Origin of the sequence: Mesorhizobium sp. B2-4-12 (assembly GCF_006441575.1) — a bacterium.
GTDB lineage: Bacteria > Pseudomonadota > Alphaproteobacteria > Rhizobiales > Rhizobiaceae > Mesorhizobium.
The window spans coordinates 1-57,671 of sequence record NZ_VFVC01000030.1 but is presented as its reverse complement, the minus strand read 5'-3'; the positions used below and the strand labels follow the sequence as shown (position 1 = coordinate 57,671).

Here is a 57,671-nt window from a genome sequence, read left to right as displayed (position 1 = left end):
CGATCGAAGTTGCGCTGAACGAAGGCGGCATGCGCCTGCTCAGTGGCGACAAGGTCGTCATCAATGTCGGTACGCATGCGGCGATCCCCAGCATTCCCGGAATCGGGGAAGCCCAGCCGCTCACCCATATCGGTGCCCTTGAGTTGGACGCCTTGCCGCCGCATCTCATCGTGCTCGGCGGCGGTTATGTCGGGCTGGAAATGGCGCAGGCCTATCGACGCTTCGGTAGCCGGGTGACTGTGATCGAAGCCGGACCTCAGCTTGTCGGCCGCGAGGACCGCGACATCGCCGAGGAGATGCAACGGCTTCTCGAGGGCGAGGGCATCGAGTTCCATGTTGGCGCCGAACCTCTTGCGGTGCGCGGCCGCTCCGGCGAAGAGGTCAGCGTGACGGTGCGCACCGCTTCGGGCGAGCGGACAATCGAGGGCAGCCATCTGCTCGTTGCCGCCGGTCGCATCCCGAACACCACCGGCATAGGCCTCGACGAGGCCGGCGTCATGCTGGACGCCCGTGGCTTTATCCGTGTCAACGAACGGCTGGAGACGGCCGCACCCGATGTCTGGGCGCTCGGCGAATGCGCCGGCAGTCCGCAGTTCACGCATATATCGGTCGACGACTTCCGTATCATCAGGGATAATCTGGCCGGCGGACACCGCAGCACACGCGACCGGCTGGTGCCCTACACCATGTTTACCGATCCGCCGCTCGCCCGCATCGGCCTGAGCGAGGGCGAGGCGCAACGCCAGGGCGTCATCGTGCGTGTCGCCAGGCTGCCGATGAGCGCTGTGCTGCGCACCGAGGCGACGGACGAAACGCAGGGGTTCATGAAGGTGGTCGTTGGCGGCGATGACGACCGCATCCTCGGCTTCACGATGATCGGTTCCGAGGCCGGCGAGGTTCTGGCGACGGTGCAGACGGCGATGCTGGCGAACCTGCCCTATCCAAAGCTGCGCGACGCCGCCATCACGCACCTGACGATCGCCGAGGGACTTGGGCCGCTGCTGGGCAATGTGCCGCCGAGGTCCGGGCAACATGTCGAATGAGGACGCCGCGCCATAGTCGGGATCCGCCTTCGTGCAATTCTCGATGCGGCGCTGCCTCACCTCGGCCCTGGCATTGCCCATCCGAAGTCCACCACGTCAATGCTGGCCCGCCCCGGCTGGAGCCGAGGCAGGCCTTTACGCCCTATGGAGACCGTTTCCGGGGGCGCTATTTGTTGGCGTCGCCGAGCACCCTGACCTTGTCGCAGAATGGAGCGTAGGGCTTGCCCGTCGCCGCATCGTTGCATTTCTCCATCAGGAAGTCCTGATCGCTCTTGGACATGCCTCGGCGCTCCTCGTCAGCGGCCCGCACGGTGTTCCGTAAGGATAATGCCGATGGCAGGCCCTTTGGTCCTGGTGCCTCGCGCGACAGGCTGGAACAGGAGAGAGCGTGCGTTCTCATCCTGCCGGACGACGGCGAACGGTTGGTCATCAAGCCGTGATGCTCTGGAAGCTCCTGACAAATCGCTCCATCACATCGTCGACGTCTGCCATCGACAGGCAAAGCGGCGGGCACATCCTGATGACGCTTCTATAAGGTCCGGATCGGCTCGCCACGAGGCCGTTGCGCCGGCTTTCTTCGAAGATCGCGAGTGTGGCCTCGGGTGCGGGTTCCTTCGTCGTCTGATCCTTCACCAACTCGATGGCAAGCATGAGACCTTCCCCCCTGATGTCGCCGATCAGGCGAGAATGGTTCTTGAGCTCCTGCAGCCTCGTCTTCAGTGCGGCGCCGACCGTTCGCGCATTCTCTTGCAAGCGCTCTTCGCGGATCACCTTGAGAACCGCGCGCCCGGCGGCACAGGCGACGGGATTGGCGCCGTAAGTATGGAAAAGAAACTTGTCCGCCATGGATTCGGCGACGTCTCGTTTGGCGATGACGGCGCCAAGCGGGATGCCATTGCCGACGCCTTTGGCGACAACGACGATATCGGGAATGACGCCGTGCGATTCGAATGCCCAGAAGGCATCGCCAGTGCGTGCGACGCCCGATTGCACCTCGTCAATGATGCAAAGGCCACCGGCCGCGCGCACGCGCTCGAACGCGCCGGAAATGTAGCCGTGGGGCATCGGCACGATGCCGCCATAGCCTTGAACCGGCTCGATGATCATTCCAGCCAACCTGCCGCTGGTCGAACTGGCTATGGCCCGCTCGACCTCGTTCAAATAGGGCTCGACGCCTTCGCCGTGGATACCACGATACTGGTTGGGCTCTGCCACGAAGGTCACCCCGCCGAGCTGTGGGACGGGATGGCGAAATCCCGATATTCCCGTCAGCGATTGGGCTCCGAAGGTGGCGCCATGATAGCTCGAGGCAAGTGCGAGCATATCGATGTTGCCGGTGTGGCTGCGGGCCATCAGCAAGGCAAGGTCGATCGCCTCGGCGCCACTGTTGGTGAAATGCACCACCCAATCATGGCCTGCTGGCATCGTGGCCACCAGTTCCTCCGCATATTGCGCGGGAACCGGATGATAGAACATCGTCGTGCAATGTGTGAGTTCGGCCAGCTGCTCGGTGGTGGCCTTCACCACCTGCGGGTGCGCATGGCCGACAGAAATGCAGAGGTTCATGCCGAGCAGGTCGATGTATTTGCGGTCCTTGTCATCCCAGACATACTGGCCCCTGCCGCGCTTGAGGATCAGCGGCTCCTTGTAGGGGACGAACTTGCGCTGCGAGGCCGCATAGAAGCGATTTCGCCGGTCGACGATCGCCTCGCTCGACCAGTCGACCTCCAGATTCGAATGAGCGTGAGGAGCATTCATGCCCGTCTCCTGTGTTGGGAACCCGACAGGGATTGAGCACTGAATGAGGGATGTGTGAACAGCCAAACATATCCATCAGTTTAAATGATGGGGCCGATTAGTCGTGCAATGCGGGGCGGTCGACCACATAGCAATCGGGAGGAAGGCCAGGCAGGCGCGTACGGATCGCATTCGTCAGCACCTCGGCGGTGCGCGTGGCGAAGGCTTCCGGCAGGTTGCCCAGTTCGCGTTCCCGCGCCACCAGCAGGATGTTGCGCGACAGCCCGGTGAACGGCAAAGCGTGCACGTCGATCTCCATGCCTTCCGCCAGCCCATCGATGAGCAAGGTCGGTGTCAGGATCGCAAAGCCCATCCCGGCGGCGACAGGCGCCATGACCACGCTCGAACGGTCGCCTTCCATGGTGCGCGGGATTTCGATGCGCAGCCGGCTCAGATGCTGGTCGACCCGCAGGCCGACCGGCGTTTCCCTGGAAAACCGCACGAAGGCCAGTTTCTTGGAGAGCTTGACGATGTCGCCGACATCGCCGGCGAAGCCCTTCGGCGTTACCAGCAGGAACTTCTCCGTCATGATTGGATAACGCGTTAGCCCCTCGATCTCGAAAAGCTCGCCAGAGGTGACGGCAAGGTCGGCGCGTCGGGCCCGCAACAGCGCGACATGATCGGTCGCCAGGCCGGCGAAGAGACTGAGTTCGGGAATGCCGAAAGTGTTTCGAGCCAGCACGGAAAGTGCCGGGGCCAACGTCGTCGCGATCGAGGCCAGAAGCGCGACACGCAGCAGCGGCAGCGGCGCGGCATTGACCCGCCGCGCGTCGGTGCGCAGCCCCTCCACCTCGGCCAGGATGGCAATGGCGCGGCGATGCAATGCGATGCCTGCCTTGGTCAGTTCGATCGGGCGCAGATTGCGGTCGATCAGGCTGACGCCAAGCGCGGTCTCGAGGTTCTTCAGGTGCTGCGAAGCGGCGGACTGCGTCATGCCCAGCATTTGTGCCGCCTGGGTGACATGCCTTGTTTCCACGACGGCCGCAAACACCTCGATGGATCGAAACAGATTGAAATCGAAACCGCCGCTCTTCACCCGCCAACTCCAGCCCACGATGTCTTCATAAGTTTTCCTAATGTTGCAAAAATTCGATTGAGTGCAAGAGGCCTGCCGGGAAAAGATCGCGCCGTTCGATCCCAACAAAGGTATTTGCCCGGTGAATGACAGCGCACGCATCGTGATCATTGGCGGCGGCGTCATTGGCCTCGGCATAGCCTATCATCTCGCCGAACTCGGGGTGACCGACGTCGTTCTGCTGGAGCGTCACCAACTGACCAGCGGCACATCCTGGCATGCCGCTGGCATCGTCGGTCCGCTGCGCGCCAGCCTCAATCTCACAAGGCTTGCGCAATATGCGACCGAACTGTTTCCACGCCTGGAGGAGCGGACCGGCCAGGCCTCGGGATATCGGCGGACCGGCGGCCTGTGGCTCGCGCGCAGGCCGGAGCGAATGGACGAGCTGAAGCGTATCGCGCATATGGGCGATGTCTGTGGCCTGACGGTCGAGATGATCGACGGCGCTGGCGTTGCCGGCCGCGTGCGGGGCATCGTCCCGGACGGCATCGAGGGCGCCCTGTGGGTCGAGGAGGATGGGCAGGCCAATCCGGTCGACATCTGCGCGGCCTATGCCAAGGGCGCACGCGCCGCAGGCGTCCGCATCCTGGAAGGGGCCGTCTGCACTGGCTTCGTGACGAAGAACGGCAGGGTCGCCGGCGTCAAGCTGGCGTCCGGCGCCACCATCGACTGCGCGACGGTGGTGAACTGCGCCGGCGCCTGGGCGCGCGACATCGGCGCTCTTGCCGGTGTCCCGGTGCCGCTGCAGGCCGTCGAGCACATGTATGTGGTGACGGAGCCGATTGCGGGCCTGCAGGATCCGTTTCCTATCGTGCGGGACCTCGACGAGGGCATCTACGTCAAAGGCGATTCCGGCAAGCTGGTTCTGGGCGGGTTCGAACCGAATGCCAAGATCTTCGACGTCCGCGGGCCGGCGGGTGGCAGGCCGTTCCTCGAACTGCCGGAGGATTGGGACCAGTTCGAGCCGTTCATGTCGGCCGGACTTAAACTTCTGCCGGCGCTCTCGCAAGCCGGCATCAGGCACTTCATGAATGGTCCCGAGAGCTTCACGCCCGATACGCGGCCGTTGATGGGGGAGTCGCCTTACCTGCGCGGCTTCCATGTCGCCGCTGGATTCAACTCCACAGGCATGATGTCTTCGGCCGGTGCCGGCAAGGCGATGGCCGAATGGATCGTCGACGGCGAGCCAGGGCTTGACCTGTGGGCGCTCGACATCGCTCGCTTCGACCGGTCCGCCGCGTCAAGATCCTTCGTCGGCGCCAGGATGGAGGAGGCGGTCGCCGATCTGTTCCGTATGCACTGGCCCTACAAGCAGGCGATCGCGGGGCGCGACGTCAGGCGTTCGGCCTTCCATCAGGCTTTCGCGGATGCCGGCGCTGTTTTCGGTGCGCCGACAGGGTGGGAGCGGCCGCTCTGGTTCGGCCGCGACGAGGCCGCGCGCGCGATCCGCTATTCGGTCGGAGCGCAGCCATGGTGGGGTGCTGCGAAAGCGGAAGCCGGCCGCATGGCCCAGGGCGTCGGCCTGTTCGAGCTCTCCCCTTTCACCAAGCTCGATATCGTTGGCCGCGACGCCGCGACGTTGTTGCAGAGGCTTTGCGCCAATGACGTCGATGTCGCCGAGGGCCGGGCCGTCTATACGCAGATGCTCAACGCGCGGGGCGGCATCGAGGCCGACGTGACCGTGACCCGCGACGGCGACCGCGCCTTCCGTGTGATCTCCAGTGCGGCGACAAGGCAGAAGGACATTGCCTGGATCAGGCGCCACGCGCAGGATCTTGGCCTCGACGTCTCGGTCTTCGACGCGACCTCTTCGGAAGCCGTGCTCGGCGTCATGGGGCCGCGATCCCGCGACTTGCTTCAAAGCTTGACCGACGCCGATCTTTCCGACGCCACTTTCCCGTTCTCGACCTCGCGCCGCATCGACATCGGCGTGATCAGTGTCCGGGCCACCCGCGTCAGCTTCGTCGGCGAACTCGGCTTCGAGCTCTACGTGCCGGTCGAATGCGCGCAAAGCCTGCTCGCCACGATCGCCGCTGCGGGCGGCGCCCACGGCCTCGCCTTCTGCGGCCATCATGCGCTGGATGGCTGCCGCCTGGAAAAGGGCTATCGCCATTGGGGGCACGACATCGGGCCGAAGGACACGCCGCTGGAGGCTGGCCTGTCCTTCGCGGTCTCCTGGAAGAAGAATGATTTCATCGGCCGCGACGCGCTGCTGGCGCAGAAGGCCGAGGGCGTCAGCCGCCGGCTTGTGCATTTCGCGGTCGACGGCGCCAATCCGCTTCTGCTTCATGATGAGCCGATCTATCGAGACGGCAAACTTGCCGGCCTGACCACGTCGGGCGGTCTTGGTTCGCGAACCGGCCTGAGCCTTTGTCTTGGCTATGTCGCCTGCGAGCCGGGCGAGACGAAAGCACAGCTACAGGCTTCCAATTACGAGATCGCGGTGGCCGGCACGCGCCATACGCTGAGGGCGCTCGACAAACCGCCCTATGACCCAACTGGAGCGCGGATGCGCGGCTGCGAGGAGACAGTTTCATGAGGCAGCATGCCCGTGTCGTCATTATCGGTGGTGGAGCCATGGGCGTTTCCCTGCTCTACCACTTGGCCAAGCGCGGCTGGAGCGACGTCGTCCTCGTCGAGAAGCATGAATTGACCGCCGGCTCCACCTGGCACGCCGCCGGCCTCTGCACGCATTTCGCTCACAATGCGACGATCATGGAGATGCGCGCGCATTCGGTGCGTCTCTATCGGGAAATCCTGACCGCCGAGACCGGGCTGCCGACAGGCTTCCATGCCAGCGGCGCGCTGCGCATCACCCGCTCCCGGGATCGCATGGATGAATTCCGCCATGTGCAGGGGCTCGGCCGGTTCGTGGGCCATGATTTCCACATCCTGAGCCCGGAAGAACTCAAGCAGGTCTATCCGCTTTGCCTGACTGACGGCATTATCGGGGCGATCTACGAGCCCAATGATGGCCATGTCGACCCGACACTGGCGACCAACGCAATGGCGGCCGGCGCGCGCTCGCGCGGCGCCGAGATCGTCCGCCACAATCCCGTTCTGGCGATCGAACGCAAGGCATCCGGCGAGTGGCTCGTCCGCACGACGCAGGGCGACATTGTGGCCGAGCATGTGGTGAATGCCGCCGGCACCTGGTGCCGCGAGATCGGCGCGATGATGGGTCTCGACCTGCCGGTCGTGCCGATGCTGCACCAGTACGTCGTCACCGACACCGTTTCCGAGATTGCCGAGCGCATCGCCGCCGGCGCCAGCGAACTGCCGATCATCCGCGATCCGGAAGAAAGCTGGTATCTACGTCAGGAACGCGACGGCTATATCGTCGGCCCTTATGAAAAGTCGGCCCAGCCCTGGGCAATCGATGGGGTGCCGCCCGAATTCGGCATGGAGTTGCTGCCGCCGGACTTGGACCGCGTCGAGCACATCATCGCGCTGGCGATGGAGCGCGTCCCCGCACTTGCCAATGCCGGCATCAAGACGGTGGTCAACGGGCCCATCACCTTCACCCCGGATGCCAACCCGCTGATCGGTCCAGCATTCGGCCTTGATAACGCCTGGCTGCTGACCGGCTCGAGCATGGGAGTGATGGAAGGCGGGGGCGCCGGCCGCTTCCTCGCCGACTGGATCGTCGATGGTACGCCACCGAGCGATGCGCTTGCCATCGATCCACGCAGGTTCGGCAACTATGCCGATCGGGATTATCGCGTCGACAGGGCGATCGAAGGGTTCGGCCTGCAGTTCGGCATCCACTATCCCTATGAAGAGCGCGAAGCCGGGCGTCCGCGCCGCACCACACCGGCGCTCGATCTTCAGAAAAGCCAGGGCGCGGTGCTGGGCGCCGCCTATGGCTGGGAACGGCCGAACTGGTTTGCCATCGGCGGGGTCGATCGCAATCCGCCGCTGACCTTTCGCCGGCCCGGCTGGTTTGAAGCGGCGCGCGGTGAATGTCTCGCCGTGCGCGATGGTGTCGGCGCCATCGATCTGTCCGCCTTTTCCAAGTTCGAAGTTGGCGGCCCCGGGGCGAGCGCGTTCATGGCCTCGCTTGGCGCCAATCGTCCGCCAACACGCCAGGGCCGCATCGGCCTCGTTCATGTGCTGACGGCAAAGGGCGGCGTCGCGTCGGAATTCACGGTGACCCGCCTCGGTGATGACTGGTTCTACCTGACCAGCGCCGCTGTGGCGGAGCGGCATGACGAGGACCTGCTGCGCTCCCGCGCCTCGGCCTTTGCGAATGTAACAATCGACAATGTCACCGAAAGGCGCGGCGTGCTCGCCATCATGGGCCCCCGCGCCCGCGATCTGCTCGAAACGGTGAGCGAGGCCGATCTGTCCAACGCGGGATTTCCCTGGTTTTCCGCGCAGATCATCCGGGTCGCCGGCATCAAGGCGGCGGCGCTCAGAGTGTCCTATGCCGGCGAACTGGGATGGGAGCTTCACGTCCAGCTGGCGCAATTCGGCAAGCTCTACGATGCGGTCACCAGGGCTGGCCGGCGTTTCGACCTGCGCCCGTTCGGCATCCACGCCCTGAACGCGATGCGGCTGGAGAAAGGCTATCGTGCCTGGGGTGCCGACCTGACGACGGAGCGGACACCGCTGGAAGCGGGGTTGGATGCCCTGGTCAAAACCGAGGGGCGGGATTTCATCGGCCGCGAGGCCATGCTTGCACGCGTCGGCGATAGTGCCTGGACAATGGTGCTTCTCGAGATCGATGATGACGCCGAAAGGCTGCCTTTCTACGCCCATGCGGTGTTGCAGGCGGGCCGGCCGGTTGGGATCGTCACCTCCGGCGCCCACGGCTTCCGCACTGGCAAGACCATTGCCCTTGCCTATCTGCGCCCTGGTGTCTCTGCCGAAGGGCTGAGCGTTTCGATCCTCGGAAAAGAACTGGCTGCGCGGGAACTCCGCGAAGCCCCCTACGATCCCGGCAATCTGCGCCCGCATGGCCTCCATGCCGCGCAACCCGTTGCCTTCACGCTTGCCTGATGTCGGAGAAAAAGATGAACACGGACGCGACGATCACCACCGAAGCTCACGCACCGCGAACCGGGGGCAGGGCTGGAAGGCAGGGCCAGCGCATGGCGCAGCAGGCACCGCGCCGTCCCTACATCAGCCGCCGGATCGGCACCTTCAACATCCTCGACGAGGAAGGACTGAGCCTGATCGAGGCGAATGCCGACCGGCTGCTCAAGGAGATCGGCATGGAATTCCATGACGACCCGGAAATCCTCGACATCTTCCGTGAGGCGGGCGCCGACGTGCAGGGCACGAGGGTACGCTTCGAACCGGGCATGTGCCGCAAGATCATCCGCGCCACGGCACCTTCCCAATTCAGGCAGCATGCCCGCAACCCCGCCAACACGGTGATGATCGGCGGTGACAATACCGTGCTGTGCCCGTCCTGGGGACCGCCCTTCGTCCACGACCTCGATCGTGGTCGTCGCTATGCCACGATCGGCGATTTTCGCGACCTGGTAAAGATCCACCAGATGATCCCGCATCTGCATCATTCGGGCGGCGTGGTTTGCGAGCCTGTTGATCTGCCGGCCAACAAGCGCCACCTCGATATGCTCTACACGCATATCCGCCATTCCGACCGGCCGTTCATGGGCGCCTTCATCGGTTCGAAGCGGGCACAGGACGCCGTCGACATGGCCAAGATCGTGTTCGGCGAAGAGTTCGTCGCCAACAACGCCGTGCTCTACAACGTGTCCAACACCAATGCGCCGCTGGTGCTCGACGCCAACATGTCCGGCTCGCTGAAGGTCTATGCCCGCAACAACCAGCCGGTAGCCTGCACGCCCTGGACTCTGGCTGGCGCGATGAGCCCGTGCACTGTCGCCGGCACGCTGGCGCAGGTGCTGGCGGAAGCGCTCGCTAGTCTCAGCCTTGTGCAACTGATCAACCCGGGAGCGCCCTGCCTGATGGGAAGCTTTGCCAGCACCATCTCGATGCAGAGCGGTGCGCCGACCTTCGGCACGCCGGAAGCAGGCAAGATGGTGCTGGCGTGCGGGCAACTGGCGCGTCGCGTCGGCGTGCCGTTCCACACTGTCGGCTCACTGTCGGCATCCAAGCTTCCCGACGCCCAGGCCGAACAGGAAGCGACCTGGGGGATCCTGATGTCGATGTTTGCCGGCGCCAATGTGATCAACCACGCCACCGGCTGGCTGGAAGGCGGACTGGTCACCGGCTTCGAGAAGACGGTCATCGACGCCGATCTTTGCGGCAAGGTCGCCAGCCTGTTCGAGGGCATCGATCTATCGGCCAACGCACAGGCGATGGAGGCGATCGAAGCGGTCGGACCGGGATCGCATTTCCTCGGCAGTGCGCACACGCAGTCCAACTTCCTGTCGGCTTTCTACCGGTCCACCAGCAGCGACAACAACTCCTTCGAACAATGGAACGAGGATGGGCGCCTCGACGCCGCCCAGCGCGCCAACCGGCAGTGGAAACGGCTGCTTGATGAGTATCAGGATCCGGGCCTCGATCCGGCCATCGACGAGGCGCTGCAGGCTTTCATCGCCGGCCGCAAGGCCAGCGAGCCGGATCAGGCGTATTTCTAGAGCATGATCCCCAAAAAGTGGGAACCGGTTTTCGGGAAAGATCATGCTCTGGCGAAGAGACAGATCAGGATGGCGAAACGTCATCCTGATCTGGTGCCATTCGGTCTGGAGCATGCGGCTGCGAGGGGGTGACCTTATGCGGCTCATCGTTTTTCCTAATGCGAGGAATTTTGGGATGGATTGGCCGCGCGTTCCGCTAACCTGATGGATAGACTGAACGAAATCAGCGCAATGGGGAACATCATGAAACGCTATCTACTCGAAACGGCATTCGGCGCTCTGTTGCTGATGCCGGTGTCTTCGGCGCTCGCCGCGGACGTGACGATGCCTGATCCGAACTACGCCACCGCGACAGCGGTCATGAACGTCATCAAGGACGCCGCCCAACAGGAATTGGGGCTGGAGGTTTCGACGGTGACCACCACCGCCGTCCCGGTGATCTGGGAAGCGATGAGCCGCAACAAGGGCGAGGTGGATATCTGGCCGGACGTCTGGCTGCCGAACCAGCAGGGCCTCGTCGACAAATATGTGAAGGGCGCCGGCACCGTGAAGCTTGCGCAAAATGGCTACGAGGCCAAGCAGGGCTATTGCGTCACCCAGGTCACCGTCGACAAATATGGTATCAAGGATGTTTCGGATCTCGCGAACCCGGACAATGCCAAGCTTTTCGACACCAATGGTGACGGCAAGGGTGAAATCTGGATCGGCGCATCAGGCTGGCAATCGACCAACATCGAGAAGGTTCGGGCGCGCGACTACGGTTTTGCCGATTTCTTCGACCTTCAAGTAACCGATGAAGCGGTGGCGGCGGCTTCGCTCGACCGCGCCGCCAAGGCCGACAAGCCATGGGTCGGCTATTGCTACAGCCCGCACCAGAATTTCGCCCGCTATAAGCTCGCCTTCCTGACCGAGCCGAAAAACGATCCGGCGAAATTTGTCGTCGTGCAGCCCAATGACGACCCGCAATGGTTTGAAAAGTCGAAAGTCTCATCCGCCTATGCTGACACAACCGTGCACGTTGCTTATGCTGCCTCGCTTGCGCAACGCCAGCCGGACCTGACCGCGGCGCTGGAGCGCATCGCCTTCAACCCGGACGACATCAGCAAATGGGCGTATTCAATCATCGTCGACAAGAAACCGGCGGACGATGTGGCCAAGGAATGGATCAAGGCCCATCCTCAGGACGTGGCGAAGTGGTTTGGCCACTGACGGTCGCTCGGCGCACGGTCTGCAGCCTGCATCACCTGTTGGCCCCCAGGCGGGATCGATAAACGTGGACGCCGCCGCCGGTCCCGCCGCCATTGTCATGAACGGTGTCTGGAAAGTCTTCGGCGCCCGCGCGCCGGAGGCGATGACGGCTATCCTGCGCGAGCACCTCGACAAGGACGAGGTGGTCAAGCGCTTCGGCTGCGTGGTCGGCGTGGCCGACGTCAGCATCTCGGTCGCCCCAGGGGAGATCTTCTGCGTCATGGGGCTTTCGGGCAGCGGGAAATCGACGCTGATCCGCCATATCAACCGTCTTCTCGAACCGTCGGCCGGCAAGATTTTCGTCGACGGCGAGGACATCATGGCCAAGACGCCGTCCGAACTCAGGGCGCTGCGGTCCCGCAAGATCGGCATGGTGTTTCAAAGCTTCGGCCTGCTTCCACACCGGACGGTTCGCGACAATGTCGCCCTGCCGCTGGAAATCCAGGCGGCAAGCAAGCAGCGTCGCTTCGACGTCGCCGAGGCGGCGCTCGCCAAGGTCAACCTGTCCGGCTGGGGCGATCGCTATTGCCATGAGCTTTCGGGCGGCATGCAGCAGCGCGTCGGGCTGGCTCGGGCGCTGGCCGCGAATTCGGCGATTCTCTTGATGGACGAGCCGTTCAGCGCGCTTGACCCGCTGATAAGGCGGCAGCTTCAAGACGAATTCCTCGCCCTGTCACGATCGATAGGCAAGACGGTCGTCTTCATCACGCATGATCTCGACGAGGCGATCCGCATCGGCGACCGCATCGCGATCATGAAGGATGGTGTCATCATCCAGATCGACACGCCCGAGGAGATCGTCACCGCGCCTAAGCACGAATACGTGGCAAAGTTCGTCGCCGACATTTCGCGCCTGACGGTCATCACCGCGCGGCGCATCATGGAACCCGTCGAGAGCTTCAGGGCACGGGATCGCTCAATGCTGGATATCGATCGGTTGCGCAAGGTCGCCTCGCAGCAGCCGCTGGCCGAGCTTGTCGAACTCGCCGCCCAGGATGCCGCTCCACTGGCGGTAACCGATGGCGGCGGGATTGTCGGCATCGTCGACAGGCAAGCTCTCCTCGAGGGTTTGAGAAAGGGCGCACGACCGTGAACGCTCATGATCCGGTAGCCAAGCCGATGGTCGGGCACGACCGGTCGTCGGAAGAAGGTCTTGTCCGGGATTTCGTGGTCCAGAATTCGGCCTATTACGTCGAGATGTTCGCCCGCATCAGGGACGCGCGAAATGCCGTCTGGCCGTTCAACGTCGCGGCGGCGCTGCTGGGTCCGGTGTGGGCGGCCGCCCGTGGCACAATGGTGCTGTTCTGGATCGCCTTCTTCCTCGAGATGCTGGCGGTGGTTCAGATCGGCGTTGGCGCGGCTGGTAATCTGGGCGGAGCGGAGATGGCACGGGCCGAACGGCTCACCAAGCAGGCCGAAGCACGCGCCGAGCAGGCGAAAGCCGCGACGGCGGCGGGAGCCGACAATGCCGAAGGCCTGAAATCGTCCGCGGCGGCCTTGGAGAAGGCCGCGAGCGCCGCCCGGCAGCAGGTCGAAACGGCGAGGGCGAAAGTGCCGCTGCTGATCGGAGCGGGTCTCCTCACGCTGTTTGTTGCCAAGCTCATCACCGGGTTTCTCGCCAACAGGATGCTTGAGCGGCGGTTCGCGCGATGGCGCTCGCAGCCCACGCTGCGGCACGGGCTCGATTATCCGCTCGCCACGGGAGCGCTCGTCTTCTGTCTCCTCGCCTACGGGCTTTCCGTCTATCGCTTCGCCGTCGCGGCACCGGCCGCCTGGCTCACCGTTGCGCCGTCCAATCATGACTGGCAGGCCGCCCTGTCCTCCGGACTGGATGGCCTGATGGCGGCGATATCGCATAGCGGAGAAGGCGTGTTCGGCGTGGTCACGGGGGCGATATCCCTGGTTCTCGACGGCCTGGCCTATGCGCTGACGGGAATGCCCTGGCCGGTGACGATGGCGATCATCCTCGTCCTTGCCTGGCAATTGGCGGGGCCGCGCGTCGCCATCTTCACCGCCGCCGCGCTGGCCTATCTCGCCGTGCTTGGCTTCTGGGAAAAAAGCCTGGAGACAGTGGCCTTGCTGGGCACCGCCGCGGTCCTTTGCCTGGCCATCGGCATTCCGCTCGGCATCTGGTGTGGGCGCAGGCCGCGTGTCTACACGGCATTGCGGCCGGTGCTGGACTTCATGCAGACCATGCCCGCCTTCGTCTATCTCATCCCCGTGATCGCTTTGTTCGGCATCGGCAAACCCCCCGGCGTGATCGCCACCTTGATCTTCGGCACGCCGCCCGTGGTACGTTTGACGGCGCTTGGCCTGCAAGGTGTGCCGCCGGCCGTCCGCGAAGCCGCACAAGCCTATGGCGCCACAAGGTGGTTTCTGCTGACGCGGGTGGACCTGCCGCTTGCGATGCCCTCGATCATGGCTGGCATCAACCAGACCATATTGATGTGCCTGTCCATGGTCGTCATCGCCTCGCTGATCGGTGCCAAGGGACTCGGCGAGGACGTCTTGAACGCCCTTCAATATGCGGCGGTGGGGCAGGGGCTGCTGGCGGGTTTCGCGATTTTGCTCTGCGCCATGATCATCGACCGGATCGTGCAGGGAAGGCCCAGCCGGTAGCCTCCGGGCTCCTCGCGTTGCGGCCAACTTCAGGACATGCAAGATCGCAACAGCGGCGGCGCAAAAAAATGCGCGCGCCGCCGGTCATGGTCCAATCCACCAGCCTTGCCGTGATCCGGGTCAATGCCTTAGACAGGCGCCCGTGAACAATCCAAAGGCGGAGAGGAACCACATGTCGGACCGGATGAAGACCATCTCCTCTGCTAGGTCGCATGGCGGCGTGCAGGGTGTCTATTCCCACGCTTCCGATGCCTGCTCCTGCGACATGATTTTTGCCGTTTTCGTGCCGCCGCAGGCCCGTGAAAAACCTTGTCCGGTCGTATGGTACCTCTCCGGCCTGACCTGCACCCATGCCAATGTAATGGACAAGGGCGAGTACAGGCGGATGGCCGCAGAGCTTGGCCTGATCGTCGTCTGTCCCGACACCAGCCCCCGCGGCGCCGATATCCCCGACGAGAAGGAGAATTGGCAGTTCGGCAGCGGCGCCGGCTTCTACGTCGATGCGACCCAAGCGCCCTACGCCAGGAACTATCGCATGTATTCCTATGTCACCGAGGAACTGCCGGCGTTGATCACGCAGGAATTTCCGGCCGACATGACGCGCCAGGCGATCTTTGGCCACTCGATGGGTGGGCATGGCGCGCTGACGATTGCGCTAAAAAATCCCGAGCGCTTCAAGAGCTGCTCGGCGTTTGCGCCGATCGTGCAGCCAAGCACCGCCGGCTGGTCGAGGCCGGCCTTCGAGAAATATCTCGGCGCGGACGAGGCGTCATGGCGGAACTGCGATGCCACCTCGCTCATCGAGGACGGCCACCGCTTCCCGGAGTTCTTCGTCGATCAAGGGACGTCGGACGGATTTCTCAATGATGGGCTGAGGCCGTGGCTCCTGGAAGCAGCCTGCGCCAAGGCCGGCATTCCCCTGACATTGCGTATGCAGGACGGCTATGATCACTCGTATTTCTTCATTTCGACGTTCATGGACGACCATCTGAAATGGCACGCCCAAAGGCTCTGATCCGGGGCCAACGTCCGTCCTCGTGCCTGGTCAGTCGGCCCGACGGTCCGCGACTGGGCGCCGCCCGTCGATCCACAGGGCAAGCAATGTGCAGCCCGCGCCCGAGAGCAAATAGGCACCGGCGGCGATGAGGCCGAAATTGCCGGCCAGCAGCAGGGCTGCGAGCGGTGCGAAGCCGGCGCCGAACATCCATGCCAGGTCAGAAGTTATTGCAGAGCCGGTATAGCGGTACTGCCGGGAAAAGCTCGATGCGACGACGCCGGACGATTGCCCGAAACTCAGCCCCAGGAGGATGAAGCCCAGCACCATGAACAGGGCCTCGCCGATGGTGCCGCCATCGAGAAGCTGCGGGGCAAAACCGCTGAATGTCGCGATTGCGATCGCCGAGCCGCCGAGCAGCGCGGGGCGTCCGACGCGGTCGGCCAGCGGCCCTGATGCGACGATGGCCGCAATGCCGAACAGCGCGCTCACCGCCTCGATCACCAGGAAACGCGCCGGTCCCTCATTGGTGAACAGGAACACCCAGGAGAGCGGAAACACCGTCACCATGTGGAACAGGGCGAAACTCGCCAGCGGCGCGAAGGCGCCGACGACGACGTTGCGGCCTTCGGCCCTGATCGTGTCCCTGATCCGGGTCGGCTGCAGATCCCCGCTCTCGTACAATCTTGCGAATTCGGGTGTGACGACGATGCGCAGCCTGGCGAACAGGGCCACGACATTGATGGCGAAGGCGACGAAGAAGGGATAGCGCCAGCCCCACGAGAAGAAGTCGTCGGCCGACAGGTTGGCGACGAAGAAGGCGAAAAGGGAACTCGCCACGATGAGACCGATCGGCGCGCCCAGTTGCGGGATCATGGCATAGAAGCCGCGCCGGTTCCGCGGCGCGTTCAGCGCCAGCAGCGAGGGCAGCCCGTCCCATGTACCGCCAAGCGCCAACCCCTGCCCGATGCGGGCCAGCGCCAGCAGCCAGACGGCGACAGCACCTATGTCGCCATAGCCAGGCAGAAACGCGATGGCGACGGTCGACGTGCCGAGCAGGAACAGCGCGATCGTCAGTTTCGCGCCGCGGCCATGGGCGCGATCGACCGCCATGAACAGCACGGAGCCGAATGGGCGCGCGACGAAGGCCAGCGCGAAGATGCAGAAGGAGTAGAGCGTGCCGACGAGCGGATCGTGAGCCGGAAACATAAGCTTGGGAAATACGATGACTGAGGCGATCGCATAGACGAAGAAGTCGAAGAATTCCGACGTCCTGCCCACGATCACGCCGACCGCGATATCGCCCGCGCTGACCTGGCCATGATCCGAGCCGATCAGTCCGCTGTTCGTTTCGGCACTCGAAGTCTGAGCCATCTGTCCGTCGCCACTGAGTGGAATGAGGTGTCAGGGACCTAATTCCCGGGATCCCATCGTGCGCCGCACACTGTGCCAAAGCCACCCCGGCTGGGCATTGGACAAATTGTCCAATGTCACCGCGCGGCGGCCGGCAGTAGCCCTTGATCGAGACCGCATTGCAACATGAGTGTTGCCGCGATCCATCGAGGGCAGCGTTTGATGAAACGATTTGGAGCCTTGCTTCTGTTTCCCCTGGCCGGGCTGTTGAGCGGCTGCGATCTGGTCGTGCTGGCGCCCGCGGGCGACGTCGCGGCCCAGCAGCGCGACCTGCTCGTGGTCTCGACCTTGCTGATGCTGGTCATCATCGTGCCGGTCATGGCGCTGACTGTCTTTTTCGCCTGGCGCTACCGACAATCCAACGCCTCGGCGACTTACACGCCGGACTGGGATCATTCGACGAAACTGGAACTGGTGATCTGGGCCGCCCCTCTGCTCATCATCATATGCCTTGGCGCGCTGACCTGGCTCGGCACGCACCTGCTCGACCCATACCGCCGGATCGACCGGATCGGGTCCGGCCAGCCGGTCACACAAAACCACAAGCCGCTCAAGGTCGAGGTCGTGGCGCTCGACTGGAAATGGCTCTTCATCTATCCGGACTACGGCATCGCCTCCGTCAACGAGCTGGCGGCGCCGGTCAACCAGCCGATCGATTTCCGCATCACCTCGTCGGCGGTGATGAATTCCTTCTATATTCCGGCACTTGCCGGACAGATCTATGCCATGCCCGGCATGGAGACGAAGCTGCACGCCGTCATCAACCAGCCGGGCACCTATAGCGGCTTCTCGGCCAACTACAGCGGCGCCGGTTTTTCGGGGATGCGTTTCGCCTTCCACGGCCTGTCCGACAAGGCTTTCGACCAATGGGTGGCGCAGACCAGGACAGCGTCGGCGGCGCTCAACCGCGACAGCTATCTCGAACTCGAAAAGCCGAGCGAGAACGAACCGGTCCGCCACTACGCTTTCGTCGATCCCGACCTTTACGGCGCCATCCTCAATTTGTGCGTCGAGCGCGGCAAAATGTGCATGAACGAGATGATGTCGATCGACGCCAAGGGTGGCCTTGGTCTCGCGGGCGTCCGCAACACGCAGCCGCTGCAATATGACAAGCTCGCCCGGCGCGGCGCGATATTCGGCAACGATCCGTCCTATGTCGCCAGCATCTGCACGGCGGAGGAGGCTGCCGCGGCGGCGCGCGCCGCCGGCGATGCCATGCCGACAAACTGGCCGGCGAAGGATCTTTCCCCACTACGCGGGGCGGGGCTGCTGCGCCCCGGGACCGAGAGCCGCCGCGCCGAAGCGGGTACGCCGCCGCTCGGCCTGTTGCGGCGCGAATTGTGAGAGATAGCCAATGCCCGACTCTTTGACCAAGTTCATCTTCGGCCGTCTCACCTGGGAATCGCTGCCCCTGCATGAGCCGATCGTCGTCGCCACCTTCGTCGCGGTCGCGCTCGGTGGCATCGCCCTTCTCGGCGCGATCACCTATTTCAAGCTGTGGGGCTATCTCTGGCGCGAGTGGTTCACCAGCGTCGACCACAAGAAGATCGGCATCATGTACATGGTGTTGGGACTGGTCATGCTGCTGCGCGGCTTCTCGGACGCCATCATGATGCGGCTCCAGCAAGCCATCGCCTTCAACGGCTCCGAGGGCTACCTCAACTCGCATCACTACGACCAGATCTTCACCGCCCATGGCGTGATCATGATCTTCTTCGTGGCGATGCCCTTCGTCACCGGGCTGATGAACTTCGTCGTGCCGCTGCAGATCGGCGCGCGCGACGTCTCCTTCCCCTTCCTCAACAATTTCAGCTTCTGGATGACGGTCGGCGGCGCTATCCTGGTCATGGCGTCGCTGTTCGTCGGTGAATTCGCCCGCACCGGCTGGCTCGCTTATCCGCCGCTCTCCGGCATCGGCTACAGTCCTGACGTCGGCGTCGACTATTACATCTGGGCGCTGCAGGTGGCGGGCGTCGGCACGACGCTGTCGGGCATCAACCTGATCTGCACGATCATCAAGATGCGCGCGCCCGGCATGACGATGATGCGCATGCCTATCTTCACCTGGACGTCGCTTTGCACCAACGTGCTGATCGTGGCGTCCTTCCCGGTGCTGACGGCGGTGCTCGCGATGCTGTCGCTCGACCGCTATGTCGGCACCAACTTCTTCACCAACGACTTCGGCGGCAACCCGATGATGTATGTGAACCTCATCTGGATATGGGGTCACCCGGAAGTCTACATCCTCATCTTGCCGCTGTTCGGCGTCTTTTCCGAGGTCACCTCGACCTTCTCTGGCAAGCGCCTGTTCGGCTACACCTCGATGGTCTACGCCACGGTGGTCATCACCATCCTGTCGTATCTCGTCTGGCTGCATCACTTCTTCACCATGGGCTCCGGCGCCAGCGTCAATTCCTTCTTTGGCATCACCACGATGATCATCTCGATCCCGACCGGGGCGAAGATCTTCAATTGGCTGTTCACCATGTATCGCGGCCGCATCCGCTTCGAACTGCCGATGATGTGGACGGTGGCCTTCATGCTCACCTTCGTCGTCGGCGGCATGACCGGGGTGCTGCTGGCCGTGCCGCCGGCGGATTTCGTGTTGCACAACAGCCTGTTTCTGATCGCGCACTTCCACAACGTCATCATCGGCGGCGTGCTGTTCGGCCTGTTCGCCGGCATCGCCTACTGGTGGCCCAAGGCCTTCGGATTCAAGCTCGATCCATTCTGGGGCAAGGTCTCGTTCTGGTGCTGGGTGGTCGGCTTCTGGTTCGCCTTCATGCCGCTCTACATCCTGGGCCTGATGGGCGTGACGCGCCGCATGCGCGTCTTCGACGACCCTTCGCTGCAGATCTGGTTCGTGATCGCCGCCTTCGGCGCGGTGCTGATCGCCTTCGGCATCGGCGCTTTCCTGATCCAGATATTCGTCTCGATTCGCAGGCGTGCCGAACTCGTCGATGTCACCGGCGATCCGTGGGGCGGTCGCACGCTCGAATGGTCCACCTCCTCGCCGCCGCCGGCCTACAATTTCGCCTTCACGCCGGTCATCCGCGACAATGACGCCTGGTGGGACATGAAGAAGGCCGGCTATCGGCGCCCGCTTTCCGGCTTCAGGCCGATCCATATGCCTGATAACACCGGCACCGGCATCATCCTGGCGGCCTTCAGCGTCGCGCTCGGCTTCGGCATGATCTGGTACATCTGGTGGCTGGCGGCGCTGAGCTTCGTCTGTCTGATCGCAACCGCGATCGGCCACACCTTCAACTATCACCGCGACTTCCACATTCCGGCGGCCGAAGTCACGCAAACGGAAGAGGCGAGGACGATGCTTCTCGCCCCTCAATCCAGGGTTTGAGCATGCTATCGACGACAATCACGGCCGGCACCGAACCGGTCTTTCACCTGGAAGAAGAGCATGCGCATGCCGAAGGCAGCAGCACCATGCTTGGCTTCTGGCTCTACCTGATGAGCGATTGTCTGATTTTCGCGATGCTGTTCGCGGCCTATGGTGTGCTCGGCGGCAACTACGCGGCCGGTCCCGCGCCCAAGGACCTGTTCGATCTCGATCTGGTGGCGGTCAACACCGCCATGCTGCTCTTCTCCTCGATCACCTATGGCTTTGCCATGCTGACCATGGACAAGGGCCGCGTGGCCGCGACACAGGCCTGGCTCGCCGTCACTGGCCTGTTCGGCCTGGCCTTCCTGTCGATCGAGCTCTACGAATTCGCCCACATGATCCATGAGGGTGCCACGCCGCAGCGCAGTGCCTTCCTGTCGTCCTTCTTCTCCCTGGTGGGAACGCACGGCCTGCATGTCACCTTCGGCACGATCTGGCTGGTGACGCTGATGGTACAGGTCGCGAGATTTGGCCTCATCGAGGCGAACCGCCGCCGCCTGACGTGCCTCTCGATGTTCTGGCACTTCCTCGACGTCGTCTGGATCGGCGTCTTCACCTTCGTCTATCTGATGGGGATGTTGCGATGAACGCTCACGATCACGCCGCCGATCACGGCCACGCGCATGGCGCCGCCGCGCACGGAACGCTGAAAACCTACCTGACCGGTTTCGTCCTGTCGGTGATCCTCACCGCCATCCCGTTCTGGCTGGTCATGACCGGCGCCATCGACAACAAGCAGGCCACGGCCATCGTCGTCATGGCTTTCGCGGCGGTGCAGATCGTGGTCCACATGGTCTTCTTCCTGCATATGAACACCGCCTCGGAAGGCGGCTGGTCGATGCTGGCGCTGATCTTCACGCTGATCCTGGTCGTCATCGTGCTGACCGGCTCGCTCTGGGTGATGTACCACCTCAACGCCAACATGATGCCGGGGCTTCACGACATGCGCGAGATGCCATGAGCCCGCCGCCGGGCGCGGGGAGGACCACTATCGAGGCACGGGACGGCCAAGCTGGCATCCGTCTGCGCACCGCGCCCCGCAAGGACGCGGGCAGATCGCCCGCGTCGCGTCTTTTCCTCCTGCTGCTCGGGATCCTCGGTGTGCTGGTGTTTGTCGGGCTTGGCATTTGGCAGCTGGAAAGGCGCGTCTGGAAACTCGATCTGATCGCCCGCGTCGATCAACGTATCCATGCTCCCGTCGTCGATGCGCCTGGCCCAGTCGGTTGGAACGGCTTGACCGCGGTCGGGTCCGAATACAGCCATGTGCGACTGGCCGGACGCTTTCTGGGCGGCGCCAGCACGCTGGTGCAGGCGGTGACGGAGCTTGGCGGCGGATACTGGGTGCTGACGCCGATGCGAACCGACCGCGGCTTCGTCGTGCTTGTCAACCGCGGTTTCGTGCCCGTGGAGCGCAAGGCCGAGTTCGAGCGGGAGAGCGGTGATGGCTTCACCGCGCCGGTCGTCATTGACGGGCTGTTGCGCATGAGCGAGCCCGGCGGCGGCTTCCTGCGCAAGAACGACGTCGCGGACAATCGCTGGTACTCGCGGGACGTTGCCGCCATCGCGACCGCGCGCGGCCTGACTGACGTCGCGCCCTATTTTGTCGATGTGGGAGCGTCCGGCACGGATGGCTGGCCGCGCGGCGGTTTGACCGTCGTGAATTTCCGCAACAGCCATTTGGTCTATGCTTTGACCTGGTTCACGCTCGCTGCGATGCTTGCCGTCGCCCAGGCCGCGCCGATGTGGCCGCTGGCGGCAAGGACCGGCAAGATGAGCATCCCGCCCCAAGTGCTTGGCAACGACAAGTCCTTCGCGGCGGCGTCCTTTGCCGGCAAAGTCGGTGCGGTTGCCGATCCCGATGCGGCGAACAGGAAGAACCTGCTCCTGCTCATCCAGTTGCGCTGGCTGGCGGTGGCGGGCCAGGTGCTCACCATTTTGGTGACGGAATACTGGTTCGCCATCCCGCTGCCGTTGCCGGAGATGGCCGGCGTCGTGCTTTTCCTGGTCGGGCTGAACATCTTCAGCCTCCTGGTCTTGCGTGGCCAGCGGCCGATCAGCAACGCGCAGTTGTTCGTCGCGCTGATCTTCGACATGGCGGCATTGACGATCCAGCTTTACCTGAGCGGCGGCGCCTCGAACCCGTTCGTGTCGCTCTATCTGCTGCAGATCACCCTTGGCGCCGCGCTGCTGACACCCTGGTCCACCTGGATCCTGGTGGTGGCCGCCTCCGCCTGCTTCGTCTTCCTCATCTTCCAATTCCTGCCGATCGCGATCCCGCATCACGGCGGCAGCGACCTGTTGGCCTTGCATTTGCGCGGCATGTTCATCTGCTTCGTGCTGGCGGCCGGCCTGATCGTGATCTTCATGACCCGCATCAACCGAAATTTGCGTGAGCGCGATGCCTATCTCGCCGATCTGCGCCAGCGATCGGCCGAGGAGGACCACATCGTGCGCATGGGCCTGCTGGCCTCAGGTGCCGCGCATGAGCTGGGCACGCCGCTTTCGACCATCTCCGTCATCCTCTCCGACTGGCGCCAGATGCGAAGCGTCACCCGCAACCGCGAGCTAGCCGGCGACGTGGCCGAAATGCAGGCGCAGATCGAGCGCTGCAAAAGCATCGTGTCGGGCATCCTCATGTCTTCGGGGCAAGCAAGGGGCGAGGGCACGATCCGCACCAGCATCCGCCATTTCCTCGACGATCTTGTCCAGGAATGGCGTGTCAGCCGCCAGCCGCTCAATCTGGATTACAGGAACGATTTCGAACCTGACGAGCAGATCGTGTCCGACACGGCGCTGAAGCAGGTCGTCTTCAACGTATTCGACAACGCCCAGGAAGCATCGCAGGATTGGGTCGGCGTCACCGCCGAGCGGCAGGGCGAGAAACTGATGATTACCGTGCGCGACCACGGGCCTGGTTTCGACGAGGGTATTCTGGCGGCGCTCGGCCAGCCCTATATGTCGAGCAAGGGACGGCCGGGCGGTGGCCTTGGTCTTTTCCTGGTGATGAATGTGGTTCGAAAGCTGGGAGGCGACTTTTCGGCGCGCAACATGGAGCAGGGGGCTTGTGTCACCCTTTCGCTGCCGCTTGCGGCGCTGACCGATGGAGATGATCATGAAGGCTGATCGATCCCTGTTTATCGTTGAGGACGACGCGACCTTCGCGAAAACGCTGAAGCGGTCCTTCGAAAAGCGCGACTACGACGTCACGGTCTGCCACGGCAGGGAAGACTTGGCTCGCGCCCTCGAAACCGCTGTTCCGGCCTACGCCGTCGTTGATCTCAAGCTGGGAGCCGGCGGCTCCGGGTTGGAATGCGTCAAGCTCCTGAGCGCCCGCGACGCTTCGATGAGGATTGTCGTGCTGACCGGCTTCGCCAGCATCGCCACCGCGGTCGAGGCGATCAAGCTTGGCGCATGCCATTACCTGGCGAAGCCCGCCAACACCGATGACATCGAAGCCGCCTTCGGCAGGGCCGAAGGCGACGTTTCCGTTTCGCTGAGCAGCCGTCCCACCTCGATCAAGAACCTCGAATGGGAGCGCATCCACGAAACGCTCGTCGAGACCGGTTTCAACATCTCCGAAACGGCGCGCCGGCTTGGCCTGCACCGGCGCACTTTGGCCCGCAAGCTCGAGAAACGCGTGGTGAGATAGCCGGAACGCCGTGCCAGCGGACCGGCCGAAAACCGTTTTGGCCCATCGACCACTTGAGACGCGAGCACTCAATGCTTCCCTCTGCGGCCTGGGATACTTATCTGTCGGGACAGACACCGGAACGGGCAACAGGCGTGGCGCAACGATCGGGCAGTGCTGATCTTCCACTTCATGGCGGACGTGTGCCGAAATGGCTGGGCGACCGCATGACGCGTCTTGGCGCCGTGATGTGCGAGGCGATCATCCATCACTATGGCCGCAACGAATTGCTGCGGCGGCTGGCGCATCCGTTCTGGTTCCAGTCCTTCGGCGCCGTCATGGGCATGGACTGGCACTCGTCCGGCATCACGACCAGCGTTGTCGGCGCCTTGAAACGCGGCCTCATGCCGCTGTCTGGCGAACTCGGCATCCACGTCTGCGGCGGCCGTGGCGCGCATTCGCGCAAGACCCCGCATGAACTTGCCGCGATCGGCGAGCGCATCGGCTTCGACGGGACACGCCTGGCGACCGCCAGCCGGCTTGTTGCCAAGGTGGACAGCGCCGCGGTCCAGGATGGTTTCGATCTCTATCTGCACGGCTTTATCGTCACCGATGACGGCGACTGGGTGGTGGTGCAGCAAGGCATGAACGGCGACAGCAAGGTGGCACGCCGCTACCATTGGCTCTCCGAAGGCCTTAAGAGCTTCGTCGATCAGCCGCACGCCGCCATCGAGGGCGCCAACCAGGGCGAGATCGTCAACCTGACCGACCATCGTGCCGAGGCCTCGCGTCTGGGCCAGCTGGATTTGCTTCAGGACCTCGGCCCGGACCGCATCCTGCGGGAATTCGCTGCCCTGAGTTCTGGCACCACATCGGCTCCGGAGCAGCCGCTGCTGCCGCATCTGGTCATGCCGGCTCACCATGATGTTCGCGAAAGCGATGTCGTCATGCGCCGCCTGCATGGAAACATGGCGGCGGCGGCCGAACGCGGCCCGGCGGATTTTTCCGAGCTTCTGCTGGTGCCCGGTGTGGGCGCGCGTACGGTGCGCGCATTGGCGCTCGTGGCCGAGGTGGTGCATGGCGCGCCGTGCCGTTTTTCCGATCCCGGCCGTTTCTCGCTCGCGCATGGCGGCAAGGACAGGCACCCGTTTCCTGTTCCGCTCAAGGTCTATGACGAGACGATAGGTGTGCTGAAGTCGGCCGTGCAGAAGGCCAAGCTTGGTCGCGAAGAGGAAATCGGCGCTCTGAGGCGGCTCGACGATCAGTCGCGGCAGGTCGAGCGGTATGTCACCGGCCCCAGCCTGAAGGAGATTGTCGCCGGCGAATTCGACCAGTCGCATCTGCTTGGCGGCCGCAGTGTCTTTGGCTGGGAGCCGGCGCCGGACAAGACGCCCGCCGAGCGAGACAAGACAGGGAAGTAGCGTCGGACGCATCGCGTCATGCCACGCGACGATACCTATAGTGATCCCGGATGAATTTGTTGAAGAAGCTGCCCTTGGAGGAAGACGTCCTGAACGCGGCATAAGTCGCAGCGGCAACGTCCATATAGTCGTAGCGATGGCCGGTGGGCACGAACCAGACTGAGAGGATCCTGGTCGCGGGATCGTATTGTATGTTTCGGATTGCGGTCGACGGCATCTTGGCAACCTGACGGCTCAGCCAGATAAATCCGCAAGCCATGGTCTGGTTCCCTGCCGCGCTGCGCCCAGCTATCCGTCACGCAGGCAAGCGCGAGCCAGTATTGCCTCGTGGTCCGCTCCTCACCATCTAGGCGGGATGTCGCCGCTCAAATCGAAAGCTACCGCCCGCAACGTCGCACTCCAGCACGATCTCTTTGGCGATGCCTCGGATCTGCCGGAGGGGTTTGCCTATCAGGCGGGATTAATCACGCCGCAGGAAGAGACACAACTCGCCCGGCATCTGGAAGAACTGCCTTTCCAGGCGTTCGACTTTCATGGCCACCTCGCAAACCGGCGCGTCGTCGGGTTCGGCTTGCGCTACGATTATGACCGGCGCGAAGTCGTCGAAGCGCCGCCGATCCCCGACTTCCTGTTGCCTTTGCGCGAGAAGGTCGCGGCCTTTGCGCGTTGGCCTGCCGAGGCCTTCGCGCAGGTGCTGATCAATGAATACCGGCCTGGTGCCGGCATCGGCTGGCATCGCGACAAGCCGCATTTCGAAGATGTCGCTGGCGTCTCGCTGCTTGCGCCCTGCAGCTTCCGGCTTCGCCGAAAGAACGGTAACGGGTGGGACCGCCGGACCATCCTGGTCGAGCCAAGGTCGGCCTATCTCATGACGGGGCCTTCGCGCACCGAATGGGAGCACAGCATCCCGCCGCTCGCCGAGCACCGCTATTCGATCACCTTGCGGACATTGCGTTCCCGAGACAGCTGAGCCTGACGGCCAAGCGGAATCGTCCGGGGCGAACGATCTCCGGCCAGGACCGATCTTCGTAAGTCTACTTCACGCCGATCCCGGCGGTCAGGCCGCCATCGATCTTGTAGTCCGCGCCGGTACAGAAGCCTGCCTTCGACGAGCACAGGAAAGCGATGAGTTCCGCCACTTCCTCCGGCTCGCCGATCCGGCCTAGCGGATGGGCGGCGCCGAAGCGCCTGTAGGCCTCTTCGACATCGGCATCGCTGCCGTTTTCTCCACGCGCGGCTTTCTCGAGGATCGGCGTGCGGATCGAACCCGGGCTCACCGAATTGACCCGGATGCCGGCCGCGGCGTAGTCGAGCGCCAGCGAGCGTGTCAGCGTATGGATGGCGCCTTTCGTCGTGGCATAGGCGGCAACCTTCTGCTGGCAGGCGAAGCCCTGCACCGAAGCGACATTGACGATGGCGCCGGCGCCGCGCTTGATCATTTCCGGGATGCCGAAATGCGCGGTCAGATAGATCGACCCGACATTGACCGTCATCGCCCGGTTCCAGGTTTCCCAGTCGGTCGTCGTCGCGGTTCCGTAGGGATGGACCGCAGCGGAATTGACGATGATGTCGAGGCCGCCGAACCGCTCGACACCGTCGGCAATCGCGTCGCGAACCTGATCGGAAACTGAGACATCGGCGTCCAGGATTCGCGCGCCGGGTCCGAAGCTTTCCAGTTCCGCCTTCATCGCCGCGTTCGCGGCCCGGTCGATGCCGCAGGCGATGATCGCGGCACCTCCAGCCGCAAGGCGCCTGGCGGTTGCCAGGCCAATGCCGGTCGTTCCCGTCACAAATGCCACCTTGCCGTCGAAATCCTTCATCGTGGGAGCTCCTTCATGCGCTATTGGAAACCGGTTCTTGGTTTGACACTCATCGTGATCAAACAATAGGTTGCCGGTCTCTTGCAAAAAGGAAAGTGGCAATGGAACAGTGTTGGCGCTGGTATGGGCCGGATGATCCGGTGACGCTTGAGCACATCAAGCAGGCTGGCGCCACCGGCGTGGTTTCAGCACTTCACCACATCTACGATGGCAGGGCCTGGCCTGAAGCCGATGTGCTCGAGCGCAAGCGCATCATCGAGGCCGCCGGCCTGACATGGTCGGTTGTCGAGAGCATCCCGGTCCACAATTCCTTCAAGATCGGCGCACCCGAACGCGAGCGCTATGCCGGCTATTATCGTGACAGCATCCGCGCGCTCGCCAGGGCCGGCATCAAGACGATCTGCTACAATTTCATGCCGGTGGTGGACTGGACCCGCACCGACCTCATGTACCGTTTGCCGACGACGGGCTACGCGCTGCGCTTCGACGCCATCGACTTTGCCGCCTACGATCTTTTCGTGCTGCAGCGCAAGAATAGCGCCGCCAGCTATACGCCGGCGCGCATTGCCGAGGGCGAGAAGCGGCTGAAGGTGCTGACGCCAGAGCGGATCGACCAGATCGAGCGCAACCTCATCGCCGGCCTGCCGGCGACCGAGCGCAGCTATAACAGGGACAGTTTTCGCGAGGCCTTGGCCGAATATGATGCGATCGGACCGACGGAGTTGCGCGACAACCTTGCCTGGTTCCTGCGCGAGATCATTCCGGCGGCCGAAGACGAGGGGGTGCGCATGTGCATCCATCCCGACGATCCGCCATTCTCGCTCTATGGCCTGCCGCGTGTCGTTTCGACTGCTGAGGATGCGCGTTTCATTCTCAATGCCGTCGACAGCCCGGCCAATGGGCTGACCTTCTGCACCGGCTCCTACGGCACGCGTGCCGACAACGACATTGTCGCCATGATCAAGGAATTCGCCGAGCGCATCCATTTCGTGCATCTGCGCAACATCACCATCGAGGAGGACGGCTCGTTCTACGAAGCTGAGCATCTCGAGGGTGGCACCGACATGGCGCACGTCATTCTTGCGTTGATGCAGGAAGAGACGCGTCGTCGCGGGAAAGGCCGTGCCGATTGGCAAATCCCGATGCGGCCGGATCACGGCCATCTGCTCGCCGACGATATCGGCAAGAAGAAGATCAATCCCGGCTACTCGTTGATCGGGCGGCTCAAGGGTCTCGCCGAACTGCGCGGCATCATGCGCGCCGTGGAGCGGTTCGGGCTGGCGTGAGCCATAGCGAAGCGGGCTGTTGTCTGCTTCTCTGGCCAGCCTGTTCCATCCCGATCTTCCCAGATTTCCCTTCCGGATCGTGCTCAGCCTGGCTCGGTGGCCAACAATTTCATTGTGCTGGCACGCAAATTTCCGAGTTCGGCGGTGTAGTGCTGACCAGCGCTCTCTGCACGCGTGCCGGCGTCCCAGGGGAGCGACTCTCGCGCCGCCAGGACCAGCCATCGGTGCAGGGCCGTGGCGTACCAAAAGGACAATGCTCTTTGACGACCTTCCCCTTCACCGAAGCCACTCCAATCCAATTTCAGGCGCCGCTGCCGAAGACGTCGGATGTGGTGATTGTCGGCGGCGGCGTCATCGGCGTGACCGCGGCGCTGTTTCTGGCGCGGCGCAACATACCAGTGACTTTGCTGGAGAAGGGGCGCATCGCCGCCGAGCAGTCCTCGCGCAACTGGGGCTGGATACGCCAGCAGGGCCGCGACGCAGACGAACTGCCCATCGTCATCGAAGCGCAGCGTCTCTGGCGGCAACTGGCCGAGGAAAGCGGCGAAGACATAGGCTTGACACAGACGGGCGTTACCTATCTTGCGCGTACCGACAAGGAAATGGCCGGTTTCGCCAAATTCCTGAAGATAGCCGAAGCTCATGGCGTCGACACGCGTCTTCTCGACCAGGGTGAGACCGCGAGGCTGATCCCGACCATGTCACGCTCCTTCAAGGGCGCCATGACCACGCCGTCGGACATGCGTGCCGAGCCCTGGGTCGCTGTGCCGGCGCTTGCCCGCCTGGCCGCTCGCCAGGGTGTCACCATCATCGAGAACTGTGCCGCACGCATGCTCGATATCTCCGCCGGGCGCGTCAGCGGCGTCTGGACCGAACGAGGCCGCATCGCCACGTCGAGCGTGCTTGTCGCCAGCGGCGCGTGGACATCGCTATTCCTGCGCGCGCACGGAGTTTCGATCCCGCAGCTCAGTGTCCGAACGACCGTCGTGGCGACCGCGCCGATGCCGGAAATCTACGCGGGCGCCGCCGCGGACGAACACATCGCATTCCGGCGCAGAAAGGATGGCGGGTACACGCTGGCGGCAGGAGGCAGCCATCTGCTCTATGTTGGGCCGGACGCTTTTCGCCACGCACCGAAATATCTGCCCGCCCTGAAGGCAAATCCGTTCGGCACGCGCTACCGGCCGGCGGCACCCCGTGCATATCCGGACGCCTGGTCGACCCCACGCAAATGGGATGCGGACAAGGAAAGCCCGTTCGAAAAGATGCGCGTTCTCAATCCTGTTCCCGAGGTCAGGGCCCTTCGCGCCATCGATGCCGGCTTCAGGGGACTTTTCCCGCAATTCGACGCGGTGCCGCTCAAGGCGAGCTGGGCCGGTATGATCGATGCGATGCCGGATGTCGTGCCTGTTGTCGACCGCGCGGCCGCGGTTCCGGGTCTCGTAATCGCGACAGGGATGAGTGGCCACGGCTTCGGCATAGGCCCTGGCATGGGCCGTATCCTGTCCGATTTGATCCAGGGCAACGAGACAGGACACAGCCTTCACAGGTTCCGTCTATCCCGGTTCAGCGATGGCAGCCCGATCCAGTTGGGGCCGTCGCTCTAGACCTCGCTTGTTGACTGGCCTCTGCCAGGATGTCGACATGCTGGCCGACCCTGACGAACCGCGAGACCAGCGCGGCATGATCGCGATCAGCTTTCCCTCGCGAGTGGAAAGAAATATCCCGTCGCGGCTGCAACGAAGGGCTGATTGTTCCTTCCCGGCAATCTGAAGTCGATGAGACTTGCGGGCAATGACGGCCGTCACTACGAGGATCTGCTGGAGCGGAAATCCGGGGTGGCTGACTTTCTACCGGAAAGGACAGGATTTTCGCAGTATCGTCAGATCTTTAGAAAATCATTCGTCGTATCCGGCCCGAAATCGGTCCAAAAGAAAAAAATCCGTTCGGTGTTTTCCTCCCATTTCGCCGGACGGTGTTCCCCTCTGAAGGTTATGACCTTCTTTTTGGCCGGGCCGCTTTCGCGCCCGGCCATTTTTCTGGGTGCCGTGCACGTTGCCGGCGCCGCGCTGATCGGGCAAGCTTCAATAAAGGCCATGCGCCAGCCGTTGGCCGCAATCAGTGGAAAGAAGGAGAGGTCTCATGACATCCAAAGTCGCCGTCATCGCCGGTGCAGGCTCCGGCTTGAGCGCCTCGCTCGCGCGTCTTTTCGCGAAGGAGGGGTTCCATGTGGTCCTGGCTGCCCGCAACGTTGAAAAGCTGGAAGCCTTGCAGGCGCAGACAGGCGCGCAGGCTGTGGCAACGGATGTCTCCGACCCTGCGTCGGTGGCGCGTCTGTTCGATGTCGCCGACAAGGCCGGTCCGCTCTCGCTGGTGGTCTTCAACGCCAGCGGACGCGCCCGTGGACCGATCGCCGAGCTCGATCCCGAGACCGTCCGGCAGGCTTTGCTGGTCGGGGCTTATGGCGGTTTCCTGGTCGGCCAGCAGGCGACCCACCGGCTCCTCGCCCAGGGGGCGGGCTCGATCTTCTTCACCGGAGCGACGGCAAGCGTGAAGGGGTTCGCGGGCTCCGCCGGTTTTGCAATGCCCAAATTCGGCTTGCGCGGGCTGGCGCAGTCCATGGCGCGTGAACTGGCGCCGAAGAACATCCACGTCGCGCATTTCATCATCGATGGCGCCATTGGCTCAGCCGCGTCCGGGCAGGATTCCGAGCCGCAGGATCGCCGGCTGTCACCCGATGCGATCGCGCAGGCCTATCTCTCCATCCATCGCCAGCACCGCAGCGCCTGGACCTGGGAAATGGAACTCAGGCCCTGGGTTGAGACCTTCTGACAGGACTGGCGCAATGTGCGACTTCCGAGCGTCCTGCGGGCTCGGTTCAGAGGAGTCGACATTGCATGAGGATATCACTATATAGCGGCGGCCTCGCGGGCTCGCGCCTTGAAGCGCAACGTCCAAAGGCGGCTGTAGCGACAGCCATTGAGATGCGAAACGGACTGAAAGCCGTAAAAGATAGAAGCAATTGCTCGGAGCGGGACCGATCCCGCCAACGGTACAGTCCTTCAGAACCAGAAAATGTTCTTCATCTCTCGATTTCCTTCGGCTCTGTGGACCTTGGACGGCATCGACTTGCCGGCTGGCCGCGACTCGGCTGGAATGGGAGCATGCATCCTTTGTTGGATGCCGACGTTTATGATTACCAACCGGCTTTGCCGCAAGGGAACAGCAATATGAGTGAACACGCGATCGAATTCTTGCGGGGATGGATCGGCGAAAAGGTCCATTGCCAAGCCCATGCCAGGATCGAGAAGCAGGCCGAGACACTGGCCAAGGAATGCGCCGCCAAGGCGGCCGAGGTCGGCATCCCGTTGGAGGACATCCAGGAGGAAGTCGGCGATATTCAGGAGTTGATCGCCTCCAGGCTCGAGGAAGCCGCCGAGGCCGATGAACACCAGCAGCCTTCCAGCAAGGCCGCGGAATAAATTGAGGGTCGAAGCTGCCTGAATGCGCGGGCCATCTGGCCCGCGTTTCGTCTCAGCCGAACTTTTCCTTCAGCCACGCCTTCGGCAGTGCCGGCACGAAATTGCCGTCGCGCCCGGTCATGTCGTCATTGGCGACAAGGGCGTTGAGGATCGATTCTTCCACGGTCTGGATCACCGCGTCGAAAAACGGATCGATGTCCGTATCGGGGATGAAATCGGCATTGCGATGCGGCCCGATGGCGCCAGCGCCGCGTCGGGATTGGCTGTCGAGAAGGCGAGAAAGATATCGCCCGAGCTGTGATAGCCGAAGCCGCCGGTCATGGCGACGCCGAGCGGCACACGGCGAGCCAGCCGCTTCATCTGGTGCGGCAGGAACGGCGCGTCGGTGGCGATGACGGCAATGATGGAGCCCTTTTCGGCGCGCGGCGTTCCCTCGCGGACAGCTGGCTCGATAAGGTCCGGTCCGGCACGCAGGCCACGAAGGGTAAAATTGCGCCGCTTGCCGAAATTCGACTGCACGAAGGCGCCCACCGTGTAGCTGCGCCCTTGCCATGCGACGATGCGTGACGCCGTGCCGGAACCGGCCTTGAAGCCGAAAGTGATCATGCCGGTGCCGCCGCCGACGCTGCCTTCCTCGACCGGGCCGCCCGCCGCGCCATCGAGCGCCTCGGCGACATGCGCAAACGTCAAATGGTGGCCGTTTATGTCGTTGAGGAACCCGTCATAGGTCTCCGCCGCCACCGGCAGGCCCCAGGCACTGTCGATTGCGGCCGGCAGCGCCTGGTTCATCCAACGCAGCGTGCCGTCACGCGAAACCCCGCAGGAATGCGTGTTGGTGATGGTGATCGGGAAGTTGAAAGCGCCGGTTTCCTCGACGATATGCGAGCCGGTCAACTCACCATTGCCATTCTGGCTGAAGATGCCGGCGAAAACTGGCGCGGCCAATTCGGCACGCGGCCTCGGCAGAATGGCGGTGACGCCGGTGCGCACCGGCCCCTTGCCGACGACGAGCGCGCCATCGCCCGATATCAGCGTCGAATAGCCGACCGCGACACCGGGCACGTCGGTGATCGCATTGAACGGCCCGGGCGTTCCGTCAAAGCCGATGCCGATGCTTCGCGCGCGCGGCTTGCCTGACGGCGTTGCCAAATGATGATGCGGATTGTCGGTCATGATCTCAGAACAGCGATCCCTGTTTGCCGGGTTCCTTGGTCTTGGCCGCCGGTCTGGCAGCCGGCCTTGGCCGAGCGGTCCCGCTGGTTGCCACCGCATCCGCCGTGCCGTCCGCGAACTCCAACGACAGCGCCATCCCCGACGCCACGTCGGCCGCCTGCTTGATGACGGCGCCGTCGGCGTCCTTCACCAGCGCGAAGCCACGCGCCAGGACGGCCTTGTGGGAAAGCGTCGCCATCAGCCGGTCGGCCTGGCCAATGCGGCCGCGCAGCCGCTCCAGCCTGAGCAGTACCGCCTGGCTGCCACGTCTGGTCAGTGTCGTCAGCAAATCCCTCTGCACACGTTGCCGCCGTGCCGTCGGCTCGATGGTGATGCGACCCTGCAATAATGCCAACTGCTGCCTGTGACGCTGCAACGACGCCTTGGCGCATTTTGGCAACTGATCGGCGGCGCGGTTCAGTTCAGCGCGCCGTGCCCTCGTCAGCGCGCGCAGCGCCCCTTGCGCCCGCAAAAGGTTCCGATCGTTGGTGCGCCGCGCCTCGGCAATCCTCTGCGACAGCATCGCCGGCGTCAATTTTACGGCGAAGAATCGTGCCCGCTTGCGTTCGGTGGACACCATCAGGCCGCGGCCGAGCCGGCTCGTCGCATCATCGAGGCGCCGGCGCGGCAGCGCCAGCAATTGATCGGGCGAGGGCAGTGCGCGCGCCGCCGCGCGGGCTGCCTGCCGCTTGCGCTCGAAATTGCGCAGCACCGCGGCCTTCAGCCGCGCGCCGAGACTGGCAAGCGTCGCTTCGAGATCGGCCTTGACCGGCACGGCGATTTCGGCGGCACCCGTCGGTGTCGGCGCCCGCACATCCGCGACAAGGTCGATCAGCGTCCAGTCGGTCTCGTGGCCGACGGCGGAGATCACCGGAATGCCGGAGGCGGAAACTGCCCGCGCCAGTGTCTCGTCGTTGAAGCCCCACAAATCCTCCAGGCTGCCGCCGCCGCGCGCGACGATCAGCAGATCGGGACGCTGGATCGGGCCAGCCCACGCCAGCGCATTGAAACCAGTGACGGCATTGGTCACTTCCGCGCTCGCGGTTTCTCCTTGCACGCGCACCGGCCAGACGAGCACATGCAGCGGAAAGCGGTCCTTGATGCGGTGGATGATGTCGCGGATGACCGAGCCGGTCGGCGAGGTGACGACACCGATGACGCACGGCATGAACGGCAGCCGGCGTTTGCGGCCCGCGTCGAAAAGCCCTTCCGCCTGCAGCCGGCGCTTGCGCTCCTCCAGCAGCGCCATCAGCGCTCCGGCGCCTGCCGGCTCGAGATTGTCGATGACGATCTGGTAGTTGGACTTGCCGGGATAGGTGGTCAGTTTGCCGGTGGCGATCACCTCCATCCCTTCCTCGGGACGGAATTTCAGCCGGCTCATCGTGCCCTTCCACACCACGGCGTCAAGCCGGGCGCGGTCGTCCTTCAGTGCGAAATAGGCATGGCCGGAGGAATGAGGGCCGCGATAGCCCGAAATTTCGCCGCGCACCCGCACATTGCCGAAGACGTCCTCGACCGTGCGTTTCAGCGCGCCGGAAATCTCGCTCACCGTGTATTCGGTGGCGTTGGTGCGTGATTCGGATGCTGCTTCGCTCATCGGCCGATTGGGGGCCGGTTGGCGCCCCACGTCAAGACGCCCATGTCAGGCCAGCTGTTCATGAACCTGACCCTTCTACCAGCCCGGCAGGATCTGGTTCGGTCTTGGCCGCTTCATCTTGGCGAAGGCAAGTGCGGCGAAGTCGAAGGTTCCCGTCTCCTCGCCGAGCGGCACCGAGATATTGTCCAGGCTTTCCGAAATATGGCGGGCAAGCGCGTCGACGATCTCCGGCCGCGACGTCTGGCCGCGCATGATGCCGATGCGGCAGTCGGGCAGGGCGCCGAAGCCATCGGCTTCGCCCAGCACGCGCATGCCGGGCCTGAGCGCGCATTCCGGCAGCACGGATATCGCGAGGCCGGACAGCACCGCGGCGGTGATGACGGTTGCCGAGAAGCTGGTGAACAGGATGCGATAGTCGCGGTTCTGCTGGTCCAGCACATCGACGGCGGCGCGCCGCCAGATGCAGTTCGGTCGGCCAAAGGCCATCGGCAGGATTTCCTGCTCGTGCGTCGCATGGTTGGCCGAAGAAACCCACAGCAGCGGTTCGCGCCGCACGACTTCCGATTGGCCGCGGACATCATTGTGCGTCACCAGCGCCAGGTCGAGATTGCCGCGCTTGATATGCTCGACCAGCCCCGGCGTCGGCTCGCAGATCACGGTCAGTTCGACGCGCGGATTGGAGCGCGTGAAGCGCGCCATGATCTCCGGCAGGAAACGGTCGGCATAGTCGTCCGGCGTGCCGATGCGGATCGTGCCTTCGAGCCGCTGGTCATCGAAGGCGGCGAGTGTTTCGCGGTTGAGGTAGAGCAGCCGTCTTGCGTAGGAGAGCAGCTTGTCGCCTTCCTCCGTCAGCCTGTTGCTGCGCCCGTCCTTCTCGAACAGGGGCTTGCCGATCCGCTCCTCCAGCCGGCGCATCTGCATCGACACGGCCGACTGGGTGCGATGCACTTCTTCCGCCGCGCGAGTAAAACTGCCGGTATCGGCGATCGAGATGAAGGTCTGCAACTGATCGAGATCGAGTGGCGCTTTCATCGAGATGATCCATCATTGATGTTGATGCCTAGGATTAGAAACATTCGTTGGATTAATCAATCGGTCGATGGCAAATTGGCATTGTCCACATGAAAGCATGTGAATCGAGACCGGAGCGGCACCTGTGACAGGCGCCGCTTGCCCGGCTTCGTCCGCTCGACTCCGAAGGAGGCTGACATGACCATGATCGATTTCGCCACCGAGACCTCGCGCATCATCACGCGTCCGGCCGTTGCGACGCGCGTGGCGAATACAGTCTCCAGCGCCTACCGCGCCTGGAAAAATCGCCGCGCCTTCTATCGCCTTGGCGAGATGTCGGATGCCGAGCTCGCCGATATCGGCCTGACGCGCGCCGACCTGCATGTCGCCGTTGACGTGCCGTTTGGCCGCGACCCGACGGTGATCTTGCGTGAAATTGCCAGCGATCGCGTCGAAACGATCGAGCACATTGCCCGCAAGGTGGCCTGATTGGTTCAGTGTCGGTCCCGTTGAGCCTTTTGAGGGGTCAGCGCGACCAAGGTTCTGCAGGCTCCCCACTCCCTGCCGGTTCCCCGCCGGCCTGCCTGCAAATTGCCCGGTCCTCCCAAGGATCGGGCTTTTCTTTTCGGCTTGCCGGAAATGGTGGGCTTTAGCGTGGCGCCTACCGCCGGTCCATGTCCCGCTTGAACTGGTCGAAGATCGTTTCCACGCCTTTCTGGTACTCGTCGCGCTGCTGGGCGCCGGTCTCGAACATCTTGCCGAAGATATCGTCGAATGGATTCCTCGGCCTGCCGCTCGGGTTGGTCTGCGGCTGCGGTGCCTGACGCTGCTGCGGTGCCTCCGGCGTCGGCTGTTCGCCGCCAAATCCACCCCCGCCGCGCAGCATCTCCTCGAACATCTTTCCCAGCGGGTTGTCGCCGTAGGGGCTCTGTGTCTGCTGCGGCTGCGGCCGGTTCTGTGGTTGCTGGGCAGCGCCACCGAACATGTCCTGCAGCACCTTGCCGAGCGGATTGTCGCCATAGGGATTGGGAGCCGGCTGCGGCCGGCCTTGCGTTTGCGGCGTGCCGCCAAACATATCCTGCAAGACCTTGCCAAGCGGGTTGTCCATCGGGGCCTGGGGCGGCGGCGCCTGCATGCCGCCGCTCTGCCGCATCATCTGCTCGATGATCTGGCCGAGCGGATTGTTGCCGCCGCCGAAGCCGCCTGCGGGCTGCATCGGACCTCCCGTCAACTGGTCCGTCGTCTGCTTGAACAGGCCGCCCATCACCATCGAGGCGATCGCGGGAAGCATCTCCTGCAGAATCTGCTGGCTGACGCCGCTCGCTTGCGCCGCCTGGCTGGCGACGGCGCGCGAAAGCTCTTTCGAGCCGAACAGGTGTCCCAGAATGCCGTTGCCTTCGTCGACGCCTTGCGGCGAGAAGGCGCGCGTCGCATCCTCGAAATACTTGGCGTGCTGGCCGCTGGCCATCGCGGTCATGAAGGCGCCGAGCCCGTAGGGATCGGCGGTGTTGCGCTGCAGCCCTTGCGAAAAAGCCGGCAGCAGCGCGGCGACCGCCGCCTGCGTCTGCTGCATCGAAAGCCCGTATTGCTGGGCAAGCGCCTGCATGCCGTTGCCGTTCTGGGCTTGCGTCAGCATGTCGAACAAGGTGGGCATCGGCTTCTCCTCCGGGAAATCCCCAGCTGAGAGCCTAGTTCGTTTCATCACTCTATTGAAGCGGGTTTTGCCGCTCCTCAACGCGTGGGGTCAGTAGGCGTATTCCATGAACACCGGTTCGATCGAGCCGCCCCAGCGCGTGTGGTAGGCCGACAGCATCTCCTCGGCGCTGGTGGTGCCGCGCGCCACGACCTCGTCGAGCGTGTTGAGGAACGACGTCTCGTCGTAGCCGTCGCGGTTCTTCTTGCCGCGGTTCTTCAGCCCCAGGCGCGAAATGGCCAGCACGTCGCGCGCCATGTCGCGCAGCGTGGCGTTTCGGAAGGGCGCGGAAATACCCAACTCCGGCACGGCGTTGCGCATTGCCAGCACTTCCTTGTAGGTCCAGCTGGAGGTCAGCGCCTCCGCCGCGTCGAGCGCCGCCGGGTCATAGAGCAGCCCGACCCAGAAAGCCGGCAACGCGCAGATGCGCCGCCACGGCCCGCCATCGGCGCCGCGCATCTCCAGGAAACGCTTCAGGCGCACATCGGGGAACAGGGTCGACAGGTGGTTCGCCCAGTCGCCCATCGTCGGCAGACCGTCGGGCACTTCATTGCGCGCGGCGCCGGCCATGAACTGGCGGAAGGTGATGTGCGTCATATCGTGATAGCGGCCGTCGCGAATGACGAAATACATCGGCACGTCGAGGGCCCATTCGACATAATCGGCGAAACCGAAATCGGGCGAGAAGCAGAATTCGAGCAGTCCGGAGCGCTGGTTGTCGGTGTCGCGCCAGATGTCGCCACGCCAGCTCTGCAGGCCGTTTGGGCGGCTCTCGGTGAAAGGTGAGTTGGCGAACAGCGCCGTCGACAGCGGCTGCAGCTTCAGCGACACCTGCATCTTGCGGCGCATGTCGGCTTCGCTCTCGAAGTCGAGGTTCACCTGGATCGTGCAGGTTCGGTACATCATGTCGAGGCCCTTGGTGCCGACCTTGGGCATGTAGCGCGTCATGATCTCATAGCGCGACTTCGGCATTTTCGGCGTCTCGGCCAGCGACCATTTCGGGCTGCCGCCAAGGCCGAGGAAGCGGATACCCATCGGCTCGGCGATCTCGCGCACCTGCGCCAGATGGGCATTGCCCTCGCGGCAGGTCTGGTGGATCGTCTCCAACGGTGCGCCGGAAAGCTCGAACTGGCCGCCGGGCTCGAGCGATATCGCCCCTTGTCCCGTCGGCTCGACCAGGCCGATGATGCGGCCGTCATCGATGATCGGGTCCCAGCCGAGCTTGTTTTGCATGCCTTCGAGGATGGCGCGGATACCGCGTTCGCCGCCATAGGGCACGGGTGCGTTGCCATCGATATAGAACGGAAATTTCTCGTGCTCGGTGCCGATGCGCCACTTGTCGCGTGGTTTGTTGCCCTCGGCCAGGTGCTCGACGAGTTCGTCGACGCCTTCGATCGGCCGGAAATCCGTTGTGTCGCGCGCCATGATCAAGCCCTCAATAGCAGCCGGAGGGCCGCCGGCGGTAAATGGACGAAATGTCAGCAGCCGATCAAGCGAAAAATCCTGAGCCAGAGGTCAAGAGGAATTGAAGAGCGCGCCTTCTTGCTCGGAGGGAGAAAGAAGAGCCTCACCAATCTCCGATCGTTGCCTGCATGACGGCAAGTGCGGCCACGGCCGCCGTGTCGGCGCGCAGGATGCGCGGCCCGAGCGGAATGGCGGTCACGAAGGGCAGGGCGCGCAGCATCTTGCGCTCGTCATCGGAAAAGCCGCCTTCCGGCCCGACCAGCAGCGCCAGCTTCTTCTCCTTCACCTGCTGCAAGGCCGGCAGCGGATTGTTGGTCGAGGCGTCCTCGTCGCAGAAGATCAGCCGCCGCTCCTTGTCCCACCCGGTCAGCAGGCGTTCGAGCTTTTCCGCCTCGCGAAGCTCCGGCACCGCCAGGATGCCGCACTGCTCGGCGGCCTCGACGACATTGGCGCGCAGGCGATCGATTGACGGCTTGGCCACTTGAGTATGCTGGGTGACGACCGGCTGCAAAATACCTGCGCCCATCTCGACCGCCTTCTGCACGAGATAGTCGAGGCGGCCCTGCTTCAGCGGCGCGAAACAGTAGATGAGATCGGGCAGTGGCGGCTGTGGCCGTTGTAGCGTCAGCACTTTCAGCCGCACCGCCCTTTTTGATTTGGCGGCAATGGCCGCCGACCATTCGCCGTCACGGCCGTTGAACAGCAGGACTTCCGCGCCTTCGCCGAGCCGCAGCACATGCATCAGATAGTGACTTTGCTGCTGGCTGGGCTCAAGCTCGATGTCCGCCCCGAGATCATCAGGCACAAACAGACGTTGCATCTTGTAATTGGCGCGCATGGCGGAGGAATGGGGGACCCGGCCGCCGGCGTCAAGCCTCGGCGGACGGGTGCCATACCGGCCGAAAGCCCTGTCTCAACACCGAGATTGTGGTCGGCGGCGTCAGGAGCCGCAGTGGGCGGCCGGCGAGGCCGCTGAAACCTTGCGGTTGGCCATATCCAGCGAACGACCAGTCCAACACCTTGCCGGCGCGCAAGCCATAGGCATTGCCGCCGTCGGCAATCATCGCACCGTCAGGCAGGCCGGCAAGCTCATCGGCGGCGATCGCTGGAGGCTTGCCGCCCGACGCCAGTCTCTCCCTATGCAGCCGTTTGTCGACCTGCGGGGCGCGCGGTTCGGCAATGCCGAAGGCCTTGCCGAAGTGGCCGACAAAATCCCTGGCCCGTTCGCGCTGGCAGAAGAAGCAGGGCCGGTGCCCCGCAGCCAACGCCGTGACCTCGTCCAGGAAAAACAGCTCGGTCCAGCCGGTCTTGCCACCCGGCCGGTTGCGGCCCATCGGCTCGCGCCGTACGTTGCGGAACTGGCACACGCAGATGATCCAGGCCTGCAGGGCCCAGCGTTTCTTCAACAGGGTCTTCGTTTCGGGATCATGGATGATGCCGCGATTGCCGGTGAACAGGCCGCGCTCTGGCACGGCGCGGATGGCGCCGAACGGATCGACCCGGTTCTGCAGTGGCATAGTTCTCTCCCAGGATACGCATCTTGGCTGCAACGCTGGCGGCATGGTATCGCTCCTCGCATCATTTTCATGTCAGCAGGGTTTGCGGATGCGGGTGCTGGTGGTCCAGAACTACGACAATACCGGCCTCGGCCAGGTTGGTGCCGCCCTTGCGGAAGCGGGTGCCGATCTCGATGTGCGCCTGCCCTACAAGGGCGATCCGTTGCCTGACGATGCAGCCGGGCACGATGCCATGGTGGTGCTCGGCGGCGGCCAGAATGCATTGGCCGACGATGAATATCCCTATTTCCCCGCGCTGCTCGAACTGACCCGCGATTTCGCCGGCAAGGACCGCGCGGTGCTCGGCATCTGCCTCGGCAGCCAACTTGTCGCCCGTGCCTTCGGCGGCGAGAACCGCATCGGCGGCGCCAACGAATTCGGCTGGCACGGCGTTTCGCTGACGCCGGACGCCAAGGCCGATCCGGTATTGGCCGCGCTGCCGGAAAAGTTCCCGATCTTCCAGTGGCACGATGACACGTTCGAACTGCCGGAAAACGCCGTGCGGCTCGCCGGCAATGACGTCGCCGAAAATCAGGCGTTTCGGGTCGGCCGCGCGGTCTACGGTTTCCAGTTCCATTTCGAGGCCGACCGGCCGATGGTCAAGGACTGGAGTTCCTCCTTCGCGCCTGTTATCGCCGCGCGCCATCCCGACTGGGCCGGCAAGCTGGACGGCGAAATGGCCCGTAACGGCCCCGACGCGGATGCCGCCGGCCTTGCCATTGCTCGCGCCTGGGTCGCGACCATCTGAGCATCCGCCCTCCGCAGCCCGCCGCGTGACATAATTGGCACGCGGCCCTGAATCCGTCTGGGGAAAACACCTTTCATCCTTGGCTTGTGTCCGCCCGCTATCCTAGAAGGCGCGCGCCCTGCATCGGCTGTGCAACCGCGATGAACCTTTTGTGTGACCCGTGCGACACACCTCCGATACAGAAAATGCCTAGCAGCGCGAAATCGCCGAAAATTTGAAGCGAATTCTCCGTTTCAACGCATTGGTAACTGACCCATGCACAGATGCAGAAAGCTCAACAAGAGATGACTTCCGTGAAAGCAGCGCTTCTGTCCTTTGCCATGCTGTCGGCCATCGTGCTTTGCGGTCTGGGTATCTATACCGCAGATGCAGCCAACAACCACAACGCCATCGACGGCTACGGCGTCACCGCCTCGCTTCGCTAAAGCCGGAGTCTCCCTCGCGTCCTCTAACGCGCGGCGCTCAAGCTTCCTTTATCGCCATTTCCAGGATGCGCTTGTCCGCTCCGTCCACGACGAGCGCGGTAAGCTTGCCTGACTGCCAGGCAAGCGTGTCGACATTGACGCGGTTGACCATCACTTCGGCTTCCGGCACCGGCGTGTGGCCGTGCACCACGATCTTGGGATAAAGGCCGGAATGGTGGTGGAAGAGGTCGCGGATCCAGATCAGATCCGCAGGGCTTTGCTGGTCGAGCGGAACGCCCGGCCTTATGCCGGCATGGCAGAAGAAGAAGTCACCGAAGGTCACCGAAAACGGCAGCGAGCGCAGGAAGTCGATATGGCTCTGCGGCACGGCGTCGACCAGTGCCGCGTGGCCCTGCCGTAGTGCCGCCTCGGCCCTGCCGAACCAGCCATTGCCAGCGGAAAGCGTCACGCCATAGGACTGCGCCGTCTGGATGCCGCCATTGCCCATGAACAGGCCGTCCGGCTCGGGAACGTCGAGAAATTCGAGGAAGCCGATGTCGTGGTTGCCGGCGAGCATCAAATTGCGCGGATCGCGCTTTTGCGCCTCGATCAGGAAATCGATGACGCTTTTGGACTCCGGCCCCCGGTCGGTATAGTCGCCGAGATGGATGATGCGCCAGTCGGACGACGGCGCGTATTCCAGCTCGTTCTCGATCCGGCGATGCATGGCGCTGAGCAGGTCATATCGCCCGTGCACATCGCCGATGGCATAGAGCCGCATGCCGTCCGGTCCACGCGCGTCGAGAAAATGAATGCCGCTCTGCGTCAAGGCTGGCGTCGTCTCCATGATCGGGCCGTCACGTGGAAGCTACGGCCAACGAATGAACGGTCCTAGCGCCGAAGCTGGTCCTTGCCCACGTCCGTCACCAGCCGCTTTCCGCACAGCGCCAGCGTTATGTCCATCTCCTTGCGGATGATTTCCAACGCTTTGGTAACTCCTTCCTTGCCGAGCGCGCCCAGGCCGTAAAGAAATGGCCGGCCGATATAGGTGCCCTTGGCGCCGAGGCAAAGCGCTTTCAACACGTCCTGGCCGGAGCGGATGCCGCCATCCATATGGACCTCGATCTGATCGCCGACCGCATCGGCGATTTCCTCAAGCACCATGATCGACGATGACGCACCGTCGAGCTGACGCCCGCCATGGTTGGAAACGACGATGGCGTCAGCGCCGGTTTTGGCCGCCATCAGCGCATCTTCCTTGTCGAGGATGCCTTTCAGGATCAGCTTGCCGCCCCAGCGCTCCTTAATCCACGCCACGTCCTTCCACGACAGCTGCGGATCGAACTGCTCTGTCGTCCAGGACGATAAAGAAGAGACGTCGCCGACGCCCTTGGCATGGCCGACGATGTTGCGGAAGGTGCGACGCTTGGTGCCGGCGATGCCCAGGCACCAGCGCGGTTTGAGAGCCAAGTCGATGATGTTGGTCAGCGTCATCTTGGGCGGCGCCGAAAGCCCGTTGCGGACATCCTTGTGGCGCTGGCCGAGGATCTGCAGGTCGAGCGTCAGCACCAGCGCCGAGCATTTCGCCGCCTTCGCGCGGTCGATCAGGTCGAGCACGAAATTCTTGTCGCGCAGAACATAAAGCTGGAACCAGAACGGCTTCTTCGTCACCGAGGCGACGTCCTCGATCGAACAGATGCTCATTGTCGACAGGGTGAAGGGCACGCCGAATTCCTCGGCCGCCTGCGCCGCCAGCATCTCTCCATCGGCGTGCTGCATGCCGGTCAGGCCGGTCGGCGCCAGCGCCACCGGCATCGAAACCTTCTGGCCGATCATGGTCGATTCCAGCGAGCGGTTGCTCATGTCGACCAGCACGCGCTGGCGGAACTTGATCTTCTGAAAATCTTCCTCGTTTGCGCGATAGGTGCTCTCAGTCCAGGCACCGGAGTCGGCATAGTCGAAGAACATCTTGGGCACGCGTCGGCGCGCGAGATCCTTGAGGTCTGCAATGGTGAGAATGTCGCTCATGATGGTCCCCGCTTGAATCGAATTGACTAGGAGCGCCTGCGTGCCGGTTCGGTGTCGCCGGCTTCCGAACGCTGCCGCAGCCTGAGCCGCGACACGCGTTGCCACTCGCCGCTGCGCTCGGCTTCCGCCATCGACCGCTCGACATAGGTCATATGGTCCATCGCCGCTTGCCGGGCTCCGGCCGGATCGCCGGCTTTCACCGCGGCGTGGATCGCCTGGTGTTGGGCAAGCAGCGCCTCGCGCGCGCCGGGCACGGTGAACACCAGCAGCCGGTTCTGGAACACGCCTTCCGACAGCAGCCGGTAGCAGGAGCGCAGCGTGTGGAGGAGCAGGATGTTGTGCGCGCATTCGCAGATCGCGTGATGGAATTCGACGTCGATTTCGGCCTCGTCGTCGAAATCGCCGGTGCGATGCGCCTCATCCATGCGCGCCATGATGCGGTCGAGCAGCGCAAGATCCTCGGGGGTAGCGCGCCGCGCCGCATATTCGGCGGCTATGCCTTCGATCTCGCGGCGGTATTCCAGATAGTCGGTCACCGCCTTGCGATGCATCGAGATCAGGTCCGCCACCGGTTTGGTGAACAACTGGCCGATGATGTCGGCGACATGCGTGCCGCCGCCTGGGCGCGTGGTCAGCAGGCCGCGCCCTTCGAGCGCCTTCAGCGCATCGCGCAGGATCGGCCGCGACACGTCGAACTGGCGTGCCAACTCGCGCTCGCCCGGCAACCGGTCACCCGTGCGCAGCACGCCTTCGAGGATGAGGCTCTCGATCTGCTGCACCACCTCGTCGGCGGTGCGCGAATGCTCGATCCTGGAAAAAATATCGCTCAACAGATTGCCTGGAAGGTGAACCGGTATCACGCACGATAAAGCCTGCGTCGCCAACTGGTCAAATTATTTATCCAATTGGTCAGGGTGGGCCGGCATTGTCGCGCGCTGTTCCATCAACCTTCGGCTAAACTTTGCTGTTTGCGTCATCAGGCGATTGGCCCTAGAGGGACGCGACTGCAAGAGGGTCAAGGAAACCCCGGGGGACCAGCCGTGTCAGACGACCCGTCCAATCTCGAATTCCAGCCGCGTGCCAAGGGCAGCGTCATGGGCTTCCCCGCGCATGAGGGCCGGCCCGGCGCACTGGGGGAGGTGCATGCCCGGCCGCATCCGCTGATCGAAAAGCCGCGCGTCCTGGTGCAACTCGCCTTCATGACCGAAGGCGGTTCCAGCGTCGATCATGCCGTGCTTTCCGAACTGTCGCGGCGCCTTGGCATTGCCGCGCCCGACCGCCAGGCGCGTCACCACGCCATGAAGTGGGGCAAGGGCTCGCTGCGCTGGGAGCGGCATACGGAATTCTCGACCTATCTGTGGGAAGGGCCGCTTTCCGAAAACGGCAGGGGGCAGGAGGATTCGCCGTTCGGCAACGGCTTTTCGCCGCCGGGCACCGTCATTTCGGGCATCCGGCTCGAGATCCGCAAATGGACACAGGTGAGCGAGCGGTTGATCGCCGATTTCGACCCTACCAGCCTGTGCTACTCGCTGGTCGAGCGCGGCAACGCGGCAATCGTCACCGATTTCCGCCAGGATGGTGACGGCATGACCCGCATACTGGTGCTCGATCGCGGCCTGACGCCGGCGCGCACCGGGGCGCTGTCGCAGCGGCTGATCGACATCGAAACCTACCGCACGCTCGCCATGCTCGGCCTGCCGCTGGCGCTGACCTTGTCGGGTCGCGCCCGTCGTATCGAGGACAGGCTGGCTCTGACCACGCTGGAAATGAAGGTCGCCGAGACCCGCGACAGCCAGACGCTGCTCGCCGACCTGACCGAACTTGCCGCGGAACTGGAGGCGGACGCGGCCTCGAGTCTTTACCGCTTCGGCGCCAGCCGCGCCTATGATGGCATCGTCGTCGAGCGGCTGGAGGCACTCGAAGAGGAAGCCGTGCCCGGCTACGACACCTGGGAAGGGTTCCTGCAGCGTCGCGTCGCGCCGGCGATGCGGACCTGCCGCTCGGTGGAAGAACGGCAAGCCAACCTGTCGCGAAAACTCACCCGCGCCACCACGCTGCTGCGCACCTGGGTCGATGTCGAGGTCGAGAAGCAAAACCGCGACCTGCTCGCTTCGATGAACAACCGCGCCCGCCTGCAACTGCGGCTCCAGCAGACCGTCGAAGGCCTCTCGGTCGCCGCCGTCTCCTATTATGTCGTCGGCCTGATCGGCTATGTCGCCAAGGGCGCCTCGATCTTCGGTCATGCCTTCGCGCCGGAGATCGTCACCGCCGCCTCGGTGCCGGTCGCCATCCTGCTGGTCTGGTGGGGCGTGCGCCGTGTGCGCCGGATGCATTCCGAGCCCGGCAAGCACGCCGGCGAATAGGCTCGCAATCTCCCCCCTCAAGGTCGCCGAAGGCGACAGAGGGGGTCGCCTCGGGTAGAGCGCCAGCGCTCGTTTCGCGCCAGAGATGAAGTCGGCGATCTAGGTGAGACGACCCCCTCCGGACGCTTCGCGGCCACCTCCCCCTCAAGGGGGAGGGTAGCGGCAGATTGCCGCTGCGGAAGCTCGTCTCGGCCTCGACTTGCGGTCTCAACCAAAGCAGGATTTGCAACGGGCGTGCCGGACTGGTAAAAGATTTTGACCAGTGAACCAGAATGAGGCTGCTGATGTCCGGCCTGGCCATGCCGCAACCTGACGATGCCACGATGCGCCATCGCGACGAGATCGTCGCCGACATGCGCATCATCGTGCCGGGCGAGGGCGTGGTCGATGCTGCCAACGCCATGCGGGCCTTCGAGAGCGATGGCCTCACCGCCTATCGGCAATTGCCGCTGGTCGTGGTGCTGCCTGAAACGGTGGCGCAGGTGTCCCGCGTGCTGAAATACTGCAACGACCGCAACATCCGTGTCGTACCGCGCGGCTCCGGCACCTCGCTGTCGGGCGGCGCACTGCCGCTGGAAGATGCTGTGCTGCTGGTCATGAGCCGCTTCAACCGCATCCTCCAGGTCGACTATCCCAATCGCATCGTCGTTGCCCAACCGGGCGTTACCAATCTCGGCATCACCACCGCCGTCGAGCAGGAGGGCTTTTATTACGCCCCCGATCCATCCTCCCAGATCGCCTGCTCGATCGGCGGCAATGTCGCGGAAAACTCCGGCGGCGTCCACTGCCTGAAATACGGCCTCACCGCCAACAATGTGCTCGGCATCGAGATGGTGCTGATGAACGGCGAGGTGGTGCGGCTGGGCGGCAGTCACCTCGATGCGGAAGGCTATGATCTGCTTGGCGTCATGACCGGTTCCGAAGGCTTGCTCGGCGTCGTCACCGAGGTCACCGTGCGCATCCTGAAGAAGCCGGAGACGGCGCGCGCGCTGCTGATCGGCTTCCCGACCAGCGAGCAGGGCGGCCAGTGCGTCGCCGACATCATCGGCGCCGGCATCATTCCAGGCGGCATGGAAATGATGGACCGCCCGGCCATCCGTGCGGCCGAGGATTTCGTCCATGCCGGCTATCCGCTGGATGTCGAGGCTTTGCTGATCGTCGAGCTCGACGGGCCTGTCGTCGAGGTCGATCATCTCATCACCGCGGTCGAGGCGATCGCCATCCGCAACGGCTCGACCACTTGCCGCATCTCGCAGTCCGAGCAGGAACGCTTGAACTTCTGGGCCGGCCGCAAGGCAGCCTTCCCGGCGGTCGGCCGCATCTCGCCCGACTATTACTGCATGGACGGCACCATCCCGCGCAAGGAACTGCCGCGCGTGCTGCACGGCATGCGCGAGTTGTCGCAGAAATATGGGCTCGGCGTCGCCAATGTCTTTCACGCCGGCGATGGCAATCTGCACCCGCTGATCCTCTACGATGCCAACGTGCCGGGTGAACTCGACAAGGCCGAAAGCTTCGGCGCCGACATTTTGCGGCTCTGCGTCAAGGTCGGCGGCGTCCTCACTGGCGAACATGGCGTGGGCGTCGAGAAGCGCGACCTGATGCCGGAAATGTTCAACCAGATCGACCTCGACCAGCAGATGCGCGTCAAATGCGCCTTCGATCCCAACCACCTGCTCAATCCGGGAAAAGTCTTCCCGCAGCTCCGCCGCTGCGCCGAACTCGGCCGCATGCACGTGCATCGCGGGCAGGTGGCGTTTCCCGACATTCCGAGGTTTTGAGGTGATGTCGTCTCAGAATAGGGGTTAGAGGGTGACGCCCGCACCAAGCCGCCGCTCGCCTGAGAAGATTGCGCGTGCTCGCACACTTCGTCACGGCGACAATCAGGCTGAAGCGTTACTCTGGACCGAGCTAAAGGCCAGAAGGCTCGGCGGGTACAAATTCGTACGGCAGATGCCGATCGGACCATACTTCGCCGATTTTACCTGTCGTAGCGAAAAGCTGGTCGTCGAACTTGACGGAAGTCAGCACTCCGAGAATTCCTATGACCGGCGACGCGACGAGTTCATGCGCGGTGAGGGATTTTCGGTGCTGCGTTTCTGGAATGTCGACATTCTCAAAACTCGCCGGATTGTCTGCGAGACCATTCTCGCGGCACTGGAGGGGCGAATAGCCGAAGACGTGGTCGCCACAGATCTGAGGTTTGTTTTCGCGCCCAAGAAGATTGGGGGCGACGTTCTATGATTGCCCCTCTCCGTCTCGGGCTCCGCCCGAGCCACCTCTCCCCCGCCTTGCGGGGGCGAGGAACCCAAGCTCTGCCGAAGTCTGATTTGCTGTTCAAACAATTCTCGCTCGACAGGATCGCGCGCAAGGAAGTGACGCTCGCTTTTCGCCGCTGGAAGCGGCTGGCTGTCGGTGCAGCACCTTGACCACCTTCACCCCCTCCACCTCAGACGAAGTCCTCTCCACCGTCGCCTGGGCGGCGGCGGAAGAGTCGCCGCTCGAAATCCTGGGCCATGGCTCCAAGCGTGGCGTCGGCCGTCCGCTGCAGACGGAGCACACGCTCGACCTGTCGAGGCTCACCGGCGTGACACTTTATGAACCCGCCGAACTGGTGCTGTCAGCGAAAGCCGGCACGCCGCTGGCCGAGATCGAGAAACTGCTGGCGGAGAACGGCCAGCAACTGGCGTTCGAGCCGATGGACTATGGTCCGTTGCTGGGCGGCGAGCCGGGCAAAGGCACGATCGGCGGCGTGCTCGGCGCGAACCTGTCCGGTCCGAGGCGGCTGAAGGCCGGTGCGGCACGCGACCATATCCTCGGTATCAATGGGGTCTCCGGCCGGGGCGAAGCCTTCAAATCCGGCGGCCGCGTGGTCAAGAACGTCACCGGTTATGATCTATCGAAGCTGATGGCCAACAGCTGGGGTACCTTGGCCGTTTTCACCGATGTCACCTTCAAGGTACTGCCTGCGGCCGAAGCCGAAGTCACCCTGGCGATCAGAGGATTGCTTGATGATGCGGCGGCCGCCGCGATGGCGATGGCACTCGGCTGCAGCGCGGAAGTGTCGAGCGCTGCCTATTTGCCGGAGCGCATTGCCGCGCGCGTCGCCGGCGGCGCGCTCGGCAGTGACGCCGCCACGTTGCTGCGCGTCGAGGGCTTTGGCCCGTCCGTTGCCTACCGTATTGCAGCGCTGAAGACGCTGCTTGGCAAGGCTGGGCCGCTGGAGGAAATTTCCGGTGAGGCCTCGCGGCTGATCTGGCGCGACATACGCGATATCAGGCCCTTCGCCGATGGCGGCGAGAAACCGGTCTGGCGCGTGTCGATGGTGCCTTCGCAAGCGCACCAGATGGTCCTGACCTTGCGCATGCAGGCCGCTGTCAGCGCCTTCTATGACTGGCAGGGCGGGCTGGTGTGGCTGCGCATGGAAGAGGGCGACCCGGAAGCGGCTCTGTTACGGGGGCTTTTGCGCAAACATGGCGGCGGCCACGCGACGCTGGCGCGCGCGGCGCCCGCCCATCGCACGGCGCTGCCGGTGTTCGAACCACAGGCGCCGGCGCTTGCCGCGCTCAGCCTGCGCCTGAAGCAGGAATTCGACCCGAAAAACATCCTCAATCCCGGCCGCATGGCCTAGGACATCAGATGCAGACGAATTTCTCATCCGCCCAGCTTGCCGATCCGCATGTCGCTGAATCGGAAAAGATCCTGCGCAAATGCGTGCATTGCGGTTTCTGCACCGCCACCTGTCCGACCTATGTGACGCTTGGCAACGAGCTCGACTCGCCGCGCGGGCGCATCTATCTCGTCAAGGACATGCTGGAAAACGGCCGTCCCGCCGACAAGGAGATCGTCACCCATATCGACCGCTGCCTGTCGTGCCTGGCCTGCATGACCACCTGTCCATCGGGCGTCAACTACATGCATCTGGTCGACCATGCCCGCGCCCATATCCAGGAGACGTACAAGCGGCCGCTGTTCGACCGGCTGACCCGCGCCATGCTGGCCTTCGTGCTGCCCTATCCCCAGCGCTTTCGCGCCGCGCTCAAACTGGCGAAACTGGGCAAGCCGTTCATTGGCTTGTTCGAGAAGGTCCCGGCGCTGAAGCCGCTCGGCGCGATGCTCAGGCTCGCCCCGACATCGATCCCCGAGGCTTCGCCGCTGGCGTCGCCAGGCATTCATGCCGGGCAGGGCTCGAAAAAGGGGCGTGTCGCCATCCTCACCGGCTGTGCGCAATCGGTACTCGACCCCGCCATCAACGATACGACCATCTCGCTGCTGACACGGCTCGGCGTCGAGGTGGTGGTGCCCAAAGGCGAGGGCTGCTGCGGCGCGCTGGTTCATCATATGGGGCGCGAGGAGGCAGCGCTTGCTTCGGCAAGGCAGAATGTCGACGCCTGGACACGCGCCATCGAACAGGGCGGTCTCGATGCCATCATCATCACTGCCTCAGGCTGCGGCACGACGATCAAGGACTACGGCTTCATGCTGCGGCTGGATCCGGCCTATGCCGACAAGGCCGCGCGTGTGTCGGCGCTGGCCAAGGACATCACCGAGTATCTCACCGCCATCGATCTGCCCGAGCCGGTGCGCAAGCCGGGCACCGTTGTCGCCTATCATTCCGCCTGCTCCATGCAGCATGGTCAGAAGATCATCCGCCAGCCGAAGGAGTTGCTGGCCAAGGCCGGTTTCATCGTCCGCGAGCCGCGTGAAGGGCATCTCTGCTGCGGCTCGGCCGGCACCTACAACATCCTGCAGCCCGAGATTTCGGCCAGGCTGCGCGACCGCAAGGTGAAGAACATCGAGGCGACCGGCGCTTCGATCATTGCCACCGGCAACATTGGCTGCATCACCCAGATTGCGTCCGCCGCGAAGCTGCCAGTGGTGCACACGGTAAAATTGCTCGACTGGGCCTATGGCGGACCGAAGCCAGACGGTGTGCTCGAGGACAGCCTCGTCGCGGCAGAATAAGGATCGGGAGCCTATTCGGCCGCGAGTCTGTCCGCCGTACCGTAAGTCGCCTCGTAGAGCGCGCGCTGCCGGCTGAGCGCCACCATCGTGTTGCGCAGCAGGATTGCCACCGTGATCGGGCCGACGCCGCCCGGCACCGGCGTGATCCAGGAGGCGACCTCGCGCACGCTTTCGGTATCGACGTCGCCGACGATGCGGCTCGCCCCATCCGGCCCGATTTCGGAATTGATGCCGATGTCGATGACGGCAGCCCCTGGTTTCACCATGTCGGCTTTGATCAGCCGCGGCTTGCCGACGGCGACGAACAGCGCATCGGCGCGGCGCGCATGGGCGGCGACCGAGCGCGTCATGTGGTGGCAGACCGTGACGGTCGCGCCTTCGCTCATCAGAAGGAAGGCGATCGGCTTGCCGACGATTTCCGAATGCCCGACGACCACGACTTCCAGGCCCTTGAGATCGAGGCCTGTCTCCTTCAGCAACTCGACCGAGGCGGCCGCCGTGCAGGGCGCAAGATCGAGCTGGTTGTAGACGATGTTGCCGATCGAGGCCGGATGCATGCCCTCGACATCCTTCAGCGGATGCACCGCCGCCTGCAGAGTCTTGATCGGAATATGCGCGGGCACCGGCCGCTGGATGATGATGCCGGTGACGCGCGGATCCGCGTTCAGGCCATGAATTGCCGCTTCCAGCTCGCCTGAAGTGATGGTGGCGGGAAAACGCCGTTCCTCGAAATCGATGCCGGCGAGCTGAGCCTTGGCGCGCTGGTTGCGGACATAGACATCGACGGCATCGGTGTCACCGACGGTGATCGAGATCAGCTTGGGCGGAAAACCCTCGGCTTTGGCAATCGCCGCATCCTGACGCACGGCGGCGATGATGCGCTGGGCAACCGGGCCGCCCTTGAGATAGCGGCTGTCGTCGGACAGGGACATGGGTGGACTCTTTCTCTCGTTGGCGCCGACATAGCAAAAGAACATCGGAAATGTCAGCACGAAAGCGAACCGCGATGCCTTTTTGCGCGACGCAACGCCGCGGAACGCCTCCTACCCAACCAAAAAGGAAAGGGCAGCCCGGTTCCCCGCACTGCCCTTTCTGACCGACCGCATCCCCATACGGCCCGTCCCCTTATTTCTTCCGACCCCAGAAAACGATGCGTCTCCGGGTCAGGTGATTCGCGAAATATTATATCACCTCGACGGTGGTTCCGACATTGACCCGTTCATAAAGGTCGACGACGTCCTCGTTGCGCATGCGGATGCAGCCCGACGACACCGCGCCACCGATCGTCCATGGCTGGTTGGTGCCATGGATGCGATACTCGGTCGTGCCGAGATAGAGCGCGCGGGCGCCGAGCGGGTTCTCGATGCCGCCAGCCAGATAGGTCGGCAGGTAGCGGCCCTTGGCCGCTTCGCGCTTGATCATCTGCGCCGGCGGGCGCCAGTCCGGCCAGACACGCTTGTTGGTGATCTTGTGCGTGCCCGACCATTCGAAGCCCGGCTTCCCGGTGCCGACGCCGTAGCGCCGCGCCTTGCCGTTCTTCTCGACCAGATAGAGGAAATTCTCGCGGGTATCGATCACGATGGTGCCTGGCTTCTGCCCACCGTCATAGTCGACTTCCTGCGGCAGGTAGATCGGGTTGATCTGTGGGCGCATCACCATGCGCTTGGCCGGCGTCTGCACGGCGGCCGTCTGTACGCGGTCGGGCTGTGCTTGCGGCTGCGCATAGCGCAGGCGCGGCTGCTGCTGCGCGACCGAACGGTTCTGCCGCACGATGCCGGGCGCATGGCCAAGCTGCAGCACCCACGGGGCGGAAAGGTCGGGGCTCACCATCACGGGCGGCCTGTCGGCATAGCGGTCGCCGGCGGTGGATGGCGTGACGCTGGCCGCAAACACAGCCGCGGCGCCGAGCAAGGGAAACAGGACTCTCTTCATCGGGAACGCACCTTGATCGTCTGATACAACCGGGTGGAAACGCTCCCCGGTTCAGCGATCATTGGCGCGCCAGCAGCAACCGAAACATGAATCGGAATGCGTAAAATGCGGAAGTGTCAGTAAACCTTTTGGTGTGGTTACCGCCGCGTTCAGGAATCTGGTAAAGCCACGGTAAAGCAGCGCAAAAGCGCGTTAAGGAATGGATTTTAGCCATGCAACAAGAAAACACCGGCCTGCTCGCCGGTCCCGACGGTGTCGCGCGCTGCTTCTGGCACGGCAATCTGCCCGACTATCTGCACTATCACGACCATGAATGGGGCCGGCCGGTGGCTGATGACCGCAGACTGTTCGAAAAGATCTGCCTCGAGGGCTTCCAGTCGGGCCTGTCGTGGCTGACGATCCTGCGCAAGCGCGAGAATTTTCGCGAGGCCTTCGCCGGCTTCGACTTCGACAAGGTCGCCGCTTTCACCGACAAGGATGTCGAGCGCCTGCTCGGAAATGCCGGCATCATCCGCCATCGCGGCAAGATCGTCTCGACCATCAACAACGCCAAGCGCGCTCGCGAAATGGTCGATGAATTCGGCTCGCTGGCCGCCTGGTTCTGGAAGTTCGAACCCGGCAAGGAGGAGCGGCCCGAGATCGTTGATCTCGCCCATCTGCGCGCCAACCCGACCACGGCGGTCTCGGTGCGGATTTCGAAGGAACTGAAGAAGCGCGGCTGGAGCTTCGTCGGCCCGACCACGGTCTACGCCTTCATGCAGGCCATGGGCCTCGTCAACGACCATCTCGAAGGCTGCGTCTGCCGCAAGGAGGTCGAGAAGGAACGGAAGGCTTTCAAGCGGCCGAAATAGCGGCGGCGCCTACGCCCCGGCGCCGGCCTGTCAGGCGCCGATGGTTCTGGACATGTAAAGCCCGGCGAAAATGGCCGCCACGATGGCAAGGGCAGGGTAGATCACCAGCAGTCCTGTCACTAGCGCATCGCGCATGGTGGGCCCGGCGACTTCACCGGATGTCGGCTCGAATGGGCCCGCCGCATGGCTTGTCATCTTGTGAGTGTGGGTGTTGGCAGGGCGTAGATGCGCACATACGTCGCTGGCGTCAATGATATCGAACTTCCGCAGCGTCACCATCGCCCGATCCCCTGTCTCGGCGCGATTTGTCGGCTGCGATTGTGTCGGCACAATGCTGCGCTTGTGGCGGAATTGGTGCATTTGCGTAGTGGTTTGGTGCGGCTTGCCGAAGCGGCCTTCGCCTGGCCTTGCCGCACCAATCAGCATCGGTTAGGACACGCGCGTTGCGAAAACCGCAACATTGTTGACCTGCAAACATCGCGAAACACCGGGCAAACATCTCATGGCCGACAAATCGGAAAAGACGAAAGCGCGGCTGCCGCGCGGGTTTGCCGACCGTAGCGCCGAGGACATCCGCGCCGTCGAGAAGATGATGGCGACGATCCGCTCGGTCTATGAGCTTTATGGTTTCGAACCCGCCGACCAGCCGCTGATCGAATATACGGATGCACTGGGAAAATTCCTGCCCGACCAGGACCGGCCGAACGAAGGCGTGTTCTCCTTCCAGGACGATGACGATCAGTGGTTGTCGCTGCGTTACGACCTGACCGCGCCGACCGCGCGTTTCGTCGCCGAGAATTTCGAGCGCCTGCCCAAACCCTACCGCAGCTACCGCTCCGGCTGGGTGTTCCGCAATGAGAAGCCCGGCCCCGGCCGCTTCCGCCAGTTCATGCAGTTCGACGCCGACACGATCGGCACACCCGGTGTGGCCGCCGATGCCGAAATGGCGATGATGATGGCCGACGTGATGGAAGCGCTCGGCATCAAGCGCGGCGACTACGTCATCCGCGTCAACAACCGCAAGGTGCTGGATGGCGTGCTGGAGGCGATCGGCCTTGGCGGCGAGGAAAATGCGGGCCGCCGGCTGACGGTGCTGCGCGCCATCGACAAGCTGGACAAGTTGGGGCCGGAAGGCGTGCGGCTCCTGCTTGGCCCGGGGCGCTGGGATGGCGGCAAGGAAGGCGAAGGCGACTTCGCCAAGGGCGCTGGGTTGAACGACGCACAGGCCGAAGCCGTTCTTCTTGCGACAGCAAAGGGCCAGGCTCGCCAGGATTCCAATGTCGGCGCGAACACGACCTACCAGGAGGGCGTTGGCGAACTCGCGACGATTGAAGCCCTGGTCAGGGCCGCGGGATATGGCGAGGACCGTATCGCCATGGACCGCTCGATTGTGCGTGGCCTCGAATATTACACCGGCCCCGTCTTCGAGGCCGAACTGCTGGCGGAAATCCCCAATGAGGACGGCCAGATCGTGCGCTTCGGCTCGGTCGGCGGCGGCGGGCGCTATGACGGTCTCGTCTCGCGCTTTCGTGGTGAGCCGGTGCCGGCGACTGGCTTCTCCATTGGCGTTTCGCGGCTGATGACGGCGCTGAAGAACCTCGGCAAGCTCGACACATCCGAAGTGATCGCGCCGGTCGTCGTGCTCGTCATGGACAAGGACACCGAAAGCCTCGGCCGCTACCAGAAGATGGTGGCGGAGTTGCGCGCCGCCGGCATCCGTTCCGAAATGTATCTTGGTGGCGCCGGCATGAAGGCGCAGCTCAAATATGCGGACAGGCGCGGCTGCCCGGTCGCAATCATCCAGGGCGGCGACGAGCGCGCCAAAGGTGAATTGCAGATCAAGGACCTGATCGAAGGCGCGCGCATGTCGGCCGAGATTACCGACAATGCCGAATGGCGCGCGGCGCGGCCGGCGCAGGTGACGGTAGCGGAGGGTGAGCTGGTTGCGGAGGTGAAGAAGATTTTGGCGGCGCAGGCCGAGGAGAGGGCACGTGGCAAGTAGAGGCCGCGTTCTGTCGCGCCCCCCTCTGTCCTGCCGGACATCTCCCCCTGTCCGGCAGGACAGAGGGGGGCGCCGTGGAGCGCCGACCATCGGTCGACCCACTGATCTCAAACCAAAGGGTCGTGCGATGCGAGGGCGCGCTCCATGACCTCCCGCTACCCCGCCATTTCAACCGACATCACCAACCTCTTCGCCGCTCGTGACACCCATGCGGTCGAGGTCGCCGTCCTCCAACCGGCGGACCCCTTCCTCGACATGGCCGGCGAGGATTTGCGCCGCCGCATCTTCCTCACCGAAAGCGAGACCGGCCAGACATTGTGCCTGCGGCCGGAATTCACCATTCCTGTCTGCCTTGACCATATCCGCTCGCAGGCCGGCACGCCGCGCCGCTATTCCTATCTGGGCGAAGTGTTTCGCCAGCGCCGCGAAGGCGGCAACGAGTTCTTCCAGGCCGGCATCGAGGATCTCGGCGACCGCGACACGGCGCAAGCCGACGCCCGCTCCGTGGCCGACGCACACGCGCTGCTCTCACTGGTCCTGCCCGGACAGTCGCTAGCGGTCACGCTCGGCGACCAAGGCATTTTCGAGGCGGTGCTCGCCGCCCTCGGGCTGCCGCGCGGCTGGCGCATGCGGCTGGCCCGTGCCTTCGGCTCGGCGCCGATGTTGCAGGCAGCCCTTGCCGATCTCGCCAACCCGCCGCGTAACGGCCAACTCTCCGGTCCAGTTGCCGCACTTGTCCTCGACGGTGATCTCGAGGGCCTCTCGGCGCACATTGCCGGTGGCATGGAGGAAGCGGAGCTGTCGGCATCGGCCGGCCGTTCGCCGTCCGACATTGCGCGGCGATTGATCGAGAAAGCCGAATTGCGCAGTGTGCGGCTGTCGAACGAGGCCTTCGCGGCGCTGAAGGGTTTTTTGGCGATAGACGTGCCGCTCGATGGCGCGGCGCGAGCGCTGGAGACTTTCGCCGACGGCGCCGGACTTTCGCTGGGCGCCGCGCTTGAAAAGTTTGCTGCCCGCGCCAAGGCGATCGAGGCGCATGGTTTGCCCGCGGGAAAAATCCGCTACGACGCCGCCTTCGGCCGTCCGCTCGATTACTACACCGGTGTGGTCTTCGAGATCGCCGCGCAGGATGGCGAGCGTCCCCTGGCCGGTGGCGGCCGTTACGACCGGCTGCTGACGCTGCTCGGCGCCAGGACCGCGATCCCCGGTGTCGGCTTTTCCGTCTGGCTCGACCGCATCGAAGCGTTGCGGGAGACGGCACGATGATCACGCTGGCGATCCCGTCGAAGGGCCGGCTGAAAGAGCAGGCGCTGGAGGTGCTGGCCAAGGCCGGCCTCGCCGTCAGCCTGCCCGGCGACGAACGCAAATATCACGCCCGCGTCGAGGCCCTGGACAATGTCGAGGTCGCCTTCCTGTCGGCTTCCGAGATAGCCGGCGAGATCGGCCAGGGCGCGGTCGATCTCGGCATCACCGGCGAGGACTTGGTGCGGGAAAATCTCGGCGATTGGGAGGTCCGCGCCGAGATCGTGGCCCGCCTCGGCTTCGGCCATGCCGATGTCGTGGTGGCGGTGCCCGAAATCTGGCTCGATGTCGACACCATGGCCGATCTCGACGACGTCGCCGCCGATTTCCGCCAGCGCCACGGCCGGCGGCTGCGCATCGCCACCAAATACTGGCGGCTGACGCAGCAGTTCTTCTCGCAGAAACACGGGATCCAGGTCTATCGCATCGTCGAGAGCCTCGGCGCCACCGAAGGCGCGCCGGCCGCCGGGCTTGCCGATGTCATCGTCGACATCACCACCACAGGCTCGACGCTGCGTGCCAACCATCTCAAGGTGTTGAGCGACGGCGTCGTCCTCAAATCGCAGGCCTGTCTGGTGGCATCGAAGAAGGCCCGCGCCGCCAGCGATGAAGCCATCCTGCGCGACATCGTCACGAAAATGAGCGCTCTCCCTCCCCCTTGAGGCTAGCGTGCGCACACATCTGCTTCGGAGGGGTGTCAAGGGACGTATTGGCCGGGCGGCAGATGGGGCTTGAAGGG

50 protein-coding genes and 1 pseudogene (1 of these 51 running past the window's edge) are annotated in these 57,671 nt (G+C 63.8%); 32 read left to right on the top strand and 19 right to left on the bottom strand.

Annotation, left to right across the window (positions count from 1 at the left end):
* Positions 1-1,043: the 3' portion of a mercuric reductase gene (locus FJ934_RS18215; RefSeq protein WP_140610964.1), read on the top strand. It extends 367 nt beyond the left edge of the window; only the last 1,043 of its 1,410 coding nucleotides appear in the window; the start codon falls outside the window, past its left edge; its stop codon occupies positions 1,041-1,043.
* A gap of 429 nt (positions 1,044-1,472) precedes the next feature.
* Here FJ934_RS18215 and FJ934_RS18210 read toward each other — a convergent pair whose 3' ends face one another.
* Positions 1,473-2,801 carry an aspartate aminotransferase family protein gene (locus FJ934_RS18210; protein ID WP_140610963.1) on the bottom strand — a complete coding sequence of 443 codons (1,329 nt, stop codon included), beginning with the start codon at positions 2,799-2,801 and terminating at the stop codon, positions 1,473-1,475.
* 97 nt (positions 2,802-2,898) lie between these two features.
* Positions 2,899-3,894 carry a LysR family transcriptional regulator gene (locus FJ934_RS18205; RefSeq protein WP_181165669.1) on the bottom strand — a complete coding sequence of 332 codons (996 nt, stop codon included), beginning with the start codon at positions 3,892-3,894 and terminating at the stop codon, positions 2,899-2,901.
* Between the two features lie 103 nt (positions 3,895-3,997).
* Here FJ934_RS18205 and FJ934_RS18200 point away from each other — a divergent pair, with 103 nt between their 5' ends.
* The 7 genes from FJ934_RS18200 to fghA all read left to right on the top strand — a co-directional run bounded on the left by FJ934_RS18200 (position 3,998) and on the right by fghA (position 15,375).
* Positions 3,998-6,454, top strand: a complete 2,457-nt coding sequence (locus FJ934_RS18200; RefSeq protein WP_140610961.1) for an FAD-dependent oxidoreductase — start codon at positions 3,998-4,000, stop codon at positions 6,452-6,454.
* Entirely contained in the window at positions 6,451-8,916 is a 2,466-nt protein-coding gene (locus tag FJ934_RS18195; protein ID WP_140610960.1) for an FAD-dependent oxidoreductase, read from the top strand. The genes FJ934_RS18200 and FJ934_RS18195 overlap by 4 nt, the downstream gene beginning before the upstream one ends.
* Positions 8,917-8,930: 14 nt before the next feature.
* Entirely contained in the window at positions 8,931-10,493 is a 1,563-nt protein-coding gene (locus FJ934_RS18190; RefSeq protein ID WP_140610959.1) for a trimethylamine methyltransferase family protein, read from the top strand.
* A 243-nt stretch (positions 10,494-10,736) separates the two neighbouring features.
* Entirely contained in the window at positions 10,737-11,702 is a 966-nt protein-coding gene (locus tag FJ934_RS18185; protein ID WP_181165668.1) for a glycine betaine ABC transporter substrate-binding protein, read from the top strand.
* 97 nt (positions 11,703-11,799) lie between these two features.
* Positions 11,800-12,834, top strand: coding sequence for a betaine/proline/choline family ABC transporter ATP-binding protein (locus FJ934_RS18180; RefSeq protein ID WP_140610988.1), 1,035 nt, complete (start codon positions 11,800-11,802; stop codon positions 12,832-12,834).
* Complete coding sequence (locus tag FJ934_RS18175; protein WP_210241966.1) at positions 12,831-14,360, top strand: ABC transporter permease subunit; 1,530 nt, start codon at positions 12,831-12,833, stop codon at positions 14,358-14,360. Before FJ934_RS18180 ends, FJ934_RS18175 begins: the two co-directional genes overlap by 4 nt.
* A 172-nt stretch (positions 14,361-14,532) precedes the next feature.
* The gene (fghA, locus tag FJ934_RS18170) at positions 14,533-15,375 is read left to right on the top strand and encodes an S-formylglutathione hydrolase (RefSeq protein ID WP_140610957.1); all 843 of its coding nucleotides are present in this window, start codon (positions 14,533-14,535) and stop codon (positions 15,373-15,375) included.
* A gap of 30 nt (positions 15,376-15,405) precedes the next feature.
* Here fghA and FJ934_RS18165 read toward each other — a convergent pair whose 3' ends face one another.
* On the bottom strand, positions 15,406-16,728 hold the full coding sequence (locus FJ934_RS18165; protein WP_140610956.1) for an MFS transporter: 1,323 nt from the start codon (positions 16,726-16,728) through the stop codon (positions 15,406-15,408).
* Positions 16,729-16,929: 201 nt separating this feature from the next.
* On the opposite strand from FJ934_RS18165, the gene cyoA reads away from it, so the two are divergent.
* From cyoA to FJ934_RS18130, 7 genes are all read left to right on the top strand, one after another.
* The gene (cyoA, locus tag FJ934_RS18160) at positions 16,930-18,111 is read left to right on the top strand and encodes a ubiquinol oxidase subunit II (RefSeq protein WP_140610955.1); all 1,182 of its coding nucleotides are present in this window, start codon (positions 16,930-16,932) and stop codon (positions 18,109-18,111) included.
* A 10-nt stretch (positions 18,112-18,121) separates the two neighbouring features.
* The gene (gene cyoB / locus FJ934_RS18155) at positions 18,122-20,125 is read left to right on the top strand and encodes a cytochrome o ubiquinol oxidase subunit I (protein WP_140610954.1); all 2,004 of its coding nucleotides are present in this window, start codon (positions 18,122-18,124) and stop codon (positions 20,123-20,125) included.
* 2 nt (positions 20,126-20,127) lie between these two features.
* Positions 20,128-20,754 carry a cytochrome o ubiquinol oxidase subunit III gene (gene cyoC / locus FJ934_RS18150; protein ID WP_140610953.1) on the top strand — a complete coding sequence of 209 codons (627 nt, stop codon included), beginning with the start codon at positions 20,128-20,130 and terminating at the stop codon, positions 20,752-20,754.
* Complete coding sequence (gene cyoD / locus FJ934_RS18145) at positions 20,751-21,128, top strand: cytochrome o ubiquinol oxidase subunit IV (protein WP_140610952.1); 378 nt, start codon at positions 20,751-20,753, stop codon at positions 21,126-21,128. Before cyoC ends, cyoD begins: the two co-directional genes overlap by 4 nt.
* Positions 21,125-23,290: an SURF1 family cytochrome oxidase biogenesis protein gene (locus FJ934_RS28690; RefSeq protein ID WP_140610951.1), complete on the top strand. Its 2,166-nt coding sequence runs from the start codon at positions 21,125-21,127 to the stop codon at positions 23,288-23,290. Before cyoD ends, FJ934_RS28690 begins: the two co-directional genes overlap by 4 nt.
* A complete protein-coding gene (locus FJ934_RS18135) occupies positions 23,280-23,816 on the top strand; it encodes a response regulator transcription factor (RefSeq protein WP_181165667.1) in 537 nt (178 codons plus the stop codon). Before FJ934_RS28690 ends, FJ934_RS18135 begins: the two co-directional genes overlap by 11 nt.
* 134 nt (positions 23,817-23,950) lie before the next feature.
* Positions 23,951-25,216, top strand: coding sequence for a DUF763 domain-containing protein (locus tag FJ934_RS18130; protein ID WP_140610984.1), 1,266 nt, complete (start codon positions 23,951-23,953; stop codon positions 25,214-25,216).
* A 16-nt stretch (positions 25,217-25,232) separates the two neighbouring features.
* Here the strand turns inward: FJ934_RS18130 and FJ934_RS18125 are convergent, their stop codons facing one another.
* On the bottom strand, positions 25,233-25,433 hold the full coding sequence (locus FJ934_RS18125; RefSeq protein WP_140610949.1) for a KTSC domain-containing protein: 201 nt from the start codon (positions 25,431-25,433) through the stop codon (positions 25,233-25,235).
* Positions 25,434-25,571: 138 nt separating this feature from the next.
* On the opposite strand from FJ934_RS18125, the gene FJ934_RS18120 reads away from it, so the two are divergent.
* Complete coding sequence (locus FJ934_RS18120; protein ID WP_140610948.1) at positions 25,572-26,186, top strand: alpha-ketoglutarate-dependent dioxygenase AlkB; 615 nt, start codon at positions 25,572-25,574, stop codon at positions 26,184-26,186.
* A 64-nt stretch (positions 26,187-26,250) separates the two neighbouring features.
* Here FJ934_RS18120 and FJ934_RS18115 read toward each other — a convergent pair whose 3' ends face one another.
* Entirely contained in the window at positions 26,251-27,036 is a 786-nt protein-coding gene (locus tag FJ934_RS18115; RefSeq protein WP_140610947.1) for an SDR family oxidoreductase, read from the bottom strand.
* A gap of 101 nt (positions 27,037-27,137) precedes the next feature.
* On the opposite strand from FJ934_RS18115, the gene uxuA reads away from it, so the two are divergent.
* Positions 27,138-28,322, top strand: coding sequence for a mannonate dehydratase (gene uxuA / locus FJ934_RS18110; RefSeq protein WP_140610946.1), 1,185 nt, complete (start codon positions 27,138-27,140; stop codon positions 28,320-28,322).
* Positions 28,323-28,582: 260 nt separating this feature from the next.
* Positions 28,583-29,929 carry an FAD-binding oxidoreductase gene (locus FJ934_RS18105; RefSeq protein ID WP_140610945.1) on the top strand — a complete coding sequence of 449 codons (1,347 nt, stop codon included), beginning with the start codon at positions 28,583-28,585 and terminating at the stop codon, positions 29,927-29,929.
* A gap of 275 nt (positions 29,930-30,204) precedes the next feature.
* Here FJ934_RS18105 and FJ934_RS18100 read toward each other — a convergent pair whose 3' ends face one another.
* Positions 30,205-30,420, bottom strand: a complete 216-nt coding sequence (locus tag FJ934_RS18100) for a hypothetical protein (RefSeq protein ID WP_140610944.1) — start codon at positions 30,418-30,420, stop codon at positions 30,205-30,207.
* 44 nt (positions 30,421-30,464) lie between these two features.
* Here FJ934_RS18100 and FJ934_RS18095 point away from each other — a divergent pair, with 44 nt between their 5' ends.
* Complete coding sequence (locus tag FJ934_RS18095) at positions 30,465-31,154, top strand: SDR family NAD(P)-dependent oxidoreductase (protein ID WP_140610943.1); 690 nt, start codon at positions 30,465-30,467, stop codon at positions 31,152-31,154.
* Positions 31,155-31,219: 65 nt separating this feature from the next.
* Complete coding sequence (locus FJ934_RS28455) at positions 31,220-31,804, top strand: hypothetical protein (protein WP_246671552.1); 585 nt, start codon at positions 31,220-31,222, stop codon at positions 31,802-31,804.
* A gap of 52 nt (positions 31,805-31,856) precedes the next feature.
* Here FJ934_RS28455 and FJ934_RS18085 read toward each other — a convergent pair.
* The 3 genes and pseudogenes from FJ934_RS18085 to FJ934_RS18075 form a co-directional block, all read right to left on the bottom strand.
* Positions 31,857-32,977 (bottom strand): annotated as a pseudogene (locus FJ934_RS18085) (P1 family peptidase).
* A gap of 4 nt (positions 32,978-32,981) precedes the next feature.
* Complete coding sequence (gene xseA, locus FJ934_RS18080; protein WP_140610942.1) at positions 32,982-34,613, bottom strand: exodeoxyribonuclease VII large subunit; 1,632 nt, start codon at positions 34,611-34,613, stop codon at positions 32,982-32,984.
* A gap of 75 nt (positions 34,614-34,688) precedes the next feature.
* Positions 34,689-35,645 (bottom strand): LysR substrate-binding domain-containing protein, encoded by a 957-nt coding sequence (locus FJ934_RS18075; RefSeq protein WP_140610941.1) that lies wholly within the window; start codon positions 35,643-35,645, stop codon positions 34,689-34,691.
* A gap of 177 nt (positions 35,646-35,822) precedes the next feature.
* Here FJ934_RS18075 and FJ934_RS18070 point away from each other — a divergent pair, with 177 nt between their 5' ends.
* Positions 35,823-36,113, top strand: a complete 291-nt coding sequence (locus FJ934_RS18070; protein ID WP_140610940.1) for a DUF1127 domain-containing protein — start codon at positions 35,823-35,825, stop codon at positions 36,111-36,113.
* 172 nt (positions 36,114-36,285) lie between these two features.
* Here the strand turns inward: FJ934_RS18070 and FJ934_RS18065 are convergent, their stop codons facing one another.
* The 4 genes from FJ934_RS18065 to FJ934_RS18050 all read right to left on the bottom strand — a co-directional run bounded on the left by FJ934_RS18065 (position 36,286) and on the right by FJ934_RS18050 (position 40,298).
* Positions 36,286-37,278, bottom strand: a complete 993-nt coding sequence (locus FJ934_RS18065; RefSeq protein WP_140610939.1) for a DUF937 domain-containing protein — start codon at positions 37,276-37,278, stop codon at positions 36,286-36,288.
* A 90-nt stretch (positions 37,279-37,368) separates the two neighbouring features.
* Positions 37,369-38,742, bottom strand: coding sequence for a glutamate--cysteine ligase (locus FJ934_RS18060; protein ID WP_140610938.1), 1,374 nt, complete (start codon positions 38,740-38,742; stop codon positions 37,369-37,371).
* Between the two features lie 142 nt (positions 38,743-38,884).
* Entirely contained in the window at positions 38,885-39,619 is a 735-nt protein-coding gene (locus FJ934_RS18055; protein WP_140610937.1) for a 16S rRNA (uracil(1498)-N(3))-methyltransferase, read from the bottom strand.
* Between the two features lie 31 nt (positions 39,620-39,650).
* Complete coding sequence (locus tag FJ934_RS18050) at positions 39,651-40,298, bottom strand: hypothetical protein (RefSeq protein ID WP_140610936.1); 648 nt, start codon at positions 40,296-40,298, stop codon at positions 39,651-39,653.
* Between the two features lie 88 nt (positions 40,299-40,386).
* Here FJ934_RS18050 and FJ934_RS18045 point away from each other — a divergent pair, with 88 nt between their 5' ends.
* Positions 40,387-41,085 (top strand): type 1 glutamine amidotransferase, encoded by a 699-nt coding sequence (locus FJ934_RS18045; protein WP_140610935.1) that lies wholly within the window; start codon positions 40,387-40,389, stop codon positions 41,083-41,085.
* Between the two features lie 293 nt (positions 41,086-41,378).
* Positions 41,379-41,510, top strand: coding sequence for a hypothetical protein (locus FJ934_RS28685; RefSeq protein ID WP_264296538.1), 132 nt, complete (start codon positions 41,379-41,381; stop codon positions 41,508-41,510).
* 37 nt (positions 41,511-41,547) lie between these two features.
* Here FJ934_RS28685 and FJ934_RS18035 read toward each other — a convergent pair whose 3' ends face one another.
* The 3 genes from FJ934_RS18035 to FJ934_RS18025 form a co-directional block, all read right to left on the bottom strand.
* Positions 41,548-42,318, bottom strand: a complete 771-nt coding sequence (locus FJ934_RS18035) for a metallophosphoesterase (protein WP_140610980.1) — start codon at positions 42,316-42,318, stop codon at positions 41,548-41,550.
* 62 nt (positions 42,319-42,380) lie between these two features.
* Positions 42,381-43,517 carry an alpha-hydroxy acid oxidase gene (locus FJ934_RS18030; protein ID WP_140610933.1) on the bottom strand — a complete coding sequence of 379 codons (1,137 nt, stop codon included), beginning with the start codon at positions 43,515-43,517 and terminating at the stop codon, positions 42,381-42,383.
* Between the two features lie 26 nt (positions 43,518-43,543).
* The gene (locus tag FJ934_RS18025; RefSeq protein ID WP_140610932.1) at positions 43,544-44,347 is read right to left on the bottom strand and encodes an FCD domain-containing protein; all 804 of its coding nucleotides are present in this window, start codon (positions 44,345-44,347) and stop codon (positions 43,544-43,546) included.
* A gap of 210 nt (positions 44,348-44,557) precedes the next feature.
* Here FJ934_RS18025 and FJ934_RS18020 point away from each other — a divergent pair, with 210 nt between their 5' ends.
* From FJ934_RS18020 to glcF, 5 genes are all read left to right on the top strand, one after another.
* On the top strand, positions 44,558-45,880 hold the full coding sequence (locus FJ934_RS18020; protein WP_140610931.1) for a DUF3422 family protein: 1,323 nt from the start codon (positions 44,558-44,560) through the stop codon (positions 45,878-45,880).
* A 284-nt stretch (positions 45,881-46,164) separates the two neighbouring features.
* Complete coding sequence (locus tag FJ934_RS18015; RefSeq protein WP_140610930.1) at positions 46,165-47,661, top strand: FAD-linked oxidase C-terminal domain-containing protein; 1,497 nt, start codon at positions 46,165-46,167, stop codon at positions 47,659-47,661.
* Positions 47,662-47,692: 31 nt separating this feature from the next.
* Positions 47,693-48,124, top strand: a complete 432-nt coding sequence (locus FJ934_RS18010; protein WP_140610929.1) for a DUF559 domain-containing protein — start codon at positions 47,693-47,695, stop codon at positions 48,122-48,124.
* A 181-nt stretch (positions 48,125-48,305) separates the two neighbouring features.
* Entirely contained in the window at positions 48,306-49,511 is a 1,206-nt protein-coding gene (locus FJ934_RS18005) for an FAD-binding protein (RefSeq protein ID WP_140610928.1), read from the top strand.
* A gap of 8 nt (positions 49,512-49,519) precedes the next feature.
* Positions 49,520-50,845, top strand: coding sequence for a glycolate oxidase subunit GlcF (gene glcF, locus FJ934_RS18000; RefSeq protein ID WP_140610927.1), 1,326 nt, complete (start codon positions 49,520-49,522; stop codon positions 50,843-50,845).
* Between the two features lie 11 nt (positions 50,846-50,856).
* On the opposite strand, the gene FJ934_RS17995 is transcribed toward glcF, so the two are convergent.
* Together FJ934_RS17995 and FJ934_RS17990 are read right to left on the bottom strand one after the other, a co-directional pair.
* Entirely contained in the window at positions 50,857-51,777 is a 921-nt protein-coding gene (locus tag FJ934_RS17995; protein WP_140610926.1) for a bifunctional 5,10-methylenetetrahydrofolate dehydrogenase/5,10-methenyltetrahydrofolate cyclohydrolase, read from the bottom strand.
* Between the two features lie 250 nt (positions 51,778-52,027).
* Positions 52,028-52,777 carry a L,D-transpeptidase gene (locus FJ934_RS17990; protein WP_140610925.1) on the bottom strand — a complete coding sequence of 250 codons (750 nt, stop codon included), beginning with the start codon at positions 52,775-52,777 and terminating at the stop codon, positions 52,028-52,030.
* Positions 52,778-52,989: 212 nt separating this feature from the next.
* Here FJ934_RS17990 and FJ934_RS17985 point away from each other — a divergent pair, with 212 nt between their 5' ends.
* Complete coding sequence (locus FJ934_RS17985) at positions 52,990-53,628, top strand: DNA-3-methyladenine glycosylase I (protein WP_140610924.1); 639 nt, start codon at positions 52,990-52,992, stop codon at positions 53,626-53,628.
* A gap of 30 nt (positions 53,629-53,658) precedes the next feature.
* On the opposite strand, the gene FJ934_RS28775 is transcribed toward FJ934_RS17985, so the two are convergent.
* Positions 53,659-54,054 (bottom strand): hypothetical protein, encoded by a 396-nt coding sequence (locus FJ934_RS28775; RefSeq protein WP_348642499.1) that lies wholly within the window; start codon positions 54,052-54,054, stop codon positions 53,659-53,661.
* A 76-nt stretch (positions 54,055-54,130) separates the two neighbouring features.
* Here FJ934_RS28775 and hisS point away from each other — a divergent pair, with 76 nt between their 5' ends.
* The 3 genes from hisS to hisG all read left to right on the top strand — a co-directional run bounded on the left by hisS (position 54,131) and on the right by hisG (position 57,594).
* Positions 54,131-55,630, top strand: coding sequence for a histidine--tRNA ligase (hisS, locus tag FJ934_RS17975; protein ID WP_140610923.1), 1,500 nt, complete (start codon positions 54,131-54,133; stop codon positions 55,628-55,630).
* Positions 55,631-55,774: 144 nt separating this feature from the next.
* Entirely contained in the window at positions 55,775-56,896 is a 1,122-nt protein-coding gene (locus FJ934_RS17970; RefSeq protein ID WP_140610922.1) for an ATP phosphoribosyltransferase regulatory subunit, read from the top strand.
* The gene (hisG, locus tag FJ934_RS17965) at positions 56,893-57,594 is read left to right on the top strand and encodes an ATP phosphoribosyltransferase (RefSeq protein WP_140610921.1); all 702 of its coding nucleotides are present in this window, start codon (positions 56,893-56,895) and stop codon (positions 57,592-57,594) included. The genes FJ934_RS17970 and hisG overlap by 4 nt, the downstream gene beginning before the upstream one ends.
* Positions 57,595-57,671: the final 77 nt, after the last annotated feature.

Bases quoted from the DNA above. Each gene is read 5' to 3' on its own strand.
- FJ934_RS18210 (WP_140610963.1), bottom strand. From the start codon at position 2,801: ATGAATGCTCCTCACGCTCATTCGAATCTGGAGGTCGACTGGTCGAGC.
- FJ934_RS18195 (WP_140610960.1), top strand. From the start codon at position 6,451: ATGAGGCAGCATGCCCGTGTCGTCATTATCGGTGGTGGAGCCATGGGC.
- FJ934_RS18190 (WP_140610959.1), top strand. From the start codon at position 8,931: ATGAACACGGACGCGACGATCACCACCGAAGCTCACGCACCGCGAACC.
- FJ934_RS18185 (WP_181165668.1), top strand. From the start codon at position 10,737: ATGAAACGCTATCTACTCGAAACGGCATTCGGCGCTCTGTTGCTGATG.
- FJ934_RS18180 (WP_140610988.1), top strand. From the start codon at position 11,800: ATGAACGGTGTCTGGAAAGTCTTCGGCGCCCGCGCGCCGGAGGCGATG.
- fghA (WP_140610957.1), top strand. From the start codon at position 14,533: ATGTCGGACCGGATGAAGACCATCTCCTCTGCTAGGTCGCATGGCGGC.
- FJ934_RS18165 (WP_140610956.1), bottom strand. From the start codon at position 16,728: ATGGCTCAGACTTCGAGTGCCGAAACGAACAGCGGACTGATCGGCTCG.
- cyoA (WP_140610955.1), top strand. From the start codon at position 16,930: ATGAAACGATTTGGAGCCTTGCTTCTGTTTCCCCTGGCCGGGCTGTTG.
- cyoB (WP_140610954.1), top strand. From the start codon at position 18,122: ATGCCCGACTCTTTGACCAAGTTCATCTTCGGCCGTCTCACCTGGGAA.
- cyoC (WP_140610953.1), top strand. From the start codon at position 20,128: ATGCTATCGACGACAATCACGGCCGGCACCGAACCGGTCTTTCACCTG.
- cyoD (WP_140610952.1), top strand. From the start codon at position 20,751: ATGAACGCTCACGATCACGCCGCCGATCACGGCCACGCGCATGGCGCC.
- FJ934_RS28690 (WP_140610951.1), top strand. From the start codon at position 21,125: ATGAGCCCGCCGCCGGGCGCGGGGAGGACCACTATCGAGGCACGGGAC.
- FJ934_RS18135 (WP_181165667.1), top strand. From the start codon at position 23,280: ATGAAGGCTGATCGATCCCTGTTTATCGTTGAGGACGACGCGACCTTC.
- FJ934_RS18125 (WP_140610949.1), bottom strand. From the start codon at position 25,433: ATGCCGTCGACCGCAATCCGAAACATACAATACGATCCCGCGACCAGG.
- FJ934_RS18120 (WP_140610948.1), top strand. From the start codon at position 25,572: ATGTCGCCGCTCAAATCGAAAGCTACCGCCCGCAACGTCGCACTCCAG.
- FJ934_RS18115 (WP_140610947.1), bottom strand. From the start codon at position 27,036: ATGAAGGATTTCGACGGCAAGGTGGCATTTGTGACGGGAACGACCGGC.
- uxuA (WP_140610946.1), top strand. From the start codon at position 27,138: ATGGAACAGTGTTGGCGCTGGTATGGGCCGGATGATCCGGTGACGCTT.
- FJ934_RS18100 (WP_140610944.1), bottom strand. From the start codon at position 30,420: ATGGCCTTTATTGAAGCTTGCCCGATCAGCGCGGCGCCGGCAACGTGC.
- FJ934_RS18095 (WP_140610943.1), top strand. From the start codon at position 30,465: ATGACATCCAAAGTCGCCGTCATCGCCGGTGCAGGCTCCGGCTTGAGC.
- FJ934_RS28455 (WP_246671552.1), top strand. From the start codon at position 31,220: ATGAGGATATCACTATATAGCGGCGGCCTCGCGGGCTCGCGCCTTGAA.
- xseA (WP_140610942.1), bottom strand. From the start codon at position 34,613: ATGAGCGAAGCAGCATCCGAATCACGCACCAACGCCACCGAATACACG.
- FJ934_RS18075 (WP_140610941.1), bottom strand. From the start codon at position 35,645: ATGAAAGCGCCACTCGATCTCGATCAGTTGCAGACCTTCATCTCGATC.
- FJ934_RS18070 (WP_140610940.1), top strand. From the start codon at position 35,823: ATGACCATGATCGATTTCGCCACCGAGACCTCGCGCATCATCACGCGT.
- FJ934_RS18065 (WP_140610939.1), bottom strand. From the start codon at position 37,278: ATGCCCACCTTGTTCGACATGCTGACGCAAGCCCAGAACGGCAACGGC.
- FJ934_RS18060 (WP_140610938.1), bottom strand. From the start codon at position 38,742: ATGGCGCGCGACACAACGGATTTCCGGCCGATCGAAGGCGTCGACGAA.
- FJ934_RS18055 (WP_140610937.1), bottom strand. From the start codon at position 39,619: ATGCGCGCCAATTACAAGATGCAACGTCTGTTTGTGCCTGATGATCTC.
- FJ934_RS18050 (WP_140610936.1), bottom strand. From the start codon at position 40,298: ATGCCACTGCAGAACCGGGTCGATCCGTTCGGCGCCATCCGCGCCGTG.
- FJ934_RS18045 (WP_140610935.1), top strand. From the start codon at position 40,387: ATGCGGGTGCTGGTGGTCCAGAACTACGACAATACCGGCCTCGGCCAG.
- FJ934_RS18030 (WP_140610933.1), bottom strand. From the start codon at position 43,517: ATGAGCGACATTCTCACCATTGCAGACCTCAAGGATCTCGCGCGCCGA.
- FJ934_RS18015 (WP_140610930.1), top strand. From the start codon at position 46,165: ATGTCCGGCCTGGCCATGCCGCAACCTGACGATGCCACGATGCGCCAT.
- glcF (WP_140610927.1), top strand. From the start codon at position 49,520: ATGCAGACGAATTTCTCATCCGCCCAGCTTGCCGATCCGCATGTCGCT.
- FJ934_RS17995 (WP_140610926.1), bottom strand. From the start codon at position 51,777: ATGTCCCTGTCCGACGACAGCCGCTATCTCAAGGGCGGCCCGGTTGCC.
- FJ934_RS17990 (WP_140610925.1), bottom strand. From the start codon at position 52,777: ATGAAGAGAGTCCTGTTTCCCTTGCTCGGCGCCGCGGCTGTGTTTGCG.
- FJ934_RS17985 (WP_140610924.1), top strand. From the start codon at position 52,990: ATGCAACAAGAAAACACCGGCCTGCTCGCCGGTCCCGACGGTGTCGCG.
- FJ934_RS28775 (WP_348642499.1), bottom strand. From the start codon at position 54,054: ATGCTGATTGGTGCGGCAAGGCCAGGCGAAGGCCGCTTCGGCAAGCCG.
- hisS (WP_140610923.1), top strand. From the start codon at position 54,131: ATGGCCGACAAATCGGAAAAGACGAAAGCGCGGCTGCCGCGCGGGTTT.
- FJ934_RS17970 (WP_140610922.1), top strand. From the start codon at position 55,775: ATGACCTCCCGCTACCCCGCCATTTCAACCGACATCACCAACCTCTTC.
- hisG (WP_140610921.1), top strand. From the start codon at position 56,893: ATGATCACGCTGGCGATCCCGTCGAAGGGCCGGCTGAAAGAGCAGGCG.